The 57,671-nt window shown below is 30.6% G+C and carries 46 protein-coding genes, 5 tRNA genes and 1 pseudogene (1 of these 52 running past the window's edge); 8 read left to right on the forward strand and 44 right to left on the reverse strand.

The window, feature by feature from the left end:
- On the forward strand, positions 1–880 hold an 880-nt coding region (locus AALI31_RS06635), incomplete at its 5' end, for an Rpn family recombination-promoting nuclease/putative transposase (RefSeq protein ID WP_489885753.1).
- A gap of 85 nt (positions 881–965) precedes the next feature.
- Here the strand turns inward: AALI31_RS06635 and AALI31_RS06640 are convergent.
- The 11 genes from AALI31_RS06640 to rfbA form a co-directional block, all read right to left on the reverse strand.
- Positions 966–4,172, reverse strand: coding sequence for a DUF4214 domain-containing protein (locus tag AALI31_RS06640; RefSeq protein ID WP_489885754.1), 3,207 nt, complete (start codon positions 4,170–4,172; stop codon positions 966–968).
- Between the two features lie 435 nt (positions 4,173–4,607).
- Entirely contained in the window at positions 4,608–5,600 is a 993-nt protein-coding gene (locus AALI31_RS06645; protein WP_489885755.1) for a glycosyltransferase family 2 protein, read from the reverse strand.
- Positions 5,601–5,709: 109 nt separating this feature from the next.
- Complete coding sequence (locus tag AALI31_RS06650) at positions 5,710–6,729, reverse strand: glycosyltransferase family 2 protein (protein ID WP_489885756.1); 1,020 nt, start codon at positions 6,727–6,729, stop codon at positions 5,710–5,712.
- Between the two features lie 107 nt (positions 6,730–6,836).
- Positions 6,837–7,835 carry a glycosyltransferase family 2 protein gene (locus AALI31_RS06655; RefSeq protein WP_489885757.1) on the reverse strand — a complete coding sequence of 333 codons (999 nt, stop codon included), beginning with the start codon at positions 7,833–7,835 and terminating at the stop codon, positions 6,837–6,839.
- 131 nt (positions 7,836–7,966) lie between these two features.
- Positions 7,967–9,832 (reverse strand): TylF/MycF/NovP-related O-methyltransferase, encoded by a 1,866-nt coding sequence (locus AALI31_RS06660; RefSeq protein ID WP_489885758.1) that lies wholly within the window; start codon positions 9,830–9,832, stop codon positions 7,967–7,969.
- A 120-nt stretch (positions 9,833–9,952) separates the two neighbouring features.
- Positions 9,953–12,106 carry a DUF4214 domain-containing protein gene (locus tag AALI31_RS06665; protein WP_489885759.1) on the reverse strand — a complete coding sequence of 718 codons (2,154 nt, stop codon included), beginning with the start codon at positions 12,104–12,106 and terminating at the stop codon, positions 9,953–9,955.
- A gap of 138 nt (positions 12,107–12,244) precedes the next feature.
- Complete coding sequence (locus tag AALI31_RS06670; protein WP_489885760.1) at positions 12,245–13,321, reverse strand: regulator; 1,077 nt, start codon at positions 13,319–13,321, stop codon at positions 12,245–12,247.
- 49 nt (positions 13,322–13,370) lie between these two features.
- Positions 13,371–14,228, reverse strand: coding sequence for a dTDP-4-dehydrorhamnose reductase (gene rfbD, locus AALI31_RS06675; protein ID WP_489885761.1), 858 nt, complete (start codon positions 14,226–14,228; stop codon positions 13,371–13,373).
- Between the two features lie 6 nt (positions 14,229–14,234).
- Positions 14,235–15,227: a dTDP-glucose 4,6-dehydratase gene (gene rfbB / locus AALI31_RS06680; RefSeq protein WP_489885762.1), complete on the reverse strand. Its 993-nt coding sequence runs from the start codon at positions 15,225–15,227 to the stop codon at positions 14,235–14,237.
- A gap of 196 nt (positions 15,228–15,423) precedes the next feature.
- Positions 15,424–15,972 (reverse strand): dTDP-4-dehydrorhamnose 3,5-epimerase, encoded by a 549-nt coding sequence (gene rfbC, locus AALI31_RS06685; RefSeq protein WP_489885763.1) that lies wholly within the window; start codon positions 15,970–15,972, stop codon positions 15,424–15,426.
- Positions 15,965–16,876 carry a glucose-1-phosphate thymidylyltransferase RfbA gene (gene rfbA, locus AALI31_RS06690; RefSeq protein ID WP_489885764.1) on the reverse strand — a complete coding sequence of 304 codons (912 nt, stop codon included), beginning with the start codon at positions 16,874–16,876 and terminating at the stop codon, positions 15,965–15,967. Before rfbA ends, rfbC begins: the two co-directional genes overlap by 8 nt.
- Before the next feature lie 152 nt (positions 16,877–17,028).
- On the opposite strand from rfbA, the gene AALI31_RS06695 reads away from it, so the two are divergent.
- Positions 17,029–18,435: a glycosyltransferase gene (locus tag AALI31_RS06695; RefSeq protein ID WP_489885765.1), complete on the forward strand. Its 1,407-nt coding sequence runs from the start codon at positions 17,029–17,031 to the stop codon at positions 18,433–18,435.
- A gap of 54 nt (positions 18,436–18,489) precedes the next feature.
- Here AALI31_RS06695 and AALI31_RS06700 read toward each other — a convergent pair whose 3' ends face one another.
- Positions 18,490–21,393, reverse strand: a complete 2,904-nt coding sequence (locus tag AALI31_RS06700) for a DUF4214 domain-containing protein (RefSeq protein ID WP_489885766.1) — start codon at positions 21,391–21,393, stop codon at positions 18,490–18,492.
- Between the two features lie 667 nt (positions 21,394–22,060).
- On the opposite strand from AALI31_RS06700, the gene AALI31_RS06705 reads away from it, so the two are divergent.
- Together AALI31_RS06705 and AALI31_RS06710 are read left to right on the forward strand one after the other, a co-directional pair.
- Positions 22,061–22,771 (forward strand): signal peptidase II, encoded by a 711-nt coding sequence (locus AALI31_RS06705; protein ID WP_489885767.1) that lies wholly within the window; start codon positions 22,061–22,063, stop codon positions 22,769–22,771.
- 16 nt (positions 22,772–22,787) lie between these two features.
- Entirely contained in the window at positions 22,788–23,957 is a 1,170-nt protein-coding gene (locus AALI31_RS06710) for a cation:proton antiporter (RefSeq protein WP_489885768.1), read from the forward strand.
- Positions 23,958–23,979: 22 nt separating this feature from the next.
- Here AALI31_RS06710 and AALI31_RS06715 read toward each other — a convergent pair whose 3' ends face one another.
- The 6 genes from AALI31_RS06715 to AALI31_RS06740 all read right to left on the reverse strand — a co-directional run bounded on the left by AALI31_RS06715 (position 23,980) and on the right by AALI31_RS06740 (position 30,378).
- The gene (locus AALI31_RS06715) at positions 23,980–26,394 is read right to left on the reverse strand and encodes an ATP-binding protein (RefSeq protein WP_489885769.1); all 2,415 of its coding nucleotides are present in this window, start codon (positions 26,392–26,394) and stop codon (positions 23,980–23,982) included.
- A gap of 151 nt (positions 26,395–26,545) precedes the next feature.
- Positions 26,546–27,793, reverse strand: coding sequence for a D-alanyl-D-alanine carboxypeptidase family protein (locus AALI31_RS06720; RefSeq protein ID WP_489885770.1), 1,248 nt, complete (start codon positions 27,791–27,793; stop codon positions 26,546–26,548).
- 35 nt (positions 27,794–27,828) lie between these two features.
- Positions 27,829–28,593, reverse strand: coding sequence for a polysaccharide deacetylase family protein (locus tag AALI31_RS06725; protein ID WP_489885771.1), 765 nt, complete (start codon positions 28,591–28,593; stop codon positions 27,829–27,831).
- Positions 28,594–28,687: 94 nt separating this feature from the next.
- Entirely contained in the window at positions 28,688–29,158 is a 471-nt protein-coding gene (locus AALI31_RS06730) for a hypothetical protein (protein WP_489885772.1), read from the reverse strand.
- A 422-nt stretch (positions 29,159–29,580) separates the two neighbouring features.
- Positions 29,581–30,195: an NUDIX hydrolase N-terminal domain-containing protein gene (locus AALI31_RS06735; RefSeq protein ID WP_489885773.1), complete on the reverse strand. Its 615-nt coding sequence runs from the start codon at positions 30,193–30,195 to the stop codon at positions 29,581–29,583.
- Positions 30,196–30,302: 107 nt separating this feature from the next.
- Positions 30,303–30,378: transfer RNA gene (locus AALI31_RS06740), tRNA-Trp, on the reverse strand.
- Between the two features lie 102 nt (positions 30,379–30,480).
- On the opposite strand from AALI31_RS06740, the gene tsaE reads away from it, so the two are divergent.
- From tsaE to rimI, 3 genes are read left to right on the forward strand one after another with little or no spacing between them, the layout of a single operon-like run.
- The gene (gene tsaE / locus AALI31_RS06745; protein WP_489885774.1) at positions 30,481–30,957 is read left to right on the forward strand and encodes a tRNA (adenosine(37)-N6)-threonylcarbamoyltransferase complex ATPase subunit type 1 TsaE; all 477 of its coding nucleotides are present in this window, start codon (positions 30,481–30,483) and stop codon (positions 30,955–30,957) included.
- 4 nt (positions 30,958–30,961) lie between these two features.
- Positions 30,962–31,669: a tRNA (adenosine(37)-N6)-threonylcarbamoyltransferase complex dimerization subunit type 1 TsaB gene (gene tsaB, locus AALI31_RS06750; RefSeq protein WP_489885775.1), complete on the forward strand. Its 708-nt coding sequence runs from the start codon at positions 30,962–30,964 to the stop codon at positions 31,667–31,669.
- The gene (gene rimI, locus AALI31_RS06755; protein WP_489885776.1) at positions 31,653–32,093 is read left to right on the forward strand and encodes a ribosomal protein S18-alanine N-acetyltransferase; all 441 of its coding nucleotides are present in this window, start codon (positions 31,653–31,655) and stop codon (positions 32,091–32,093) included. Before tsaB ends, rimI begins: the two co-directional genes overlap by 17 nt.
- A gap of 9 nt (positions 32,094–32,102) precedes the next feature.
- Here the strand turns inward: rimI and AALI31_RS06760 are convergent, their stop codons facing one another.
- From AALI31_RS06760 to recD2, 9 genes are all read right to left on the reverse strand, one after another.
- Complete coding sequence (locus tag AALI31_RS06760; protein ID WP_489885777.1) at positions 32,103–32,675, reverse strand: ECF transporter S component; 573 nt, start codon at positions 32,673–32,675, stop codon at positions 32,103–32,105.
- A 24-nt stretch (positions 32,676–32,699) separates the two neighbouring features.
- Positions 32,700–34,853 carry a Tex family protein gene (locus tag AALI31_RS06765; protein WP_489885778.1) on the reverse strand — a complete coding sequence of 718 codons (2,154 nt, stop codon included), beginning with the start codon at positions 34,851–34,853 and terminating at the stop codon, positions 32,700–32,702.
- Between the two features lie 27 nt (positions 34,854–34,880).
- A complete protein-coding gene (gene prfB, locus AALI31_RS06770) occupies positions 34,881–35,963 on the reverse strand; it encodes a peptide chain release factor 2 (RefSeq protein WP_489885853.1) in 1,083 nt (360 codons plus the stop codon).
- An 80-nt stretch (positions 35,964–36,043) separates the two neighbouring features.
- Entirely contained in the window at positions 36,044–38,551 is a 2,508-nt protein-coding gene (gene secA, locus AALI31_RS06775) for a preprotein translocase subunit SecA (protein WP_489885779.1), read from the reverse strand.
- Positions 38,552–38,756: 205 nt separating this feature from the next.
- Positions 38,757–39,296, reverse strand: coding sequence for a ribosome hibernation-promoting factor, HPF/YfiA family (hpf, locus tag AALI31_RS06780; protein WP_489885854.1), 540 nt, complete (start codon positions 39,294–39,296; stop codon positions 38,757–38,759).
- 233 nt (positions 39,297–39,529) lie between these two features.
- Positions 39,530–39,922, reverse strand: coding sequence for a ComF family protein (locus AALI31_RS06785; RefSeq protein ID WP_489885780.1), 393 nt, complete (start codon positions 39,920–39,922; stop codon positions 39,530–39,532).
- Positions 39,923–39,985: 63 nt separating this feature from the next.
- The gene (locus AALI31_RS06790; protein ID WP_489885781.1) at positions 39,986–40,183 is read right to left on the reverse strand and encodes a hypothetical protein; all 198 of its coding nucleotides are present in this window, start codon (positions 40,181–40,183) and stop codon (positions 39,986–39,988) included.
- The gene (locus tag AALI31_RS06795; protein ID WP_489885782.1) at positions 40,156–41,115 is read right to left on the reverse strand and encodes a hypothetical protein; all 960 of its coding nucleotides are present in this window, start codon (positions 41,113–41,115) and stop codon (positions 40,156–40,158) included. The genes AALI31_RS06790 and AALI31_RS06795 overlap by 28 nt, the downstream gene beginning before the upstream one ends.
- 22 nt (positions 41,116–41,137) lie before the next feature.
- Positions 41,138–43,384: an SF1B family DNA helicase RecD2 gene (gene recD2 / locus AALI31_RS06800; protein ID WP_489885783.1), complete on the reverse strand. Its 2,247-nt coding sequence runs from the start codon at positions 43,382–43,384 to the stop codon at positions 41,138–41,140.
- 126 nt (positions 43,385–43,510) lie between these two features.
- On the opposite strand from recD2, the gene nagA reads away from it, so the two are divergent.
- Entirely contained in the window at positions 43,511–44,659 is a 1,149-nt protein-coding gene (nagA, locus tag AALI31_RS06805) for an N-acetylglucosamine-6-phosphate deacetylase (RefSeq protein ID WP_489885784.1), read from the forward strand.
- Between the two features lie 4 nt (positions 44,660–44,663).
- Here the strand turns inward: nagA and metK are convergent, their stop codons facing one another.
- The 17 genes and pseudogenes from metK to AALI31_RS06890 all read right to left on the reverse strand — a co-directional run.
- Positions 44,664–45,842 (reverse strand): methionine adenosyltransferase, encoded by a 1,179-nt coding sequence (metK, locus tag AALI31_RS06810; RefSeq protein ID WP_489885785.1) that lies wholly within the window; start codon positions 45,840–45,842, stop codon positions 44,664–44,666.
- 75 nt (positions 45,843–45,917) lie between these two features.
- Positions 45,918–45,993: transfer RNA gene (locus AALI31_RS06815), tRNA-Thr, on the reverse strand.
- A 4-nt stretch (positions 45,994–45,997) separates the two neighbouring features.
- A tRNA-Val gene (locus tag AALI31_RS06820) sits at positions 45,998–46,073 on the reverse strand.
- 2 nt (positions 46,074–46,075) lie between these two features.
- Positions 46,076–46,161: transfer RNA gene (locus AALI31_RS06825), tRNA-Tyr, on the reverse strand.
- Positions 46,162–46,164: 3 nt separating this feature from the next.
- Positions 46,165–46,240 (reverse strand) — tRNA-Thr (locus tag AALI31_RS06830).
- Positions 46,241–46,357: 117 nt separating this feature from the next.
- Positions 46,358–46,612, reverse strand: coding sequence for a sporulation transcriptional regulator SpoIIID (gene spoIIID / locus AALI31_RS06835; protein WP_489885786.1), 255 nt, complete (start codon positions 46,610–46,612; stop codon positions 46,358–46,360).
- A 51-nt stretch (positions 46,613–46,663) separates the two neighbouring features.
- A complete protein-coding gene (locus AALI31_RS06840) occupies positions 46,664–47,473 on the reverse strand; it encodes a peptidoglycan DD-metalloendopeptidase family protein (protein ID WP_489885787.1) in 810 nt (269 codons plus the stop codon).
- A 92-nt stretch (positions 47,474–47,565) separates the two neighbouring features.
- Positions 47,566–48,537 carry a stage II sporulation protein D gene (spoIID, locus tag AALI31_RS06845; protein WP_489885855.1) on the reverse strand — a complete coding sequence of 324 codons (972 nt, stop codon included), beginning with the start codon at positions 48,535–48,537 and terminating at the stop codon, positions 47,566–47,568.
- Positions 48,538–48,637: 100 nt separating this feature from the next.
- Positions 48,638–49,897, reverse strand: a complete 1,260-nt coding sequence (gene murA / locus AALI31_RS06850; protein ID WP_489885788.1) for a UDP-N-acetylglucosamine 1-carboxyvinyltransferase — start codon at positions 49,895–49,897, stop codon at positions 48,638–48,640.
- Between the two features lie 68 nt (positions 49,898–49,965).
- Positions 49,966–51,081, reverse strand: a complete 1,116-nt coding sequence (wecB, locus tag AALI31_RS06855) for a non-hydrolyzing UDP-N-acetylglucosamine 2-epimerase (RefSeq protein ID WP_489885789.1) — start codon at positions 51,079–51,081, stop codon at positions 49,966–49,968.
- Between the two features lie 23 nt (positions 51,082–51,104).
- The gene (locus tag AALI31_RS06860) at positions 51,105–52,106 is read right to left on the reverse strand and encodes an MraY family glycosyltransferase (RefSeq protein WP_489885790.1); all 1,002 of its coding nucleotides are present in this window, start codon (positions 52,104–52,106) and stop codon (positions 51,105–51,107) included.
- 117 nt (positions 52,107–52,223) lie between these two features.
- Positions 52,224–52,853 carry a uracil phosphoribosyltransferase gene (gene upp / locus AALI31_RS06865; protein WP_489885856.1) on the reverse strand — a complete coding sequence of 210 codons (630 nt, stop codon included), beginning with the start codon at positions 52,851–52,853 and terminating at the stop codon, positions 52,224–52,226.
- Between the two features lie 27 nt (positions 52,854–52,880).
- A pseudogene (locus tag AALI31_RS06870) lies at positions 52,881–53,327 on the reverse strand (arsenate reductase/protein-tyrosine-phosphatase family protein); the annotation flags it as partial.
- A gap of 12 nt (positions 53,328–53,339) precedes the next feature.
- Entirely contained in the window at positions 53,340–54,374 is a 1,035-nt protein-coding gene (locus tag AALI31_RS06875) for an L-threonylcarbamoyladenylate synthase (protein ID WP_489885791.1), read from the reverse strand.
- Between the two features lie 70 nt (positions 54,375–54,444).
- Positions 54,445–55,515: a peptide chain release factor 1 gene (gene prfA / locus AALI31_RS06880; protein WP_489885792.1), complete on the reverse strand. Its 1,071-nt coding sequence runs from the start codon at positions 55,513–55,515 to the stop codon at positions 54,445–54,447.
- An 81-nt stretch (positions 55,516–55,596) separates the two neighbouring features.
- Positions 55,597–57,324 (reverse strand): peptide chain release factor N(5)-glutamine methyltransferase, encoded by a 1,728-nt coding sequence (gene prmC / locus AALI31_RS06885; protein WP_489885793.1) that lies wholly within the window; start codon positions 57,322–57,324, stop codon positions 55,597–55,599.
- A gap of 10 nt (positions 57,325–57,334) precedes the next feature.
- A protein-coding gene (locus AALI31_RS06890; RefSeq protein WP_489885794.1) for a thymidine kinase crosses the window boundary here: on the reverse strand, positions 57,335–57,671 show its 3' portion. 254 nt of this gene lie beyond the right edge of the window; 337 of the gene's 591 nt are visible here — the last part of the coding sequence; the start codon falls outside the window, past its right edge; it ends in the stop codon at positions 57,335–57,337.

A 57,671-nucleotide genomic window follows, 5' to 3' on the forward strand; every position in this document is an offset into this window, starting at 1 on the left:
GAGGAGTGAGAGGGATATGGAGATAGATAGATGGGATAAGTGGGAAGATTTAACAATAAGTAATGATTTTATGTTTTCGAAGGTAATGAGAGATAAGGAGATATGCAGGGAGACATTGGAGATACTGCTGGGTAAGAAGATAGGAGAAATAGAGTATGTAGAAAACCAGAAAGTAATCGATATAAGTTATGACTCTAAGAGTGTGAGACTTGATGTATATGTAGAGGATGAGAATAGGATATATAACGTAGAGATGCAGGTAGTACATAACAAGGATTTAGCTAGGAGGAGCAGATACTATCAGGGGATGATAGATTTAAATGCGATAGAGAAGGGAGAGATGTATAGAGAGTTAAAGGAAAGTATAATAATATTCATATGTAGATTTGATCCATTTGGTAGAGGTATGAGCAGATATACATTTGAGAATATATGTGTGGAAGATGGAGAGATACATTTAGGAGATGGTACGAGTAAAATATTCTTTAACACGAAGGGATATGTAGGAGGAGATGATAGAGAGGTAAAGTACTTTTTAGAGTATGTTGAGAGTAATGAGAGTAATTTGAGTGAATTTGTGAGGAAGATAGAAGAGAAGATAAGAGATATAAAGGATAATAAAGAATGGAGGGCGGAATATATGAACCTACTTATGAGAGAAAGGGAGATAGCTAGAGATAGTTTCGAAAAAGGTAGACTTAAGGGTATCAATGAAGGTATTCGTGAAGGTAGACTTGAGGGAATCGCTGAAGGGGAAGAGAGAGGAATAAAGAGATTGGTAAATACGTGCAGGAGACTAGGTGCAAGTGAAGAAGATATAATAACATCTCTATTTGAGGAATACGGGTTGAGTGAAGAAGAGGCTAGAAAATATTTATAATAATAACAAAGACGTAGAGGGTTACTCTACGTCTTATATTTATCTTTAGTTCCTTTGTTGTTTATCTTATGTATTATGCCCTTCTCTAAAGTTTGAAGTTCATTGTGTTAGCTAATTCCTTAAGCTCCGTCTCGTTTACCATCCTGTCTGCTATAGCTTGCAGTGCTTGACTCTCTGTCCCATACACCGCTAAAGATTTCTTATATTCCTTTACCCAGAACTTCTTGCCTTCTTCATCCGATGTCCTCGCTACTATAGCATTATATAACCCCTCAACTCTCTCCTCTGCTGTCTTATACCTCTCTGTAAATTCCTTCTCATTCAACATGTTAAGTAAAAAGTCTTTCAACGATGTTGTCTTGTTCACTAAATTCTTGTAGTGGTAGTGGTATCCTGTCTCATCTGCCGGTCTGTTAAATACTGTGTCATATACATTCGATAAATATCTCTCAGATTCACTTCCTACACTAGTACTTACATCCTTCAATACCAATGTCTTAACTACTCCATTCGTGTCTGTATAACTAACTGTTATCTCTTCATATGTCTTCCCTGGTACTAACCCTTCTACCTCTGCTCTTCCATTGGTAAAGTTAACCCCTACATTCTTAAACTCCTCTTTCGTTTCCGTTACACTCTTACCATCTTTTCCCTTATACTTAATTCCCGTTATAGATGGTGTACTGTTTCCACTATACGTAAATCCTGTTGGCAGTGTAACTGTTGCCTTGCTTGAGCTCACTGTAGTATTGCTCGATGTAGATGTCACTGTAGTCGTAGCTGCATTCCCTGTTGATGAACTACTACTGCTACTTCCTGTACCTGTTATCGTAGAACTTGATCCTGATCCTCCACTTATAGTCCCTGAACTTGTGCTTCCTGATAACTTAATGTTCTTTACCTCTGTTATAACTTCCTCTTGTACTGTGCTTCCATTGTTAACTCTGTATATTACTCTAAAGTCATATGTCTTTCCTGGTGTTAACCCTGTAACTACTTTCGTAATCTCTGTCTTGTCTTTTATCTCTTTGTTACTTCCACTAGTTGTAAATGTTATGTTAGAGTTCACCCATGCATTAGAGTTAGATCCACTTGTAACTGATTCCCTGTACTGTATTATACCTTCGTTTATCTTGTCCACTGCTCCACTAACTAACGATGTAGGTTTTATCTTTAACGCCACTGATGTACTTGTAGCTTCCGTTCCTGTTACTCCTAATGTAAAGCTTCCTCTAGATACCATTATACCACTTGCATATGTCCCTTGGTATTTACCACTAGATGTGTCTAAGCTGATCTTATGTGACCCTGCTGTAAACTGACTTAGTGTCACTCTATTTGAATCTAAATTATCTACTTTAGATGTACCATTACTAAATGTAGATGTATCATACGATACATTAACTGTAAACTGATCACTCACATTCTCTGTCCCTGAGTTTGTCGCTGATAAACTTAGTAAGTTAAACGCATCCACTGTTCCTGTATTCACTGTTCCCTTAACTTTATCTGATCCATCTACGCTCAATGTCCAGTTTGTTGTTGTTGGTACTTGTCCATTAAACTGCACTAAGAATACTAAGTTATCTCCATTACTCTCCGATCCTATTACACTTACTGTAGCTCCACTTATTGTTAACTTAACCTTATTTAAGTCAATACCATTTACAAGCTTCTTACCACCAACTAATGTAAGTTTTCCTTCTGATGTACTTGTCCTATCAAACTTAGTCTGTGTTCCTGCTCCATCTAATGTATCTGCTACCACTATCAACGATGTCTTTACTGGTGATACATTATCTTCTTTAAACGTAGCAAGAACCCTATTATCTGCTGTACTGCTCATCTCATTATTTATCTTCTCTATAGCTGCTTTATCTTTTGAATAATCAACTTCAAATATTCCTGAAATAGATGTGTACCCATGTTCTAGGTTATTACTTAAATTCAAATTGATATTAGGGTTTGTAATCTTAATAGCTGTCGGAGGAGTTCCACTAAAACCTAAGTGATGCTTATCACTATTGCTTGTACCATTACCTTCTTTTTTAGGAGTAATCCCACTTAAAGCATTAAAATAAGTAAGCGTTTGACCATGCACACTCAGAGTATAGTCTCCTATAAGTGCTGTTGAGTTGGCAGCAGTTTTTCCATAACTTACAGTTACACCAGGAACGAAATTATTTTCCGTTATAACAGTTGTAGGTGCTCCAGTAATTGTAAGTTTAACATCAGTACCACTAGTTGTTACATCGATTTCAGCTCCTCCTACTTTGTTATTTGTACCACTATAAGTCTGTTCATAAGTCAAAATAGTTTTTCCAGTTTGACTACCATCAGTACTTGAAGTCGCATTAACACTGTAATTTACCGTATCTTGTGAAATATTTGTAGTATTCACTGTAAGACTAGAATACCCAAAGTTCTTTTTCATGCTCGACTCTAATTCACTCTTTGGTGAACTAGCTGTATTAGTCATAAAAGCATCTTCTATTTTAGGGGTTTTTTGTTTAACAACTAATACCTCAGATGTTAACTCATACTCTTTGTTTCTTCCATACTTAATCCTAAGTGTTAATACATCTCCCTCTTTTAACTTACCATCATCTGCTAAATCTAATGCACTGAATACAAATTTACTATTATTTGAACTACCCGTTATAACTTCTGCTACTCCACCTGTTCTCTTATTCGTAAGTGTTATGTCTTTGCTATCGAATGTATAGGATGTATCATCAATTCCGTTGTTAAGTGTAAGTCCATTTATTTCAACTGTCCCTACCTTAACATCTGCTGTATACTTAAGTGAGTCTGATGGAGTCTTCCTAAGTGTTATTGTATACTTCTCTTTAATTCCACCTTTGTATGTTACTTCTACCTCTCCTGTATATATACCAGGTTGAGTTGGTTTACCACTTAATGTTAACTTTCCTGTTTCAGAATTCCATGTTCCAGATGATATTGTATTACCTTCTTTATCTATATCTTCTCTCTCTTTAAACTTCGTATGCGTGAATGCACTTGATACTGTAACATTATCAACTGTGTTCTTGTTAAGAGCAGTTGTGCTACCTCCATACACAAGGTCGAAAGATAACTGTACATCACCGCTTGAAGAGTATTCTACCTTAGTAGTCAAGTATCTCATTGAAATGCCATTAAGTAAAGCTGCTTGTTCAGTAGTTAATGCATGTGCCACGTTAATTTGATTACCAACTTGTCCAACTGTAACCATGAAAGTATTAATGCTAAGTGCAGCAGCCAATGCCAACGCTACTCTTTTTTTATTCATATAATTTTTGCCTCCAAAATTTTAATTTTTTCAAACATAAAATCAACTAATTCCATAGTAATTGTACCTAATACGCCAAAATCAAAAGTTACTCTACTATAAATCGCAAAAACATAAAATTAAAAATTCAGGTTTAAGTTTTAAGTCAAACATTTTTAGGTATTTCTTTTCCAAAGAAAACAAATAATTCGAATTACAGTTAACTTTTTACATTGCCATACCCTATTAAAACTAAAAAAACGCCTCCTTAATAATGTCATTTACTCTCCAATCAATTTCAAAAGCATTTTAATCATTTTTATAAAATAATAACAATTACATTACAATAATAATACATAATTTATTCGAAAGTCAAGAATGTTAATAGATATTTAAATATTTTTAACAATTTAATCAGTATAGATTTTTATTTAGGTGGAATAATAATAATTTAGTTTAACCTCCCGATAAAAAAATATTTTCATATAACTTATATTTACCACATTCTATAAGGGGTTTGACTATCTCTCTAAAACTTAATCCATAAAATATAACTTTATATTTCTCATCCATGACTTCGTTCATATTATTAACTAAATATTCATAATATTGATATTCTGTTAATATCTTAAACTTATATAGCTCATCGCTAAAAAACCTCACCAGTATCTCTAAAATACTATCAACCTCATCTTTGATCCTAAAAATTATTACACTTCTGCTTTCTCGAATAATATCCCTGTACAAATACCTAAATGCTATTTCAGTATGCTTACTTAAAAGATTCTTGTTATTACTCAACGAAAAATTTTTATCGTGAACTCGATAATTTAGTTTTTCCTCTTCGAGTATAGAAATCTTTTTTCCATGTCTATGAAACATTACGCTTAAATAAAAATCCTCAACAATAGAAGCCTCTTTATCAAATGGCATAATCTCTCTCAACACATCCGCTTTACAAAATATAGTACTTCCTGTTATGGGTTGACCGAGTAATATTCTATCCTTTTGCTCATTATATGTTCTAATTGTCTTATTTACACAATTTTCTAAAAATCTTTTTTGTCCATCTGTCCCAGTACCAAAACATTTTATATAACATCCAACCATATCAAAGTCGTTCTCTTTTAAATAATTCCATTGTTTTTCATATCTGTCAAGTTCACATATGTCATCACTATCACACCTTGCAATATATTTTCCATTTGAGATAGCCAAAGCATTTTTCACAGCTAGACAAATCCCCATATTTTTTTGAGTAATTGCCTTTACCCTATTATCAAGCCTTTCATAATACCTCATTATCCTTAAGACATTGTCACTTGACCCGTCGTCAATTAAAATTATCTCGAGATTTCTATAGGTCTGATTGAGAATACTCTCTATGGTTTCATGTAAATACGTATCTCTGTTAAAAATCGGTACAATAACGGTTATTAAATCTTCCATTTCTCACCTTCACAAAATTTTCATTCACATTATTTTAAATTGTATTTTTACGTTGAGCTATATTTCACCTGCTAAGATAAAAAATTAAAAATGCTCTTTTAGATGGCATCTAAAAGGGTTCATCCCCCCAAAAACAGTCAACCAATATAAATAAATTCTTGTACAAGACATAATTTCTATGGTTCAAGATTTCACAAATTTCCCGAAAAAATAAATTCCCAACGAAAAAAACACTATCGTCAGAGTCATATTTTAAAATTTCATTCTCGACAAAAGACCTGAAATTAAATTCATTTACAAATTTAAACTTAGACCTTAAATCACTGAAATACTCATTTAACATGTGAGAAACTAACTTCTCTTCCTCTTGTCTTTTCATGATTATTACGTTTTTGCATTCATAAATTAGGTCATTAAACAAGAACATAAACAACAATTCAAAATATTTATAAACCCCTTCTTTTCTCCTGTCAGATAATGAAGTATTATCATTGTGAACCCTATAATTATACAAAGGCTCTTCTAAAATACCTATCTTACATCCGTTTTTGTGTAAAATTAAATATGAATACATGTCCTCAGATAAAGAATACCTTCCGTGAAATGGATCAAGTTTTTTAAGTACTGAAGCCTTAGCAAAAGATGTCCCTCCCGTTATCGTACTCCCTGTACAGATTCTAACTTTTTGATCAAAGTAATTTTTAATTGGACGATTATTGAAAGTCTCTATTCCTAATTTCGATACTTCATCACCGCTACCAAAACTCTTTAAATATACTCCAATCATGTCATAATCATTTTCTTTTAAGTACATCAACTGCCTCTCAAGTCTCTCTCTTTCACAAATATCATCGCTGTCGCATCTCGCAATATATTCACCACTCGAAATAGACACACCCATTTTAGTGGCTAAACCTATGCCCTTATTCTTCTGAGTTACAACCTTAACTCGTTTATCGATTCTTCCATAATGCTTCATGGCTGCAAATGTATCGTATTCAGTTGAACCATCATCAACTAAAATTAGTTCGAGGTTTTCATGAGTTTGATTAAGTACGCTTTCGATAGTTTCATGAATGTATTTCCCTCTATTATAAACAGGGATTATTACGCTTATTAAATCTTTCAAATTCCCACTCCCGTAAAAAGTTTTTCGCACTACAAATTCTATTTTAGTTTATAAATATAATTCTTCAAAATAAAAAAACCATTTGGAAAAATTCCAAATGGTCAAGCCTACCAAAAGCAATCCATCAAAGGAAAGAAATTATCATACAGCCTGTAGTAATTCCCCTGATTTAAAATTTCAATGAAGTATTTTAAAAACATTCCTCCAACAAAAAGTATACTCTCCTCTGGGGCATAACTCAAAACCTCATTTTCCACAAAGTAATCAGCATTGTGTTCATTTATGAATATAAAATTCAATCCTTTAAAATATTTATCTAAACTATCCACTATTAAATTTAGTTCTTCTTCTCTCTTAATAATTACAATATTTTTATATTCCTTCAAGTGCTCATCAAACAAAAACCTAAACAAAACCTCAAAATATTTCCCAACAACAGTTCTTCTATTACTGCATAAAGAAGTATTCTCATGATGAACTCTGTAATTATATACAACCTCTTCTAAAATTCCAATTCTACATCTATTTTTAGTCAAGTTTATGTAAAAATAAACATCCTCAACTAAACCATAGTCTTTATGAAATGGCTGAAACTCTCTAAGCACCTGAGCTCTAGCCATTAGTAATCCCCCCCCGATCGTTTTTCCGTTATACACTCGTATCCACTGTTCAACTCCATCTCTAATTCCAACATTATTTAAAAATTCCATTCCTCTTTTCGCAGTTTCGCTACCATTCCCAAAACTCTTGACATATGCCCCTACTGCATCATAATCATTCTCCTTCAAATATCTCAATTGCTTTTCATATCTATCTAATTCATTAATATCATCACCATCACATCTTGCAATATATTCTCCACTCGAAATCCTCAAAGCATTTTTAACTGCCATACAAATTCCCATATTCTTTTGAACAAATACCTTTACTCTATTATCAATCCTCTCATAATGTTTAAGTATCCTTAAGGTATTATCTGTTGAACCATCATCAACTAAAATTATTTCAAGATTCTCATAAGTCTGATTAATTATACTCTCTATCGTTTCCGAAACATATTTTTCTCTATTATATATTGGAACAATTACTGTTATTAAATCTTCCATAGCCCCTCCTATTAATATCTTAATAGAAAAATAGCCAGAGAATTTTAAAACCTCTGGCTAAAAATCTATATAAAATCAAATATATAAAATATTTGATATTAGCAATTTACCGTAAATTTCAATAATTTATATTACTTTGTTATAACCAGTGTACCGGAATAATCACTTATAGGTACTTTACAAAGTTTCCTTCCAATCATATTTTCAAAATCCTTAACTGCATCCGAGATACCTGGCCATAACTTATGATTATAATCATGAATAAATATATATCCTCCATCTGATAATCTCTCGTAAAAATATTTTAGTCCTTCAAAAGTTGGTCCATATAAATCCACATCTAAACTCACAAAACAGAATTTTTCTTCCAAGGAACCTAAACTTTCTGGAAAATAACCTTTTTTGATAATTACATTTTCCTTATTTTTCATCTTGCTCATAATAATATCTACATCTGTACTTTTAAGAAGCTCTGAAGTTTCAAATACATATTTATCACTATCTAAATTTATACGTTCCTGATTTATATCTCTATCATCAAAACCTTCAAAGGTATCAAATAAATATAATTTTTTATCATAAAATACCTCATTTAAGAGTTTTGCAAATTCTCCTCTAAACACCCCAAGTTCAGCAATTTGTCCAGGTATTCTGTTTTCTCTAATTTCCTTAGCACAAAGTTCGAATGTAAACCACCTAATATAATCTCTTCCTATTGGATCATACACATTTACATTTTTCGAATCATCACTTATAAAATTATAGTTGCTTTTTATTTTAGATGTTAAAAACATACCACTAGAATATTTATTATTTGCATAGATAGCTTCATTTAAATCAATAATTACTTGTCCAATTTTGTTTACATACTCAGGTAATTCTCCACTTTCCTGATAACTTTCAGCTGCACCTAAATAATCGCCCTTTTGTTCAAGTATCTTTCCTATTAGACTATATAGATTTTGTGGTACATAATCTACTACGGAAAACTTATTTGGATCTTTTTCGAATTCGTTTCCTACATATCTCAAAAACTCTTCTATTTTAAAATCGTTGCTCTTTACAATATTCTTAGCCCTTAAATACATCAGTTCTAATAAGTTAGATTCTATACTCCTCAATTTTTCATAGCATTCTTCAAATTTTTCATGTTGTCCTGTTTCTATATAATTTTCACATAAAATTGTAAGTGCGTTTACTCCAATAAAATTATATAAATTTCTATTTAAATAAGCATATCTATCGTAATTATCTTTTATATAGGAGGCATGCTTAATTATAGTTCTAGGTAATTCTTTATTATTTAGCTTTATATCTAACAAATAATGTTGCCATATAGGGTTTGGATCTATTAAACTCATTCTATTTAAAATAAATTCATCTATATCTTTTTTCTTTATAAGCTCTTGGTAATCATCTATTCTGAGAAGGGTTACTTTAGTATTTACATAATTTCTTAATTTTTTATCATGTATCCTGTCTTCAAAAGATTCAGTGTCATTATTTATATCTATAATTTTAAAATTTATATTAGTACGTGCTATCTCATCTAATATGAAATATAGTTCATCTATTTCGTCATAATCTTCTAGAAATGCCTCATTTGAGTTTATATTTATCTTCACATTATCAGAACAATTATAATTATGAATCTTCTCACATGATTTAGAACAAATTGAATTTAAAATACCCTCAGAAACATTATTAACGTTTATATTAACTTCTCGCTTCCTATATCTTAAAAGGTATTCAACAAAATATTCTAGGTCATCAAACAAATTTCGTTCAAATACATCCATGTAATAATCACCATAAAAATACTTTTCAAGAGGTTCAGAAACGCTATCAATTAATTTTAAAACCTTAATCCTTCTCTGCACTCTCAAAACCAATTCTTTATTTACCTTAGGTCCAGATAAAAGTTTCTCTACAACTTTATTGAAAAATTCAAAATTGCCTATCAAAAATTTAGAGTAGGTATCCAAATAATCTCCCACGGTTCCTCCTTGATTTATTCCCCATTTTATTATTCTCAACAATTATATTTGAGTGTAAACAAAAAATAACTAAAAACAAATAAAAGCGAGTGCTTCATAGAAGCATCGCTTTTATAAAAATTATTCTACTTTAAGTCCAATACTGTACAAGAAATTCTTCGTTTCAGTTTCTCCAAGCATTCTTTGAGCTATATTCTGCATAGCTGCTGTTCTATTTCCAGTCTCTGCTATAGTCTCCTCAAGAGTTCTAACCCACCATGCAAGACCATCAGCATCAGAACCTCTTCCAGTTACAGATCTATACATACGCTCTACATATTTGGAGTTATCTAAGTTTTTCTGCTTATACTCTTCTTCATTTACTATATTAGATACGAAGTAGTTAACAGTCATTTCATGTGATGAAAGCTTAGATGTCCAGTATGCCATACCATCTTGATCTCCATCTCTTAAGAAGAATATATGATAGAATCCATTGATCCAATCCTTAGCACTCGTAACTTTACCAGTAGTAAACTCACCTACATCCATACCTAACTCATCACCAGTAACAAGCGTAACTACAAGTTGTAATCCTTTATGAGTAGTATTAGGAGTTATTCCGTATAGGCTTAATACTCTATTCTCTTTGTCATAAACAGAACTTGCTATTGAATCACCTTCAATTCTAACATCTTTAATTATTCCTTCTGCATCATTAAATCCGATAGAAAATTCTGCTTTTGTAGGTGAAATGCTCTTAAGTTCAAAGGATTTTAATAAATCTCCTGTAGATGATGTTCCCATAGTTTTGATAACAAGCGGATTAATTGAAATAGGATCATAATTAGTAAACCTTCTGTTAACATCACCATTTCCTGAGTTAAAGGTTACTATAAGCTCAGTAAACTTATATTCTGTTCCTGAATTCAATCCTTCTATAACAAAGTCTTTATATGCTGCTGAATTTTTCTCAGGATCTTTCACTACGTTATCAGCTGTAGCATAAGATTGAAACTTACCAACTTTATCTGCTTCCTTTAATATAGTTCCTGAATAAAGTTTACCATTAGAGTCTTTAATTTGTATTCTTTTTATAGTATTTTCTGGATCATATATAGCATCATAGAAAACCACAGCATCTTCAAGTGGTCTTATATTAGCATGTTTATATCCATGTGCCTCGTCTTTATCAGATAATGGTCCCACATACTCTACAGTTTTATTCCCTTCTGTGGTCACCTCGCCCTTACTATCTACACTTATGTCAACAAAATATGATGTTGTAGCCTTAACTGTAAGGGGATCCAAAGCATTTGAGTTATCAACATTGATACTTTCAGTTAACATAGGATCTATAAATGGAATTATACCTGATTTTTCGTTAACTTTTGACTGCTTTGATATTTTCTTAACAACACTTTGTTCAACTAACGAAGGAAAAGAAAGATCCCCTTCAAACTGAACCTTAGTAACTTCACTTCCTGATGGCAATCCATATACTTTTAAATAAACGTTACCATCTTCGTCTACTATATTAGGTGCATTATAAGTGTTTGTATATTGGTTTATCTTAGCTGTAGTCGTATCCATTAATATATCCTGTACAGAAACTTTTTTAACTTCAGATTTTGAACCAGTATTGTAGTGCACAGAAAGATAAAAATCCTTATTTATTAAAGCACCTGACTCATTAACCATACCAAGTGAATTTTGTATAACTGTTGCAAGAGTCTCTTGTTCTAGTAAAGAAATTTGGCTACCTTTTCCTTCAGCAAGAAGAGTTTTGTTCTTCTTATACTCTTCTACTGCCTTATCCAGAGTAGACTTAATTGCCTCTCCGACATTACCTTTAAAATTAACCTTAACATAAATATACCCACCTGTAGATGTATCCCTCAAGTAAGTTTTAGTATATTGACTGTCATCCTCTCTCTTAACAACTACATTGTTACGCAATATCTTACCGTCAATTTCAACAACTTCTAAGAAATCTTCTTCATCTGTTGTTGCCGAAGCAGACACTTTAAAATCCTCTGTACCTTTCAAAGGTAAAATCTCGCCATCATCATATTTACCATTACCATTGAAATCCACAGCACCAGGATTTGAACCAGCTGGAATCTCAGTTGATGAAAGGTTTACCGAAAATTGCCTATCTCCCTGAATATACTTGTCCTCAATCGCTGGTACAGCAAAAGCCATATCTATATCGTATACTCCTATAGTACCAGAGAGCACAACCAAAGATAATAAAGTACCTACTAACCTCTTAGTAAATTTCTTACCTAACATCTATTCCTCCTCGAAAGTATTTAAATTTAGATTCAGATTCGCCAAACTTATTAACTCTACTTAAATTGAGTTTATGTGTTTATAATCGAGATGTTTTAAAAAAAATTTACTTAAATTATACAATTTGTAACTTATAATTTATTGCACCTTAAAATTTAGTTGTTTTTCTATGTAATTTGAACTACTCTCGGATGATAAAAATCTATTAAGTATTTCTAATTTTGCCTCTTCACGTGTATTACTACTTAGTAAAAGTTGATTAAACTCGTCCAACACTAGCGTAGATACTCTACCATCTATACTTTTTTTATTAACGAGGTAATATATACCATCAACAATTTTCTTCGGTGTATCATTTACAGTATTAAATTCTTCATTAGAAATAAATTTGTTTAAAAATTCGTTAATTGAAATTTTATTATCTTTCAAATCAATTAACGTACTCTTGTAATCACCTTCATATGGATATCTTCCCAATACTACTAAATAAACTCTAGATAGATATTCCTGCAAGTTAGTTTCTGGCTGCATTACAATATTATTGATCCTTAATATTACATCAGTACCCTCACTATTTTTAGTAGACATTTTAATATGTGAATACTCCTTCAATGGCACTAAATTCTCAATAATTATCTTTAAATTTAATTCATCTACGTATGCTGTTAAAGATTTAATATCAAGTTCACCATGCTTTGCAGTAATATCTACTTTATTTTTTGATATTAATTTCAAATATTTAGGTATGCTTACAAAACTACTAACACCATCTGTTGTAAAATCATCTAATTCTAAGATGATTTTGCCTTCATTTCTGTATACTTCATCAACTATTTTAACTCCAAATATCGTGCTCACGTATGTATTATCTTTCGAATACACTACAAATTTTAAAAGTAAATCTTGATTTTTGGGAATTAGATTCAAATTCTTATACAAAGTATCTGTAAAATTTTCATCAATAGATATCCTAAATTTTTCTCTGAAGTTGTCCTGTTCTTCAACATTTCTCACATATATGGAAAAATCAAAACCATTTAATTTACTTTCACCAATTTGTTTTATATTGCTATTGATATAGTTCAATAAATCATCTTTAGTTAATACGATGTCGCTAAGTTCAGATAAAAATAATTCACCATTCTTTATTCCTACAAACTTTATATTTAGTATGTTATGGTTCAAAACCTCTAAAAAATAATTTAGGTTAACCATAAATAAAATTATAATAATAAAGGAAATTACTCCAATAATATTACATTTTTTATAATTCACCTAATTGCAACCCCATTTCATCTATAAACTCTGAAATACCATTTTCTATACTTGATAAATGTGGTATGTTATTTTCTTCCAGGCACGACTTTGACAGCATATAATTATGTCCTCTTCTCGCAACTGTTTTGTAATCTTTCAATAATATTCTTTTCAGTTTAACATTAATTCCAGCTTTATTAAAAACCATTTTTCCAAAATCATAAAAACTTAAATAACCTTCATTAGTTAAGTGATATATACCTCTCTTACCTGAGTTTATTATGTTTATAATTCCATACGCCAAATGTTTAGCATAACTCTGAGAAGCAATTTGGTCACATACAATACCTATCTCCTTGTTTACTTTAGACAGGTTTATTATGCTTTTCACAAAGTTCTTACTTCCCATGCCATATACTGAAGATACCCTTATAACATAAACCTTCGAGTATCTCTCTAAAACATATATCTCAGCTTTTGCCTTCGTATAACCATAATTATTAATTGGACTCACGAGATCATAAACTTCATAAGGAGAATCTTTCTTTCCATCAAACACGTAATCAGTACTTATATACACAAATTCACACGATAATTCTTTAGAAATTTCTATCAAATATTTTACAGATTCAAAATTAATACTATTACATAAATCTCGGCATTTTTCTGCCAAATCCACATTTGTGTAAGCAGCACAATGTACTATACAGTCAACATTTTTATCTCTAAAAAATTTAAATATCTCTATCTTTTTAGTTAAATCAAAATCTTCTCTAGTTATAGGATAGTAATTAATACCTAAACTCTTAAGAGCTTTACACATTTCAAATCCTAATTGTCCATTCGAACCAGTTACAAAAAACATAGATATCTATCCCTCTATATATTTATCTTTTAAAACTGCTTCCACCCAATCTAAATTATCCAAATACCATTTCACAGTACTTTCCAGTCCCTCTTTAAAATCAATTCTACAACTAAACCCTAGTTCACTTTTTATTTTCCTATCATTAACAGCATATTTTATATCATGCCCTATCCTATCTTCAATACAAGTTATTAATGAATGACTTTTATTTAAAATATCTAATAACCTTTTTACTAAGTCCAAATTCTTCATTTCATTTTTCGAACATACATTATATATTTCACCGATTTTACCATCTTTAATAATTTTATCGATAGCTATCACATGATCATAAACATGTATCCAATCCCTTATATTATCCCCTTTACCGTATACAAGGATGTTTTCATCTCTAATAGCCTTAACTATAACAAGAGGTATTAATTTCTCAGGGTATTGATAAGGTCCATAATTATTCGAACATCTAGATATCGTTACTGGCAGTTTGAACATTTTATAGTAACTCATTACAAGCATATCGGCTGATGCCTTCGATACTGAGTAAGGAGATGATGGTTTTAAGGAATCTTCTTCCGAAAATAACTTATTATCGTCTATATTTAAATCTCCATATACCTCATCTGTAGAAATCTGATGATATCTTCTAATATTGTATTTCATGCACATATCCATCAAGTTTTTTGTACCTATTATATTTGTTTCTAAAAATATTTTACCATCTGTAATAGACTTGTCCACATGCGATTCAGCAGCAAAATTAACAATAACATCAAAATTTTCCTTAGAAAAAACTTCATTAAGGAATATAATATCTAAAATATTCCCTCTATAAAATTTAAAATTTGTATTCTCTTTAACAATTTCCAAATTCTCAAGATTCCCTGCATAAGTCAGTGCATCTATACAAACAATTTGTATATCCCTATATTTGTTAATCATATAATGAATAAAATTACTTCCAATAAATCCAGCGCCACCAGTCACACAAATTTTCATAAAATCCTCCAAAATAAAACTTTTTGTTTACTGAAAAATTCATCATATTTATTAAATAAAATCTCTCTATAAATTATGGTTTTCAAGATTTAGTCAAATCCAAAGTTTATCCTATCTAATTGAAAATCAAATAATCAATTAATTTACACTTAACAGAATATTGTACCATTAAATTTAAATATTTACTACTTAAATATCAAAGATCCAATTCTCCAATACTCTTGCCTGTCAAATCTTTATTTGAAATAATAATATTTTCTTTACGCAAATCAATTCCCCAATCGATTTTAATTTTTTTATCATTATATATAAGCGTTCTCTCACTTTTCACATTATAAAAATTATCCACCTTATATGAAACCTCAGTGTTATTCTTAAGAGTTATAAACCCATGGGCACACCCTCTAGGAATAAAAACCATTCTTCCATTTTCCTCACTAAGATAAATCCTTATCCAAGATAAAAATGTTTTAGAATCTTTCCTTAAATCTACTACAAAATCAAAAATACCTCCTCTAACACACCTTATAAGTTTTGCCTGTGCATGCTTTCCCTTCTGGTAATGAAGTCCTCTTATTGTATATTTTTTCGATGAAAATGAATTATTATCCTGTACGAATTTACAATTTATACCGTTTTCAAAAAATATACGTTCATTATAAGTTTCAAAAAATGCACCTCGGTTATCATAAAAAATTTTTGGATCGTAAATTTTAACTCCTGGTATCTTGAGGCTTTTAAACATAATTACCCCCCCCCGATTTTTTATACGACCTTATACTTTCTTGATTTAAAATTTCATTCAAATATTTTCCATAAGAATTATTGCCATACTTAAGTGCATATTTCAATACATCGTCTTCAGATATCCAATTATTTTTATAAGCTATTTCTTCAGGCACACTTATTTTAATCCCTCGATGCTCATCTAATATTTTTATAAACTTAGTTGCATCATATAGAGATTTAAAAGTACCAATATCAAACCAAGAAAATCCCTTATCTAAAATTTTATAATTAAGTTTATCATTATTTAAGTATATATTATTTAAATCTGTTATTTCTAATTCATTTCTACTACTTTTCTTAAGAGTCTTTGCGTAATATGCTACATCTTCATCGTAAAGATAAAGACCTGTTACAATATAATTTGATTTTGGATTTTTGGGTTTTTCTTCAATAGATATGATTTTATTATCACTAGAAATTTCGACTACACCAAAAAATTCAGGATTTGAAGAATTATATAGAAATAATGTGGCACCAACTTGAGTCTTAATTGAGTCTTTTAAAACGCTTGAAAAACTCTCACTATAAAAAATGTTATCTCCTAAAAGCAGAGCAACTTTATGATTTTTTATAAAATTCTCTCCAATAATAAATGCTTCTGGCAATCCATTAGCATTTTTTTGTATCTCATAAATTATATTCACACCAAATTGGGAACCGTCGCCCAAAAGATTTGTAAAATTATTAATTTGATTTTCAGATACTATAATCAAGATATCTCTTATTCCAATACTCATAAGTGTCGATATGGAATAATAAATCATTGGCTTATCGTAAATCGGTAAAAGTTGTTTGGTTATGGATAACGTCACAGGGAACATTCTCGTTGCAACTCCACCTGCTAATATAATTCCTTTCATAAACACCTCGTTTTTTAACACTTTCTTAAATTGATTGTAAATATTATGTGTTAATGCTATAATTTTACACAAATTGAAGTAATTATATTAATGATTTTAACAATTTTTTAATGTTAAGATTTGTAACATTTACATTCGAAAGGTGGTTTAAGATGTTAGCACTGAAATCAATAATAGAAAATATAGATATTGATTATTTTAAATTCAATTTAAATTTTCACAGATACGTACTTGAAAAGCTAAAATCAGATAAATTTGGTATATCTAAAGAGTTCGAAGAAAATTTAATTAAGCGTATAAAACTTCTAAGTTTCATAAACGGGACATGCCCTGATATACTAAAGTTTTTTATAAATGATGATTATGTAAATTACCAAGAGGACTTAACAAATGAAGATTTGGTAAAATTAATAAATATATTCTCAGATGAAAAGCCTGTAAAACTTACTGTAAATCTAATTGTATTTAATGAAGAGCGTTGTATTGAAAGATGCTTAAGTGCACTCTCTAAATTTGCAGATGAAGTTTTAGTTCTAGATACTGGATCAACAGATAACACCGTTAAGATAATAGAAGAGAACTTCCCATCAGTTAAAATATTCCATGATAAGTGGAGAAAAGACTTTGCGTATTCGAGAAATATATTAATAGAAAAATCTTCAAACGATTGGATATTATCAATCGATGCAGATGAAACGCCAATAGATGAATTTTATCTCATAAAAGACTTGATAGCAATGTTTACTAACTTTAAAGCAAATAAAGATTATCCTCTTGTATTTTCTCCTACTATAGACTCCTTAGGTCAAAGAATAAATACTACAAAAAGGATATTTAATAAAACGCATGAGATGAAATTTGATGGTAAAATTCATGAAGAAATCGTTTCAAGAAATGAAAAAGAGATAAATTATATTATGCTAAATCTTACTCTAACTCACGATGGATATCATCCTGAAGTATTTAAAGAAAAGAATAAGGCTGAAAGGAATACCGAGATCCTCGAAAAAATGATAAAACTAGAACCAAATAAAATTCGATGGTACTACTTTCTTGGACGCGAAAAAAATATTCTAGGACATGACATAGATGAATGTATAAAAATATTAAAATCAGGTCTTAAATTAAAACACACACAAAACTCAATTGAAAATTTTTATTACAACATATTAACCTTGTTGGCTAAAATAGCTGTATCACATAAAAAGTATCCTCTGTTAAAAGAAGTAATAGAACATATGGAATATGAAATACCAAATTCTTTAGATGCATTTTATTTTAAGCTAATTTTGGAAAATGACTCTGTAATGAGCGATAAATTTCTTCAGATAAATGCTATGGTCCAATCTGTGGGAGATATAAGTGGAAGAGTTAATACAATAGACGGTACTTACTCACACGTTCTCCACACTCTAGGTCTCATATATTTAAGTTTCAGAGATTATACAAGAGCATTTTATTATTTCAATCAAATAAAATCTCCCCAAAATATAGAGGCAATAAAAAATATTTTAAAGCCTTTAAAAGAACAAATAGATACGTTTCTTGAAACAAAATAAATTAAATTGAAAAAACGAAGTTCGATATGAACTTCGTTTTCTATTTAAATACCACTATTCAAATTTTATACCTAATCTTGTTGCCATACTCTTAACTTCATCAGTATCCAACATTCTAGAAACTATACTAGCCCTAGCTTCACTCTGAGTGGCACCTGACCCTATTGATTTCTCTATTTCTTGAACCCAGAAAGTAACTCCATCAGTTTCACCAGCTCTATCAACCATAGCATACATAGATTCAACAAATTTCTGATTGCTCAAATTCTTCTGCAATAACTCAGGCGTAAATGAAAGCTGCCCTAAGAATCCTTTTAAAGTTTCCTGCTTGCTAGTCAATCTATCTGTCCAATAAGTCAATCCTCCACGATCTGGAGTTCTATCAAAGAAGGTTGTATAAACCCTTGTAACATATCCAACAATTCCACCTTGAACTCCTGTATTACTAGAAAGAGTTATAGTTTTGAAAGTAGGCACACTCACCGTAGCGCTCTTATCAGCATACTTAAGAGTTAATTTTAAATCCTTATACTCAGTTCCAGAAGTAAGACCCGTTAACTCAATCAAATTGGTAGTAGCATCATACTTAGCTGTAACTCCTGAAGCACCTGAAACCTCAACAGCTATAGATTCCTTTCCAGTATTTTGTATACCAGCATTAACCGAAGCTGTACTTGAAGTTATTCCAGAAACAGTAACATTTGATGAATTAACCTGAACCTTAGTCGCCCCAGCTTTACCACTAACAAACCTAGTTATAGTTTGCTGAGCTTTTGTATTATTTGTAGGTATAGATCCAAATGCACCTATACTACCTGTAACTATAGAAGATACATAACTTCCATTCCGAGTAGTCACAAATTCAAGCCTAAAATCTCTAGAAGTATTTGAAGCAAGACCACTAACAGTTACTTCAACCATTTCAGAAGCTGACTCAACGTCACTCTCTGTTATAGAAATAGTAGAACCTGTTCCAGAAGTTATGAAAGGATAATCTATAGTTTGAGTACCGCTTATAGTTCCATCTGAATTAATATCCAATCCCTTAGTAACTCTGAAAGTCTTCTCAAGCTTAACATTAGAATCATCTATTTTCTCATAACTTGACCCATTCTTAACATAAACGTTAACTTTATCTAATATATCATCCGCATCTTTAATTCTTCCATAAAACTTAACTCCACCTGCTACCTCTTCAGACTTAAGCGTAGAATCAACCCAGGCTTCTGATACATTATTGTTATTTGTTGTTGTGAACCAGTTATATCCATTAGTAGGTATGTTATTACCCGGGAACAGTACCGCACCTAAATCAGCTGAACTTCTTCCTAATGAAATAGCAGTACCATACCTTTCTCTTCCATTTTCATTATAAACCGTTTCTATAGACAAGAAATCATAAGTCCTATTTTGCTCTAATCCGTCTATTTTTACAGCGAACCAATTAGATTTATCTTTTGTTCCATCTTGAGACTTAACATCAGTAACTGTGTAAGTCTCTCCGGATCTTAAACCTCTAACTTCTATCCTGCTTAAATTAGTAACGTCATCAACCTTTATTATATACTCAAGGCTATTTCTACCAACATTTACCTGATATAAAGTACTTCCTAAAGAAGAATATCCATGTATTTGAGAAGACAAATAATCACTTGTTGTTAGGACCAAATAATTACTTCCGGTTACACCACCTGTAGCCAAACTATTACTGAACGAAACTCTTTGAGTTCTCTCAACATCACCTGATTTGTAAGTTATATCCATATAATCAAACTCATAGGTTGTCCTATTTGCTAAACCAAGAATCTTTATATCTCTATACCTTGTACCATGATCTATAGTAGCAATCTTATTTTGTCCATTCTCAGTATATCTATATTTACCAGATACGAAATCTCCAACTTCCGCATTATAAGTGTTTCCACGTCTCTCGTGAACAGTCACACCTGTAACCACTTTATCAGGATCTTTCAAAATATCAACCAACGTCACAGTGCTACCTGAAATATCAACAAACACATGCTCATTAGCTTCAATTACATTTGATACTCCAGCATCGTTAAATTGCTTGTACGAGGTGCCGTTAACAGTAACCGATGGATATAACGAACCTGTTAGAGACCAAGTTGATGAAGGTATAGCCACTCTTCCAGCAGTATAATCTATAGAACTTTGAGTTGAATAAGCAGTTCCAGCTGTATTCGTCACAACACTTAGGCTCTGTCTCGAATCAAGCTCAACGTTAGTGATAGTTATGTTGCTTGGCAATCCTCTAAGAGTTATATAAACTAACCCATTTTCATCCACTATTGACCTTAAATCATCAACCGAATTTATCGCTGAAGAATTGGTTGTAGGGTGATCTAATGTTATGTCAGACAATCCTACACTCGTTGTTCTAGTAGACCCGTTAAGTTCATAAGTCAGGTTAAACCTCAAATTACCATTCAAAGCAACTCCTGAACTATCTTTACCAAACAAAGAATCATACACACGCTTAGCAAGCTCAACCTGTCTATCTGACTTTATTGTAGTACCACTGTTATGCCTATTAGAGTTTACAGTATTAACATTATCTCTGTGCTCTGAAACGGCATCATTTATATACGACCTTAGGTAGCTCTCCAAGTTGCCGCTCACTCTCAGACCTAGTCTAACAACTCCTCCCTCACTCGAATTAGCAGAATAAGACTTTCCTCCAGCTACCACATCCTGAGTCAATACCTCTGTTTTGACATTCTCAATTGACACAGTACCACTAGTAGACTTAGTAGCACTACTAGTCAACTGAGTGCCTGTACCACTTATAGTTCCAACTGTAGGTCTCTTATTTACTTCCCACCCACTTTCATACTTAGGTACATCGACTGCTCTAACATTAGCTCCTGGTATAGCCACTGTAACCATAGCTAACATAGCAATACTTGCAACTAATTTTCTTAACTTTCTAGATCTCATACTTGTCCTCCTAAATTTTAAAAACAAAGTTAAAAATTACTTTACTATTTACTACCAATTATTGAAACTTATATTATAACTTTTCCTTGGTACAATCATAACATTTGTAATCTTTTTTTAACATATTTATATATCTTGATTTAATCAATATTTTACCATATTATTTCGTATTTTCTTAAATTATCTCTTCTTTTCTTACTTTCTTACGATTATATTTATGTTTTTGAGATCTAATATAACTCTATAATATAATTCTTAAGACAAACTACCAAACCCAAACTAGAGGAGCACCTACACATCTAGGTACTCCTCTATTCTTTACAAACTAAGTTTTAATACAAAATTTTCCATCATCTACAAACTACAAATCGTTAACAAAAGTTACAAATTAATGTTACTACTTAATCAATCGTACACAGTCGTATTACTCAAATCAATGTGAAATAAATTAAAAGTATCTAAATTTTTGAGAATATTTCCTGATATCAAGAAAATAATATTAGTATCAATTGATCCTAACACCAGTTATTATAAGTGTTCTGTTTTGAAATTTCAACACTGTATCGATATTATTATTTCTTATTTTCAAATTATACATTGATTTATTTTACGTTATTATTTATTTTATATTTTGGATACAATTTTGATTTGGAGAAATAAGTGAACTATGAAAAATTTAAGGCTCATTCACTTCTTAGTAACATACACTTCACTTTGGATGGCTTACTGCTTATTCGAATTCATGGTAGGAAATATTAGAGGCTTGTACAATATTTCACTAAACTTTATACCTGCACTACTTCTGGCTACACTATCATACGGATTTTTCATATATCATAAAAAATCTGTCTTACTTAAGGAAGTCATAACTTCAACAGTAATATTAATTATGTGTATTATCGATCAATTTTCAAAAATAGTTGTTTCATTAATTTTTGAGTACAATTCCTTAAATTCAGTAAATGTTATACCCGACTATTTCTCAATAACTCCTCACATAAATAGTCAAGGATCTTTCATAGCATCCAGATTTAATATCAATGCACCGTTTGTAATATTCACAATCTTAAATTTTATAATCCTCCTGTTGATATTTTATATGTACAGATTTAAAATATTTAAAAATCAACTTACTCCTATTGTTCAACTTTCATTTATCTTCCTATTTTCCGGTGGATTGTGTTCACTCATAGATAAAATTTTTTGGGGAGGTAGCTTGGATTTTTTACATATCCACAATCTCTTCATAGCAGATATAAAAGATATATTTATAACTTTTGGACTTGGAAGCTTTATTTTATCCAGTATAGCTTCAGATGAACAGCCTAAATTAAAAGATTTTTTAAATTTTGTTCTGAATTCGTTGAAGATAAAATGATTTTAGAGGAGGTTCTATGAACCCTAAGTTTCTAATTGAATTATGTTTAATTTTAGTTTTTACAAAACTTTTGGGATCTATAACAAGCAAACTTAAAATCACAAATGTGGTTGGAGCATTAATAGCAGGGATACTCTTAGGTCCCTCAGTTCTGAGATTAGTTAACTATGATACATTTTGGGAGTATGCTTCACACATAGGTGTAATACTTCTAATGTTTAATGCAGGTCTTGAAACCGATGTTGAACACATTAAAAAAGTTGGATTATCATCTACACTAATAGCATTAATAGGTGTAATAATTCCCCTTATTACAGGATTTTCTATAGGATATTTCTTAATGAATTTATCGTATTTAGATAGCATCTTTCTAGGAATTATATTCACACCAACTTCAGTATCTATAACTTCCCAAACTTTGAAGGATTTAAAAGTATTTTCATCAAAATCTGGATCTGCAATTATGGGAGCGGCAATCATAGATGATATACTCGGAGTTTTCATACTTACTTTGTTTGGTGGATCTTTAGGTCAAAGCACTAAGATAGAAACAATCATAATTGGTTTGATTTTATTCTTTGCATTTGCATTTTTGCTCCTAAAGTTTCTTCCTCCATTTATAAATAATCTCAGTATAAATAAAGAGCATAAACATAGAATGCCACTTTATGCCTTAGCTCTATGTTTTGCAATATCGTTCGTAAGTGAAGAATACTTTCATGTTACCTCGATAATAGGTGCATATTTAACAGGTGTTATTTTTTCAAAATATATTTTCCACCACACAGTGTATAAACAATTAAACTATTTAAGCTATTTCATATTTTCACCTATTTTCTTTGCTAGTATAGGCATGCAAACAACTTTGTCATCTTTTGACAATAAACTTATATTATTTACCATAATTTTGTTCATAGGAGCTTCTCTTAGCAAATTTATATCTTGCTTTATATCATCAAAGGTGCTCGGATTTAATTTTTTAGACTCGGCAAGAATAGGTATGGGTATGGTCTCGAGAGGGGAAGTGGCATTAGTTATAATGAATGTGGGAATATCTAGTGGAATTCTCAAAGAGAGCTTAGTATCACCTCTAATAATAGTTGTAATTTTGACTACCATTATCACTCCTATTCTATTATCAAACTTATATAAAAATTGCGATGAGGTCAAAACACAAAAGGGATGATTATACAAATCATCCCTTCTCTTTATACATTAACTATGTATGCATTCCCTTTTAAATATTCCATTTCTCTCTTAGTTGAAGTGAATAATATTACTTGCCTATCTCTTGAATATTTTTCAAGCAACATAAGTGCTTTCTTCATTTTATCAAAACTGTATGAAGAAAATAGATCATCCAATATTAAGGGAACCTCCCCTTTATCCTCGTAGATCAAATCAGCAATCGTGATCCTCAAAGCAAAATATATCAAATCCCACATATCTGTATTTAAAAACTCTATCCCCAATTTCTCTTTCACAAGTACAGAACCATCATAAGTTACAGCTCTTTCAGTTTTAACTATACCAAAAGAATCCTTAACCAAATACTTAATCACATAATCTATTCTAGATAAAATCTCTGGAGAAAGATTCTCCTTAAACTCATAATAAATATCTGTAACTTTATTAATATACATATCAACATTTGTTATCTTAGTTTCTAAATAGGATATTGTATTTTTAACATTTGATATTTCTGCTCTAATATTTTCAATTTTCCTCTCACTTCTATGAGTATTTTTTAAGTTCTGATTCAAATTTACGATTTCCTCATCTATTTTTTTAAGCTCAATTTTTAAAATACCATACTCATTATCAACCTCATCAGAGGATTTATTTGACCTATTATTCGAGTATTCTCTAAGAGACTCCAATTCATTCATTAAATCATACTTATTCCTGCCATCCAGTACATTTATTAATTTCTCATTTTTCTCTTTTAAGTTATTTTCAATATCCTCTTTATGATTTAGCTTAAATTTAATATTCTCAATAAAATTTTCAACATCCTGTATGAACAAATCTTCAAATCCAAAATCTTTCAATATATTGATCAGATCTCTTTCTTGGCATTTAAAATCTTTTATCATGTTAATGTAGCTCATATCACCATCTTTAAATCTCAGGCTCAATGAATCTAGCTCATTTTCAATTTTTTCAATAGCTTCAACATCTTTTTTTATCTTGTAATACGTATAAGGATACAATTCTTTCTCAATTTTTGATATTTGGTTCTTAAAATCATAAAACTTCCCTGCTACATTATTTATATCCTTACTTCTTATATCTTTGTAATCCCTAAAGATTGTAAAAACATAAGCAATCGCCAATAATGCAAATGAAGTTAAACTTATTAGTACTATTCCCACCATATCCAAGTTAAATACGGGAGCTAAAATAACCATCAAGATTGAAATGCTAATTATAATTACATACGATAAACTATAGCTTCTCTTCTTTCTATTTTTTTTAGTTCGGGAAATATTTCTTATAAAAGAATTCAACCTTCCATTTCCTTTTATTCCATCTATTTCGTTATTAAGGCGATCTATCTTCCTTATGCACTCTTTATAAAAAACAAAATTAGACCTTACAATTGAATACTTATCAAGTTCGTTATTTAAATACTCAAATCTTTCAAATATTTTCGATTCCTCATCAACATCCAACTTATTTATCTTTAAAATATTGCGTTTAAAATCCTTATATGATTGTACCTTATCAGCTAAATCATTTATGAAATCCCTAGTTATATTTTCCTCATTTAGTTTTAACATGTCATTATTTACATTTTTCAAGTCCTTTTCGAGCTTACCGATTTCATCTTCCAACTCGTTAACACTATCTACTACCTCTTCAATCTCTAGATATTTAAAGTATTTTCTACTGAGTTCTACCTGAGAATATTCATTTAATAAGTACTCTTTCCTTTTATGTAGATTTTTTAATTTCTCCTCATCCAAAGAATTTAAAGACATTATTTCATTAGCCTGATCCAACTCACTATTTAATTCCAAGTACCTACTATAAAGCTCATTTAAATTATCCGAAACTTTTATTCCTTTGATTATATTTTTTGCATTATTAATTAAGTGAACTGCATTATCAAAAGAAAACCTTTTATCAAAATTCTCCTGAATTTTAACGATATCGTTCATAAGCTTAGAACCATTATTAAATTTCACAAACTCATCTATACTTTTGACGAACATGGTTCTATGAAAAGCTTCAAATCCCATATCCAAAAAACTCATTCCAGGTTGATCCAAATTTAAATCGAACACTTCTTGTCCATCAAGTATCCGAGTCACACTGGTAGCATCTTGAGATTTCGAGCCTCCAAAACTTCGTTCTATTGAATACTCAACATTATTCGTCTCAATTACAATTTCTCCCTTCGTTCGTTCCATAGCAAAGGGAGAATACTTTCTTCTAAACATACTCTTAAATACTTTTCTATCATTGTCCATACCATACAAAAAACAAACTATAAAATTCTGAATAATAGTCTTTGTTTGCTTACTTTCAGAATAAATTACATTGATCCCATTTTCTAAATTTAAACTTTTTTTACTCAATATGCCAAAATTACTTATATTAATTTTTTTAATTTTCATAAAAGTACACGTCCTTGATAAAAGCTAAAGTTGTAAGTATAAAATTAATACAAAAAATACCAAATTTATCAAATTTAATAATATATTAAATAAATTTATAATGCAATAAGTTAAAAAAAATAGTTGCCAATATAGCAACTATTTTGGTACTCTATCTCCAAATATTCTTACTTCTTTTACGTTTAGATATCTTTAAAAACACAAATACAACTGACAAAATTACAATCAAAACTCCAACTAATGTTAATACATATATGTATAAATTTTCAACTAATAAATCTGACATATTTGCTATAACTTCGTACGATTGTTCATAATCCAATATCTTTAAGTTCAAAGTCCCTATAGGAGTATTCCCATTTGTAAAAATATTTATATTTTGGTTTAACACTAGGCTAGTAGAAATATTATCCATATTATACTGATTATCATATATGTACACATCTTCTTTTAACATTATGGGTACTTCCTTTACCTTATTTGGACCAAAAAACCCAAAAAGCTTATATTCAAGTGGTGCTGTCATAAAATTCTCATCACCAGACCTATATAGTAAAGTCTTCTCTCGTGTGATAGAAGACTTTACTATATTCAACATATCATTAAAAACATATGAATCATCTGCATCATATACAGATTTCAACACGGTTCCTATGTACAGTCTCCCATCATTCTCAAATGCACCGACTAAGGTTCTTCCAGCCCTCGATGTATACCCCGTCTTACCACCTATCATTCCTTCAATACCAATTAACTTATTTGAATTCTCATAAACCACTAAAGACCCATCAGGTAAAGAAACAGTTGTATTCCTCGTACTCATAACTTCTCTTATCCATTCATACTTCAAAGCCTCTTTTAATAAAATAGCTAAATCATACGCTGTTGAATAATGGTCATCATTATCCAATCCTATAGCATTCTTAAAATTTGTATTATTCAACCCTAAATCTTTAAGCTTATTATTCATCACATCTTCGAAAGGGACATTTAAATTATGAGAAATGTTATCAGCCACAACTTGTGCCATATCATTGGCAGAGAATATAAGAATGGACTTCATTACAAAATCTGCACTTAACTCTTGACCAACTTCCATAGGATAGTAATTTAAATTAACCGAATATTCCGGAACCTCCTTTGCAGATTGTGTGAACTCTAAAATATCAGATGGATTTTTATGTTCAGCTAATAAAATAGCTGTAATCAGCTTAGTTATACTTGCAGGATACATTTTTTGATCAATATTTTTACCCAAAATAACTTCATTTGTTTCACCATCTATTACTACATAAGCTTCTCCGTAAACATGTGGATCTAAACTGCTACTTTCCTTGGCAATAACATTAGTTAAAATAAAACTTATTGATAAAATCAAACTCAAAAAAAACTTAGCCATACTCAAATCCCCCAAAATTTAAAACAATTAAAATTCTATCCCCTTTTATTTATTACATTTTTTCTCATAAAATAATCAAAATCTTTTTCTGTTATCTCTTCCAAAGTTTTAAACTTATATCCAAATTTTTTAGCCTTATGTATGATTAATCTTAATGAATCGACCGTATTTCTATTACCGTAACCATCATGTAATAAAACTATTGCCTTGGACGTATTAAGTAATTGATTAACTGTAGATTCATATATCTCATTTGCATCTTTGGAAGTAATTTCTGCATCAAGACCATATACATTCCACTCTATAAAATAATACCGATATTCTAAAAATTTTTCTCTAATTTCTTTCAAAACATCATTTCGTAGTAAATCATTATTAACTCCGCCTGGGAATCTCACAAAGTTAACAGGATCTTTATTTATAATACTTTTTATTTTATCTTTACAATTGTTTAAATCAATAAAATAGTCTTCAGCAGTTTTGTATATTTGTCTATAATTGTGAGTATCAGTATGTGGGAGTATACACATATGTGAATTTTCAAGCCTCTCTACTATATTTTTGTGAGTATCTATCTGCTTTCCTATCACAAAAAAAGTAGCCCTAACACCTTCCTCATTCAGAATATCTAATATATCAATTGTATTAGGACTAGGACCATCATCAAAAGTTAGATATATAACTTTTTCTTCAATGTAATTTAAATATTTCTGAGATTCAAAGATTTCCATTGAACTCACTATAATTGATTCAATGATTATACCATATATAGCCACCAATATTAAAATTTTTCTATGCATTTTATCTCCTTCCAATCATTTAAAGTTTTATTTAATTTTTCCTTTTTAAGCAAAGAATATTTAAAAAATAAAAAAACGCTTAAACTTAAGCGTCTCACTTTATTGTGACAAAGATCAATTCTCTATCATTATCAACAATCTTACTTGTATAAATACGAATATCATCTTTAAAATCAATAATTTCTTTAACGTTTTTATCTAAAAATTTATTTAAAATCTCTCTAAAGTACCTACCTGAAAGATTTATTTTCTTACTCTTCATTATATTTTTCAAAAATAAAATAAATCTATCTTTATCCTTTGCAGTACTCATATCTACATCAATAAATCCTGCTAAGGATTTAAATGTTTTATTATCAAATGATAAACTAAATCCGAACGAACTATGGTAAACATTAAATACTTCATCATCAACATAATATTTTAAATCTATATCTTTACAAATATCTGTTATTATATATCTATCATCCAATTTTCTTAATTTTTCAATATTAATAATTTCATCGATTAAGCTCCTATTTCCATTAGAATAAAACTTTTCATCGTTGTGATACTGTGAATTCAACTTAAACCCCTCCCACATAAGTGCTATATATGCTCCTATATTTCCAAAGTAAAATATATGCTTACCACAAAGATTTATTACATAATAATTTATTATGTATATTTTTAATTTTTTTAAACATTTTTAAAAAAATTATTATATAGAAAATCTTTTAAAAATGAATTTTTAACTCATTGTATAAAAATATTTTAACTTGGAATCAATAGAGTATATCCTCATGATTAGGAGTTGTTAATAAATGAAAATATGTTATTGTTGCAATAAATCTTATATGGATGGCAAAAATATATTTAATTTTAATTTATGCGAGACATGTTCTTACATATATTATCACTCAATGGAGATATTGAATGTTTCATACATATGAAAAGCAGAATTTATTCTCCCTTTTCATTTTCTTAAAATATATGACTAATAAAACATTAGTCAAATTCTGTATCCCATTTTTCAGAACTATATGCATTAAAACACATTTGAATTTGTTCTAATGTATTTCTATCGGTAGATAATTTTGGAAGGTTTTTCAAAGGAAAATATTTGCATTCCTCAGTCTCATTATTTTTTTGAAACTTTCCGCCAACAACAGAACATAAAATAAATATTTTACATACTCCATAAGCGTATTTGGGAAAATTATGCTTTGAACGATCCTGTATAGCAATAATTTTATCTGCAATAATATCAAATCCTGTCTCCTCTTTAACCTCTTTTATAATATTTTCCTTAATAGATAGATTAACATCAACCCATCCTCCAGGTAGAGACCACTTACCGTTATTTTCTTTAACAAGCAATATGGTATTATCTTTAAATATAGCCGCTCTAGTATCTAATTTAGGTGTTTGATAACCTTCCTCGTTACAAAATATAGATCTTACTTTTTCAAACGTTAATCCAGACACCTTGGACATAATTTCTGCAGATATCTCACGTATGCGCCTATACCTTTCTGTATCGTAAACGTCCTTTGCATACGTAATTCCTATTTGTGCAATACTCTGTAACTCAACAGCCCAATCAACTAAATACTGACTCATAAAAATCCTCCTTATCATTCCCAATTTTAAATAAATGCTATAAAATTTTATAAAATATTCTAAAAACAAGCAAAGCCTGCCTTTATATAAAGACAGACCTCAAACTTTGGCAGGGGCAACAGGACTTGAACCCGTAACCAACGGTTTTGGAGACCGCTACTCTACCAATTGAGCTATACCCCTAAATACTAGCTAAGTATAATATATTTTTTCGTGAAAATCAATGTTTAATTTTATAATTTAAAGTATAATTAAATTTATATTAATTTAAGACGAGGTGAACATTTGAAGTATACCGTAATCTCAGAAAACGTAAATAAAACAATCAAAATTGGAAATTTACTCGGAAGCGTATTGAATTCAAAAATATTAATTGGAATTGATGGTGATATGAGTTCTGGAAAAACTCATTTAGTTAAAGGAATTGGTAAAGGATTAAATATACATAATGAGATAAAGAGTCCAACTTTTAATTTAGTTAATGAATATAGCTGTCAAACTTTAAATTTATACCATTTCGATGTCTATAGAATAGATTCTGTAGAAGAAATGTTTTTAATAGGATTTGATGATTATTTAAAAGATAATGCAATTACAATTATTGAATGGTCATCTAAAATAAAAGATCTTCTTCCTCAAAATACCAATTACATAAAATTGAAAAATCTAAATGAAACTCAGAGAGAGATTCGATTTAATTTTTCACAAGATCAGGAAAGCATCTTAACAAAATTCATCGATAAAATAAACGAGGAGATTTAGAAAAATGATTCTTTTGACTTTAGATACAAATACTCCTATCATAAGTTGTTGTGTTACAAATAATGAAACATTACTTTCAGGAATTAGCATTTATAATATGAAAAATCATTCAATAAATTCTATAGATATCATTGACATGACACTAAAAAAATCAAATTTGAAATTAAAGGATATGGATGGATTTATAATATCAAAGGGTCCTGGTAGTTTTACAGGTCTAAGAATTGCATTTTCTATAATAAAGGCATTCTCATATTCATTAAATAAGCCTATGATATCCTTATCTTCTCTAGACTCATTATGTTTCAGAGAAAATTTTAATGGAATAACTTGTTCTATAATAGATGCTCTTAGAGATGAAGTCTATATAAACTCTTTCTCAAGCAAATCTTTAATACCAAACAATTCAAACGAAGGAAATATAATACACATAGATAACATTAAAGACTTTTTGATAAAAAAACATGGAAATGTGGAAGACATTCTGTTTACAGGAGATGATACAACTAAATTTGAAGAGAAAATCAAAAGTTATTTTAACAATCCATTCTTCAATAAAAAACCAATGACCTCATATGATTATGCATTGCTCGGAATTAAAAAATTTAAATTGAATATATTTGATGATTCCAAATTATCAAAACCATCTTATATAAGGGTTTCCCAAGCTCAGGAAACCTTACTTAAAAACAAAAATGGAAAAATTAATTAATATTTCGATACGTTGTTCAACAATCGAAGATCTGCACTCAATATACAATCTTAGCAATACTTATTTAAAAAACTCATGGAATATGAATTCATATATGGAAGATTTTAATAATGAGTATTCAAAATACTTTTCCTTAATTTATAAAAATAATTTAATTGGATTTTTAAGTGTTTGGGTAATATTGGATGAAATATCCGTAACAAATATAGTTATAGATAAAGCTTACAGAAGAAATGGATTTGGCAAAATGTTATTAAATCATTTATTTGATAAATTTAAAGGATATAAATTCTTCTTAGAGGTCAGAGAGTCAAACATAAAAGCCATAGAGCTATATAAAAGTTTTGATTTTATAGAAATTGGTAAGAGAATAAACTACTATAGAAATCCAACAGACAATGCCATAGTTATGAAAAAATTCTAGGTGACATTCCTAGAATTTATTTTTTTTAACTCTATAAAATATAACTACTGTTGGGATAAAAATTATAATAGATTTGACTATATTGTAAGGAATTATTGAAAAAATTAAATATTTCAATACAGTACCTCCCTCCCCAACAATACTGCTTAAATTAAGCCCTAAGACCTTTAGATACACTGGGAGTATTAAAAAATAATTTGATAAAACACCAACTACGACCAAAGTAAATGTCCCCAGTAGGTAAGATATTAAACACCTTGTCCTACCTTTCAATTTAAAAAAAACCTTACTAGCAACAAATATAAAGCTTGATCCTATTAAGAAATTTGCAAATTCCCCTATTCCATAAGTGAAACTCCCCATAGTTAGAATTATAAGAATATTTTTAATTGCCATAGCTCCAACCCCTAAAATCGGAGAAAAATACATAGCTATAAATAATACTGGAATATCAGATAAATCAAAATCTAAGAAACTAGGAAATATTGGAATTCCAATTCTAAAATACATTAAAATCACTGATACTGCTACCAATATGCCAATTTTCACTTTTGTACTAAACTCATAATTCCTAATACCCATATAAAGCACACTCCCTAAATATAATCAAATTTTCATTGTCAAAGAAATTCTATTCCTATCTGGATCAATATCAATTACCTTAACCTCAATAATATCATTTAATTTAACAATATCCAATGGATGTTTTACAAATCTGTGAGACATTTGGGATTTATGAACTAGCCCATCTTGATGCACACCTATATCGACAAATGCACCAAAATCTGAAATATTTCTAATAGTTCCTGTTAGAATCATTCCCTCTTTCAAATCTTGTATACTCAAAACCCCTTTCTTAAATATGGGTTTTGGTAAATCTTCTCTGGGATCTCTAGCTGGTTTCTTGAGCTCATTTATTATATCATTTAGTGTTATTTCTCCAATTCTTAACTTAGATAAAATATCTTGCTTATCAAAATGTTTAAGCTTTTCATCTAGATTACATATCCTCCCTCTAAATTTAAGCTCATCGACATCAAGATCCAAGATTTCTAAAAATTTCCTTGTTGCATCATAACTCTCAGGATGGACAGAAGTATTGTCAAGTCCATTATCTCCATCACTTATTCTCAGAAATCCAACACATTGTTCATAAACCTTGTTTCCTAATCTCTTTACCTTCAAAAGTTCACTTCTATTTTTAAATTTTCCATTTTCTTCTCTATACTTAACTATATTCTCTGCAATTGATGAATTTATGCCAGAAATATAAGATAAAATTGCAGGAGTTGCTATATTAAGATCAACGCCAACGGAATTCACACAATCCTCTATTACAATCCTTAAAGATTCTCCTAACTTCTTAGAGTTTATATCATGTTGATATTGCCCCACTCCTATTGATTTAGGATCAATTTTAACAAGTTCAACCAATGGATCTTGCAATCTCCTACCTATAGATATAGCCCCTCTCACTGTTACATCAAGATCAGGATACTCCTTACTGGCTAATTCAGAAGCAGAATATACAGAAGCTCCGGCCTCTGATACTATAACATAAGCCACATCAATATCCTTTTGATCCTTTACTTCTTTTATAACTTCGCTAACAATCTCTTCCGTTTCTCTACTAGCCGTACCATTTCCTAAGGATATCAGATCAACACCATACGTATATATTAAATCTTTTAAAATCTTCTTACTTTCATCCACTTTATTTAATGGTTGATTAGGATATATAGCGACAGAAGTTAAATATTTACCCATATCATCCAATACACAAACTTTACATCCAGTACGGAATCCTGGATCAATAGCCATAACAAACTTTCCTTTTATAGGCGGTTGCATCAACAATGCTTTCAAATTCTCTTTAAAGATTATTATAGAACTGTCTTCTGCAGCTTCAGTCAACTCTTTTCTTATTTCACGAATTACCGATGGTACTATCAATCTTTTTATCGAATCTTGAACACTATCATAAATGATTTTATTACAATCTTCATTTTCGTTTCTTATCTTTGAATATACGTAATTTAAAATAACATCAGAGTCATAATCAATTTTAACTTTTAAAATATTCTCTTTCTCACCTCTGTTTATAGCCAGAATCCTATGAGAAGGTATAGTTTTTAACTTTTCACTGTATTCATAATAAATTTCATATTGATTTCTTTCTTCATTGTCTCCATGTGTACACAAAACTCCGTTATCAAATATGTACGTTCGAATGAATTTCCTAAAATCGTAATCATCAGATACAATCTCAGCTATTATATCCTTAGCTCCATTTAAAACATCTTGTACATTACCAACTCCCAAATCCTCATTAATATATTTGTTACATTCAAGAAATACATTGTCACATACCCCAGATAGGACAATTTCTGCCAAAGGCTTAAGTCCCTTTTCCTCAGCTATGGTAGCACGAGTTCTCTTTTTAGGTTTAAATGGACGATATATATCCTCAACCTCTATTAACGTCTTACAATTTATAATTTCTTCTCTTAATTGTTCAGTTAACTTCCCTTGTTCATCAATGAGCCTAATGGTACTTTGTTTTCTATCCTCAAGATTCCTTAAATATTGAAGTCTTAACTCAAGTTCTCTTAAAACGATATCATCGAGAGATCCCGTCATTTCTTTTCTATAACGGGCTATAAAAGGGACTGTATTACCATCGTCTAGGAGATTTATTACATTTACCACATATTTCTCTTGTATAGAAAACTCTGTCGATAAAACTTTAAAGATATCCATTTAAAAATCCCTCCACAACTTTAATGCCTAATCATTCGAAAATTTTCTAATATATTTACCTATAAAAATATCAATCTTCCCATCCAATACTCCTAAAACATCAGATGTTTCTACATCTATTCGATGATCCTTAACCATTGAATAAGGATGAAGAACATACGACCTTATTTGACTGCCAAATCCTATATCCTTCAAATCACCCGTCAAATCTTCAAGTTTCTCTTTATGTGTTCTATCTTTTAGTTCTATTAGTTTTGATAAAAGCATTTTCATCGCAATCTCTTTATTAGAAGCTTGACTTCGTCCATTTTGACATTGTACAACTATTCCAGTTTTCAAATGTGTTATTCTGACAGCCGATTCCGTTTTATTAACATGTTGACCACCAGCACCGCTTGCTTTATATGTATCAATTTTCAAATCATTATCACTTATTTTTATTTCTTCTATATTTTCAATTTCGGGGAGAACCTCAACAGAAGCAAAAGATGTCTGACGCTTTCCATTTGCATTAAAAGGAGATATTCTAACTAATCTATGGATTCCTTTTTCTCCTTTTAAATACCCATAGGCATATTCACCAGATATTTTTATAGTAGCTCCTTTTATACCGGCCTCATCTCCAACAACCTCATCTATAACTTCTATGGAAAACTTATTTGCCTCACACCATCTCACATACATCCTAAAAAGCATTTCAGTCCAATCTTGAGCATCAACTCCACCCGCACCAGAACGCAAAGATAAAAAGACATTATTTTTGTCATATTCTCCATTTAGTAAAGTTTTTATATTAAACTTATCGAAAGAAGATTTGAATTTTGAGAAATCAGTTTCAAACGTGTCAGTATATTCTTCATCTTCCTCACACTTTATGAGTTCCAATAACTCTCCTAAATAATCAAACGTACTAAGTAAACTTTCAAATTCTTCAACCTTACTTTTACACAATTTAAAATTTTTTGATACGTAAGAACTCTCGGTAGAATTATTCCAAAATTCAGCATCCTCCATCATAATGTCATACTCTTCAATTTTCTTTTTCAGTAAATCTATGTCAAAGAGACCTCCTAATAATTTCAAAACTATCACTGATGTGCTTAAATTCATTCTTAAAATATTGATAATCAAGCATATTAAACTAATTCCCTCCTATTATAAAAGACTGCCTAAGAGAGCAGCCATACAATTTAAATATTTTTCCCACAGCAAGATTTATATTTTTTACCACTGCCGCAAGGACAAATATAATTCCTACCAATCTTAGCTTCCTTCTTAATAGTCTTTTCCTTTGAATTATTTGAAGACGAATTTGTTCCATATTCTCTCATGACTCTTTCCCTTTGAGGTGCTTTATCACTTCTAACATGCATTAAATATTTTATCGTATCCAATTTTATATTTCTGATCATATCTTCAAACATGGCACTTCCTTCATACTGATATGCTTGAATTGGATCTTGCTGTTTATAAGCTCTAAGACCTATCCCCTGTTTTAAATGATCCATATTATTTATATGATCCATCCATTTCAAATCCACAACACGTAAAAGTATAACACGCTCCACTTCTCTAAGTTGCTTTTCCCCAAACTCTTCTTCCTTACCCTTATATATTCTCTTAGCGATAGTAACATATTTATTTATTATTTCCTTATGGGTTAATTCTTTTAACATAGAAACATTAATAAGACCAACAGGAACATAAAGTAGCTCCATGTACTCAACCAATTTTTTTAAATCATCTTCGTCAGATTCAGAATCTAATTTTGATAAGTGTACATTTATCTCATATGACACAACATCTTCTATCATTGAACTTATTTGTTCTTTAAGATCTTCTCCACATAAAACACGAGAACGCTGAGAATATATTATCTCACGTTGCTTATTTATAACATCATCATACCCTATCAAAGACTTTCTTACATCAAAGTTATTTCCCTCAACATTTTTTTGTGCATTCTCTATGGCTTTCGACACGAACCTACTCTCAATAGCATCTTCATCTGAAAGTCCCAACCTATCGACAACTAATTTTAATCTATCTGAACCGAATATTCTCATCAAATCATCATCTAAACTTATATAAAATCTAGAACTTCCAGGGTCACCTTGCCTTCCAGCCCTTCCCTTCATTTGACCATCAACCCTGCGAGATTCGGCACGTTCCGTCCCTATTATCTTTAATCCGCCAACTTCGTTCACACCTTTACCTAACTTTATATCAGTACCTCTTCCTGCCATATTAGTTGCTACAGTTATCATTCCTGCTTGACCCGCTTGGGCTACAATTTCAGCCTCCTTCTCATGTGACTTAGCTGTTAAAAGTTGATGTTTCATTCCTTTTTTTCTCAAGTGATCTGACATCTCTTCTGCTTTAGAAATGCTTGGAGCAACAACTAAAACTGGCTGACCTTTTTTATTACTTTCCTCTACGTCCTTAATAATAGCTCTTATTTTACCACCCTCTGTTTTAAAAACTTTATCAGGGTGATCTTCTCTCTTCACAGGCTTGTTAGTAGGTATAACAACTATATCCAAATTATAAATTTCTCTAAATTCATTTTCCTCGGTTGCAGCAGTACCAGTCATTCCACTTAATTTTTTATACATTCTAAATAAATTTTGATAAGAAATAGTCGCTAAAGTCTTGGATTCTTTTTCGACCTTGACTCCTTCCTTAGCCTCAATGGCCTGATGCAATCCATCACCATAACGTCTTCCCTCCATAACACGCCCTGTATTGTCATCAATTATCTCTACCTTTCCATCTATAACAATATAATCCTTATCTCTCTTCATAGCATAATTAGCACGTAGAGATTGAGATACGTGATGCTGAATACTCATATTTTCTGGATCTGCATAATTATCAACCTTAAAAAACGCCTCAGCCTTTCTAACACCCTCATCAGTCAATATTACAGAGTTTGTTTTTTCATCTTTCTTATAATCATTTTCTTTTAAAGTTTTAGAAAAATAATCAGCAATCTTATAAAAATCTGTAGACTTATCAGCAGCTCCAGATATAATAAGAGGAGTTCTAGCATCGTCTATAAGTACAGAATCTATTTCGTCTATGATTACAAAATTAAGTCCTCTCTGCACCTTCTCTTCTTTAAAAATAACCATATTATCTCTTAAATAATCAAATCCGAATTCATTATTGGTACCATATGTAATATCACATGCATAGGCCTCTTGCCTTTGCTTAGATGTAATTCCATGAATTACCGGAGCTACACTAACACCCAAAAAGTCATAAATAGGCTTATTAATATCACAATCTCTTTGAGCTAAATAATCATTAACCGTTATTATGTGAACCCCCTCACCAGTAATGGAGTTTAGATACGCTGGCGGAGTGGAAACCAAAGTTTTTCCTTCACCGGTTTTCATTTCAGCGATACGACCCTGATGCAACACTATTCCACCTATTAATTGAACATCATAATGCCTTTTGCCTAATACCCTTCTCGATACTTCTCTGACAACTGCAAAAGCTTCTGGAAGTATCTTATCAAGAGATTCACCATTTTTATATCTGTCTTTAAATTCAGGAGTTTTAGATTTTAACTGTTCATCAGATAACTTTTGGACGTATGGCTCTAAAAAATTAATCTTTTTAATAATTTTATTAATTTGTTTTAATTCTCTATCGCTATATGTACCAAATACTTTAGCTAATAATCCCATTAGTCCTCATCCTCACAATTACACTTCAGTTATATTATCTTAATTTTATAAAAAATTAAACATACAATCTATATTTTAAAAATATTTTTATAAATTTATGCAATCTAAGAATTAATATAAATTTATAATCTTTAAATTTCACATTAATATTTTTATCTTAAATATAAATTAAGGTGTCCCTTTAATGAACACCTTAATCACTACATTAATATTCAGCCTCTATCACACCATAATTACCAGATCTACGCTTATACAAAACATTAACACCATCTGTTTCGGCATTTATGAAAACATAAAAATCATGACACATAAGTTCCATCTGTAAAACAGCCTCATCTATATACATAGGCTTTATAGGAAATCTCTTTATTTTGACAACTTTATCCTCATCAACTGAATCATCAACTTCTATATTATCGAACAATATGTGAGAATTCTTTGATTCCTTGCTATCATGATATCTTTTCAACAACTTAGTCTTCTGCTTCCTAATCTGCTTATAGATTTTATCAACAACCAAATCTATAGCCACATATAAATCAGAACTCCTCTCCTGAGCCCTTAGATACATACCATTAAACACTATAGCAACCTCTATTATCTGATCATTTTTTTCAACACTTAAGGTAACCTGGGCTTCTAACTCTTCCGAAAAATATTTATCTAATTTAGATAACTTCTTACATATACTATCCTCTAGTGCATCCGTAACCTGAATATTCCTTCCGTGAATAACTACCTTCATCATTAAGCCCCCCAATATCAAAATAAAGCTAGCTGACCTGGTCTTTTCCCCCACACTCGCCTGCTGGAGCTTTCGCTAATAAAATTAATCCCTCACTACTAACCCTCTCATTTTTAATGGCAGGACTTACTCTAAGCCGCACCATGATTACTAAAACTTGTTCTAGCTTACGTGGATCGTTTTGCCTGCGACTAGCATCGATTTTCAACCACAAACCTAGCCTCACACCTATTTTAAATTAAAGTTTTCGCAATTGTCAATACACTCACACGTGTTTTAGAACTACTTTTTTTAATGACTCTAACTACCTCATTTATGGTGCTGCAAGTGGTAACCACATCATCTACTATCAAGACTGACTTATTATTTAACCTATCTATGTGCTTTGAAGCAAAAAATTTACCATTAACATTAACCTTCCTATCTGCAACATTCATGTATTTTTGATCATGCTCTTTACCCTTACAGTAAACTGCATTTAAGAATGGAATTCCTAACCTTATTCCTAAAAATTTACACAAGAAATAGCTTTGATCAAATCCCTCTTTTTTAATCTTATTCCTATCTCTAGGAACATACGTTAAATAATCAAATTCCATATTATTTTTAACAATATAATTAAACAAAACACCCCCCAAATACTCTCCGCATTGAAAATTTTTATTAACTTTAAAATTATATATTATATTTTAAATGACACCACAATAATATGCTGCATAATTTACTTCAAAATCCTCAAAGCATTTTTTATCATGACTTTTATTAAAACTTATATTTTGGCTACATTCTTGACATAAATACCCATAACCTAAACTGCTTGAGCAGCTTACACAAACTGGCACACTTGGATACACCATGTCTAAGATTCTTTCAATCCAAATTCCCAAATCCTTTTGTTATAACTCCTCGAAATTCTTTTTGCCATAAGTATTTCCATGTTTTCATAATTAGATACAAATATAACTTCATTTTTACAATCTCTTAAAAAATCTGAAATCCCACATAAGCTTAATAAATTTTTGTAATTAAAAGCTCTATCAGATGCAAAAAACACTACAATATTGAAATTGTATACTTTACTAGAATTTTTCAATATAAATTGATAAAATTCATTCAAAAAATTAATAGATGTTACATATATGTAAGGTGTTAAATTGAGTCTATTCTCAAAGTGAGAAAAAGATTTAAAATCCATATCAATAAAAAGATTATTAAGTTTAGGAGATATAGATATATATTTTTTCATATAATTGTAAACATTCTTGCTTGAACTAATATCTTTTGTAATTAATATTACTTTAGATTTATTATCAAAAAACCATTCGAAGAACTTAAAAACAACATGTGGTATATCTTGGTTTAAATCAATTCTTGTTTGTATACTCCTAGGTTCTTTAAAACGAATCATATCATTATTTAGTGCATACACCTTACGAGCATTCACAAGTTCTTTCATACTCATAATTATTTTCTTTCTAGCAGATACTATATTTAAATAAGATATTATGAAATCATCATCAATTCTGGATATTCCTGTTATATCATCAAATATAACTAAATCAAATTTGAAACCTCTGTCAAAATAAGTAAATGGTTCAGAAAAAATCAAACCTCCTAAATTACAATCAAATAACTCCATTTTTTTCTTTATATAACCCTTATCATGAGTTATATATAAAATTTTACTCCCACGACGAAGCAATTCCATTAAAACTTCCATTATCAATTTCAAATCATAGAAAGGATGTGATATAAAATTCAAAAACTCATCTTTAGCATAGAAAAACCATCTGACAATACTATTGTAACTTAATTCCATATTTATATTACTTGGTAAAATTTTATATCCCTCCCAAATTTTCATACGATAAATTCAATACCTCTTTAAACAAATATTTTAATGCCGAATATCTAACCACAGACGAAGTATTTTTAACCATGTATATCAAGTCATCTATACTACCAACCAACACTACAAACTTTTTTGCCCTCGTCACTCCAGTATACAAGATATTACTATTCATCAGAAAATTAGCAGCCTTGAATACAGGTATAAGCACAATAGGAAACTCACTTCCCTGACTCTTATGCACAGTTATAGCATAAGCATGTTCGATATCACCCAAATTCGACTTGTCAAATTTAAAAACTTTACTTTCATCATAAATTATACTAATAGTTTTACCGTCTATATCACATATATATCCTATATCTCCATTAAATACTCCTCTAATTTCCTTGTCATCTTCTAAGTTATATCCTATTAAATCATAATTATTTTTCGTTTGTATGACTTTATCTCCTAACCTATAACAAGTTCCAAAAAATATCACTTCTTTTTTATTATTAACCCTACAATTCATACATTCCTGAAATATAGAATTTAAGTTTTGGATACCCAAAACTCCTTTCCTCACCGGTGACAGTATTTGTATATCCTTTAAATTGTCTATTTTATCCGAAAAGAACTTGGGTATGCGTTCCATAACCAGTTCCTTTAATATATTACAAATATCCTCTTCACTATTTCCATTCACAACGTAAAAATCACTATTTGCTTGGTTAAGTACTAATTCTTCACCATTATTTATTTTATGGGCGTTCAAAACTATATAGCTATTCTTAGCCTGACGGTAAATTGTACTCAATTCCGACACCGGAAATATATTGCTATCCATTAAGTCTTTCAAAAAATTCCCAGGACCAATAGAAGGCAATTGGTTTACATCACCAACTATTATAACCTTTGTTCCAACAGCCAAAGAACTAAACAATTTACTTCCCAATAAGACGTCAAGCATTGAAGACTCATCTACTATAATAGTATCACATTTAATCACATTTTTATCACTTTTTCTAGAAAAAGAATATCCTTCTTCACTAGTACTCGATATTTCCAAAATTCTATGTATTGTTCTCGCTTCAAAACCAGTAGCTTCCATCATACGCTTAGCAGCTCTTCCAGTTGGAGCTGCCATAATAACCTTAAAACCATTTCTAACAAAAACATTTAAAATAAACTTTACTATCGTTGTTTTTCCAGTACCAGGCCCACCTGTTATAATGTGCACACCATTACTTATACTTGAAACAAGAGTTCTAACCTGGTCCTCTGAAAATTTTATATTATTTTCTTTTTCAAAATTCCAAATTTCCCTCTGGATATCAATAGAAATTTTATTTTTATAATATATAAATAACTTTACTAAATTCGAACATATTTCGTGTTCTGCTACATACATACTTGTCATGAAAACACATCTAATTTCATGTTTACCTTTCTTAAATATTTTCTCCACTATGATTCCTTTACTTAAAATTTCATTATAAACATTACATATTTTATCTCTATTAACTAAAAGCGTCTTCATACAAAAATTCATTAAATCATCATACGGTAAAAACGTATTTCCAAACTTTATTTTTTCTTTAAGTACATACAATATTCCGTACTTAATTCTATTAAAATGATCGTTCGGAATATTCAATCTTTGCCTAATTAAGTCCGCTCTTTTAAACCCAAATGACTGCAATTTATCAATCAATATGTAAGGATCACTTTTTATTACGTCTATTGAAGATTCATGAAAAATATTATATATCTTACTTGAATTCTCAAGAGACAATCCCAAACTCACTAATTTCAAAATTATTTCTTTGTTGGTTAAACTATTGCTGATAGCACTCTTTATTTCTAAAAACTTCTTATCACCAATACCCTCAACCTCCTTAATCCTGTCTACGTTGTTACTTATTATGTCTAAGGTATCCTCGCCAAATCGCTCCACAATTTTCTTAGCTGTTCTAGCTCCAATACCTGTAAATAAAGATGAAGATAGATACTTCTCAATATCACCCTTACTAATAAATTCTATTCTTTCAGAACTGCGTACCCTAAATCGTTCTCCATATTTAGAATTAATTTCATAATCCCCATCTAAACATAGTTTCTCATTTTCATTAAAACAAACACTACCAAGGTCAGAAATACATATAATCTCTTTTCCATTTTCAGATAATATTTTAAACACACAAAAATTATTGGAAGAATATATAATTTTCTTAACAGTTCCAAATATTTTCCTCATAACCCTCTCCATAAAAACAAAAGTACTAAAAGTACTATTTCATGAAATTATATCACAAAATATCCTCTGATTTAATTTGACATAAGAGATTATTAAATCTAAAATAAAAAAAAGGAAGTGAGATATTTGTTAATAAAAAACGTACAAATAATATTCCATGATTCTATAACTCCTGGAAGTGTAGTGGTACACAATAGTAAAATTCATAAAATTTTTCTGAACCATTCTCCAAAATATGATGGTGAAATTTTAGATGGTGAAAATATGTACCTATCTCCAGGATTCATAGATATACACATACATGGAACTAATGGATATGACACAATGGATGCAAGTCATGAAAGCCTAGAAGAAATATGCAAAAATGTTTTAAAACACGGTGTAACCTCCTTTCTACCAACCACAATGACATGCTCAAAAGAAGATATTAGAAATGCCCTTAAAAATATCCAAGAAGTAATGAAAAAAGGAACTATCTCAAATAATATTTTAGGTGCTCATCTAGAAGGTCCGTTTATCAGCAAACATAAAATAGGAGCACAAAATCCAAATTTTGTATTAGAAGCGTCAATAGATAAATTCAAAGAAATAACAGGTGATTATGAAGAAATAGTAAAGTTAGTAACTATAGCACCTGAAATAAATGGAGCACTAGAATTGATAAAATATCTGAATTCTAAAGGCATAGTTGCTTCAATAGGTCATACAAATGCAAATTATCAGGAAGCCATTTGTGGAATAGAAAGTGGAATTTCGCATGCAACTCATTTATTCAATGCCATGAGTCCATTTAATCATAGAAATCCTGGAGCTACTGGAGCCATACTGAATTCAAACATAACTGCAGAATGCATATTAGATGGTATCCATATCCACTACGCAACGCTTGAAATAGCCCTCAAAATGAAATCTACAGATAAAATAATCTTAATTACAGATGCAATGCGTGCTTGCTGTATGAAAGACGGAACATATTCTCTAGGTGGGCAAGAGGTCATAGTTAAAAATTCAGAGGCAAGATTAAACAATGGTGCACTCGCCGGATCTGTTTTAACTTTAGATAGAGCGATAAGAAATATCAGAAATAATTTAAACATTCCATTAAATGAAATCATCAAATTATTAACTATAAATCCAGCTAAAGTGTGTAATGTTAATTCAATAAAAGGTATGATAAAAGAAGGATATGATGCTGACATGGTTATATTTGATGAGAATATAAATATAAAGCATGTATTTGTAGGTGGAAAAAAAATAGAGGATATACAAGGATAATCCTCTATTTTATTAAAGATTTAATTTCTTCAACTTTATTTAAACTCTCCCATGTAATATCTAAATCGTTCCTACCAAAGTGACCATAACAAGAAACCTGTCTATATATAGGTCTTCTTAAATTTAAATCTTCTATTATACTTGCCGGTCTCAAGTCAAATACCTTATTTATTATCTCATATATTTCATTTAATTTAATTTTCTCAGTTCCAAAACTTTCAATAAATAATGATAGGGGATTAGCTACACCTATTGCATATGACAATTGAATCTCAACTCTATCACATATCCCAGCAGCGACTATATTCTTAGCAACCCACCTCGCTGCATAAGCTGCAGTCCTATCAACTTTCGTTGGATCCTTCCCAGAAAACGCTCCTCCTCCATGCCTTGAGAAACCTCCATATGTATCAACAATTATCTTTCTTCCTGTAAGACCACTATCTCCCTTAGGTCCACCAATAACAAATCTTCCAGTTGGATTTATTAAATACTTAGTATTACAATCTATAAACTCTGATGGTACAATATTTCCTATGACATATTCGATCATATCATTATATATAAGATCTTGAGAAACATATTCATCATGTTGTGCCGATATTAAAATAGTATGTATCCTCTCAGGACTTTCCTCGTTATATTCAACTGTAACTTGAGTTTTTCCATCTGGCCTTAAATATTTCAAAGTTCCAGATTTTCTAACATCAGAAAGTTTTTTAGCCAATTTATGAGATAAAACAATTGGTAATGGCATGAATTCATCAGTCTCATTAGTTGCATAACCAAACATAATTCCTTGATCTCCTGCCCCCAAAAATTGCCTTTTATCTAAAGAATTATTTCTCTTTTCAAGAGATTCATCAACACCCAAAGCAATATCGCTAGACTGACTATGTAAAAAATTATGTACTACACACGTAGAACTATCAAATCCATACTGAGGATCATTGTACCCTATATCGTTAATAATATCTCTCACAATAGACTCGATATCAAAAGAACAGTTGGCAGTTATTTCTCCCATAACATTAACCAATCCTGTAGTAACACATACCTCACAAGCAACTCTTGCAAATGGATCTTTAGAAATAATAAAGTCAAGTATACCATCTGAAATTTGATCACATATCTTATCAGGATGCCCTTCGGTTACAGATTCAGAGGTAAATAATCGTTTCATAATATTTCAACAATCCTTCCTAAAAAATTCTCAAAAAACAGAAAACAACCCCAAAACTACGTAAGGGATTGTACATGGAGCTGGCAATAGGACTTGAACCCACAACCTGCTGATTACAAGTCAGCTGCTCTACCAATTGAGCTATGCCAGCAAAATGGTGGGTACAACAGGGATCGAACCTGTGACCCTCTGCTTGTAAGGCAGATGCTCTCCCAGCTGAGCTATGCACCCATTGGTGGAGGAAGTTGGATTCGAACCAACGAAGTCGAAAGACAACAGATTTACAGTCTGCCCCCTTTGGCCACTCGGGAATTCCTCCACATGGAGCTGGCAATAGGACTTGAACCCACAACCTGCTGATTACAAGTCAGCTGCTCTACCAATTGAGCTATGCCAGCAACACTTAAGATTATATAATATATTTTTACTCTTTTCAAGTTAATCAACATTTATTTTTCATAAACATTAATATGTATTCTTTATTTATCATACTTTTTCTTCGTATTACTACAGATTTAATTTTCCCCACTACTATACTTCATTTTAGTAGCTTTACCTCCTCTTATATGCCTCTCAGCTTTATTTAAATCTAATATATATTTAGCTTCTTTAGCTATAATAGGGTTAATTTTAGGAAGTCTTTCTGTCATATCTTTATGAATAGTACTTTTACTTACCCCAAAGGCCATAGCTGTCTTTCTAATCGTAGATTTGGAGTCTATTATATACTTAGCAACACCTAAAACTCTTTCTTCAATGTAATCCTTCATGCTTCACTTACCTTCTTCGAAAATAGTTACTTAGTCAAAATCACCAAATAACTATTTAAACTTTATATATTCAGATGGATTTACTTCCTCATTATTTAAGTACATTATAAAGTTAAAATGAGCTCCGTATTCTTCACTCGAATAGTTTCCAGACGAATTACCAACTGAAGCTATAATCTCTCCTTTCCTTACCTTTTGTCCATTTACAACCTTAACATCCTCATCTAAATTTGTATAAACTGTTTTAAATCCATCGTCATGTTTTATGATTATATATCTTCCTCTTTCAGTTAAATCATTATCGATTTTTTCTACAGTACCATCCATAACTGACATGACAGGAGTACCGATATCAACCTTAAAATCTACTCCTTCTCTAGTTCTCCAAGTATTCAAAGTCTTAGAATATATAGTATCGTCAGAGTACACCCTAATAATACTGCCATCAACTGGAGATACAAAAGACAGACTACTAGTCGAAACTTCTGCAATATCTTCATTTACCGTTTCAGCAATATTTACACCACTATCACCAAAGTTGTTATCATTAGAAATATTAATGGCTACTTCATTGTTACTATCAGAATTTTTATTTTCAGTATCTTTTCCTAGTTTTTGATCACTTTGTTCCTTAACCTGAACTGCATTATCTATAACATTTTCATTTACATCCAATTTTTGTTCAAAGCTAACATCATTTTTTATAAAATTTTCATTTAGAGAACCGGTTTGGGTCTTCTCCATTTTAGTTGGAACACTAATTACATACACAGCAAAAACTATAAATAAAACTACACATATAACTACGAATAGATTAAATTTATCCTTTTTACCAAAGAGTTTTGATTTTCTATTATTCATTTAAACACCTCCATTGTAATTTTGTCCAAGATTTAGAAAAACATACAAGTATTTATAATTTTTTCAAAAAAGAAAAAAATAAGATGACTATCTTAAAAATAGCTCATCTTATTAATTTCAATTCCTGTATAATAATGTTTCAATATTTCATCATAAGTATATCCGAGTTCTGCCATTTTACCAGCTCCCCACTGAGATAATCCAACACCATGACCATAACCTTTTACATTTATAATCACATTATCGCCCTTTTTTTCAATACTTAAATTACTAGAATTTAGATTTAGTAAATATCTAAAATCCAATCCTCTAATTATTTCATTACCCAGTCTTATCTTGCCAATTGATCCAGATTCAGTATAATTCAAAATTTCAATATCATCAAAATTGCTAACATTTGCATTTTTGTACGTATCATTTATTTTATTAACTAATTCTTTTTCGGTAAAAACGTATTCTCCTGTAGCTTTTGGTGCATCTTTATCAAACTCACTGTTTACAGCTATTAAATAAGGTTCATGGAAAGAAAAAATTTCAGATGAATTTTCCGTATTTCCACTTGATACAGCAAAATACAAAGCATTCTGTATAATATTACCATTATGATAAATAACCTCTCCATCAGTTTCTGATATGGCTCTCCTTATTTTTTCTATATATTCTTGTTTTTTATCTCCAAATTTAATATCGTATTCACTGCTGCCAATATATGCTTGAGAATGAACTGAATCACATACATCAGCTATATTATGTATTTTGTTTCCGCTCAAAATTCTACTAACTACATATGTCCTAGAGGCAACTGCTTGAGCTTTAATAGCCTCAATATCAAATTTTGCTGGTATCTCAGCAGCCAAAACTCCCTCTAAATATTTTCTTAAATTAATTTCCTCAACAATATCTTTATCGTGCCTATAAAGTTTTACCATTACACTATCTTCATGACCTACAGTAAAATCTTTAGAAAAACTTTTATCAAAGTTGATAACTATCAAAGGCAAACTTAAAATAATAATAGTTATTATACAAATAGATAAAATAAGCTTTTTAAACATATTTATCACCAATTCTACCTCATAAATAAATATTTTATATATAAAATATTTATTTACTAAAAGTAATTTTTATTACGCCAAAAACATCCATTACTAAAAATGGATGTTTTTAATAATTTATCCTTGCGATGTTTGCATTTATTTTATTTAGTTTATTTTCTATTTGAGAATAACCTCTATCTATGTGATAAATATCTGTTATTTCACTACACCCATCACAAGATAACGCAGCTAAGATAAGTGCAGCACCTGCTCTTAGATCGGTTGCTCTAACACTAGAAGGTGAAAATTTATTAACCCCCTTAATCAAAGAAACCTTACCGTTAATAGAAATATCTGCTCCCATTTTGCGTAATTCCACAGCATGCATAAACCTATTTTCAAAAATTGTTTCAGTTATAGTACTTTTTCCCAAAACTAATGACAATATTGACATAAATTGTGGTTGCATATCTGTAGGGAAACCTGGATGTGGAAGTGTTTTTACGTTGACTGGTCTAAGATCAACATTACCATTAACTAAAGCCTCATCACCGTCAAAGCTAATAGCAAGTCCCATTTCAAAGAATTTATCTATTACTGGTTCTAAATATTTTTGATTAACTCCTTTTACCTTTATTACACTTTTAGTTATAGCAGAAAGAGCAAAATAAGTACCTGCCTCTATTCTATCATATATAGGAACATATCTCGTCCCATTTAATTTATTTACCCCATTTATTATTATTTTGGAAGTTCCATGTCCTTGAATATCTCCTCCCATCTTGTTTATAAAATTTACCAAATCAATTATCTCTGGCTCTTTTGCAGCATTTTCAATCATCGTCTTCCCACGTGCTAAAACAGACGCCATAATCAAATTTTCTGTAGCACCAACTGATGGAAAATCTAAATATATTCTTCCCCCAAATAGCTTTTTGGCGGTAATCTCAACACAACCACCTACAATAGAAATATCAGCCCCCAAAGACTTTAATCCCTTAAGATGTAGATCAATAGGCCTAACACCTATCTTACACCCTCCCGGCATATAAATACGTACTCTTCCAAATCTAGACAAAAGAGGCCCTGATACTAAAAATGAGGCTCTCATTTTTTTTATTAAACACTCAGATAAATCCAAATTTTTTGCACTACTAGCATTTATCTTAAGCACATTGTCAAAAATGTCAGATTCTATTCTTATATTCAAATTTTTAAGTACATCACACATCACATTAACATCTTTAAGAATCGGAAAATTTTCAATTATACACTCCTCATCACAAAGTATAGTAGCTGCAATTATAGGCAATATAGAATTCTTAGCAGAACTAACCTTGATTTCTCCATGTAATGGTTGTCCTCCTATAATTCTAAATTTCTCCACCTTTTACCTCCAAAATATAAGTTATTAGTAATACATTATTACAGTGTAGAAAATTTGAGATAAATTTTTTAATTATTTTTTAAATACATTTTTTCTAATAATTTTACTATCTTGTGAGAAGCATCACCATTACCATAAACTGTTTCAGATAAATTTGAGTTGTATCCACCAACATCTATAAAATTTTTGGCACTATCATAAATATCTTTTTCATCAGTACCAACTAATTTAATTGCTCCCTGATCCAACACCTCTTTTCTCTCAGTTTCACGTCTTAAAACTAAAACAAATTTTCCAAGATATGGTGCCTCTTCCTGTATTCCTCCAGAATCAGTCATAACAAAAAAACACCTAGATAAAAGATTATGACAATCATCTATACCAATAGGATTAATTATAAAAACATTGGATATATTACTTAAAATAGAAACCACACAATCCTTAACTACAGGATTTAAATGCGTCAAAAATAAAAATTGTATATCTGCATATCTTGTTGATAGTTTTTTAATAGCGTTACATACATTAACTATTACTTCACCCCAATTTTCTCTCCTATGTGCCGTTACTACCACCACTTTCTTAGAAAAATCAATATTCTTAAGTATTTCATCCTTAAATTTATAATTATTTTTCACCGTATATTTAATCGTATCTATAACTGTATTACCCACAACATGTATATTTTCTTTTGGAACTCCCTCTTTAATCAAATTTAATTCCGAGACAATCGTAGGTGTAAAATGGTATTTAGCCAAAACCGTCGTCAATTTTCTATTGATTTCCTCTGGAAAAGGAAAATAAATATCATTGCTCCTAAGTCCCGCCTCAACATGTACTACATCTATTTTTTGGTAAAACGCACTCAAAGCTGCACAAAAAGTTGTGGTTGTATCTCCATGAACAATCACAACTTGTGGTTTCTCAATACAATATATATCTTCGAGTCGCCGTACAATTGAAGTTGTTAAAGTAGACAGCGTCTGTTTATCCTTCATAATGTTCAAATCATAATCAGATGATATATCAAATACTTTTAAAACTTGGTCTAACATCTCTCTATGTTGTCCCGTTGTGCAAACTATATTTTCAAAATTTGCATTCCCCTCTAACTCTTTTATGAGAGGAGCCATCTTTATAGCCTCAGGACGGGTTCCAAATACACTCATTACTTTTATCTTCATATAGAAATCTCCCTTTTAAACAATTATTTAACACACCTATCCTTTAAACCAAATACATCAAAAACCAATATGAGAACAACCATAGCTACTACGCACACTAACAACAAAAATATAAAAAAGAACAAATTACTTAAAACCATAAGTATTGATACTATGCTAAAAAATATACTAATCAAATACATTATTATAACTGACTTCGGATGAGAATTTCCGAAGCTTATCAATTTATGATGTACGTGTTCCTTATCTGGAAACATGATCGGTTTTCCTCTCACTCTACGTCTTATTACAGATGTAACTATATCAAACAATGGAAGTCCAAAAACAACAATAGGTACTAAGACTACAAACTCACCATCCAAATTATTTGAACCATTTATGGAAATTACTGAAAGAACAAACCCGATAAATTGTGAACCAGAATCGCCCATAAAAATCTTAGCCCTGTAAAAATTATAAGGTAATATACCAATTAGAGTCCCACACAATATTGCTGAAACTATAGCATTAGAAAAGTTTCCAGATATAACACTAATGATAAAAATTGTACAGGAGACTATAAACGAAACTCCAGCAGCTAATCCATCCAAACCATCTATTAAATTGAAGGCATTAGTAATAAGCAATATCCATACAAAAGTGAATACCATTCCAAGTAAATTAACATGAAATTCCATCGTTCCAGGAAAAAAACTCATATTTTTTATGTAAATATTATTAGAAATTAAAATGCTAATTGCAATCATTTGTATTAATAATTTACCTCTAGGCCTCATAGGACACATATCATCAATTATTCCACCTATTAAAATAAGCGTTGAACTCACTATCATAATAAAATGTGATCTATCAACAAACACGGTTTGAAGAGTTAGCACAGCCAAAGATGAAATATACATAATTACTCCACCCAAAAACGGCATAGGAGTCTTATGAACCTTCCTCTCCTCCTTCGGTACATCCAAAAAATCAAACCGAAAAGATATGTTCATAAACAGAGGCGTTAAAAACAATGATATAAACATACTAGATAAGAATAACGTAATATAACCCACAAAATCATCTCATTTTATAACATTTTTTGTACATACTTCTAGGATTTCCTATAAACAATCTTTATATTCTGAATTTAAAAATAACGTCTAATGAGTACCAAAAATTCTATCTCCTGCATCACCAAGTCCAGGTACAATATATCCTCTTTCATTTAATTCGCTATCAATTGCAGCAACATAAACCTCTATATCATTAAACTCGTTAACAACTCTATCTAACCCCTGTGCAGAAGCGATTAAAGACAAAACCTTTATATTTCTTACACCTATCTTTTTCAACAATCTTATTGAATCAATGATAGATCCACCTGTTGCTATCATCGGATCAAGTAATATTACATCCGTGTCATTAATATTCTTAGGAAATTTAGAAAAATATTCCACAGCCTTAAATGTAATTTCATCTCTGTATAATCCTATGTGTCCAACCTTAGCTTCCGGAATCATTTTAAGTAGATCATCTAACATTCCAAGTCCTGCCCTCAGTACTGCAACTAGTGTTATCTTATTTTCCAAAATTTTAGTTCCCTTCGTCCTTGATATAGGGGTCTCTATCTCCACTTCCCTAGATTCGCAATCTTTAAGTGCCTCATAACACAATAGTACAGAAAGATCTCCACACAATTCTCTAAATCTATGTACATCTGTATTTTTATCTCTTATCATGGATAATTTATGTTTAACTATAGGATGCTCTATCTTAAATATTCTTCCCATATTTCCCTCCAAAGCATTTATCTTTTCTATCAATTTATCTAACAAAAAATTAATTCTATCAAATGTAGCACTATAAACTTCCAATCCATGCATAAACGGATCACTTATATCCCCTGTTTCTCCTACAAATTCCGAAAGTGTAAATATATTTTTTACATTTTTACTAAGTCTATTAACTAAACTTTGCTTATGGTTAAGCGAAACTGTCAAAATGATATCATATTTGTCAAACATTTTATCGTCAAATAATTTACATTTTCTACTTTCATCAAACTTCCTATTGTAAAAATTCTCTAAAACCTTTATAACATTCTGAGAAATTAAACTTACACCATCTGCCATTATACCTGCAGAATCAACGCAAAATTTCTCTGACCAACCTTCACCAAATCTTTGTTTCAACTTTTCCTTCAACACTAATTCTGCCATAACACTTCTGCATGTATTCCCTGTACAAACAAACAATATTTTCAAATAATTTACCTCCTACAACTTTATTACGTTAAAAGATGCAGCCTTAAGCATCCTATTCATTATAGCTGTTGAAAAATCTTCAGAAAAACATTCGCTAACTATAAAATCACAATCCAAATCATCAAGAATTCTTATACTCTCAAATAAATTTTTACCTATCTGCTCGAGGTCATACCGCCTTCCAAGACTAACAACTTTGAAGTTTTTATCTAAAGATCTATAAAAATTCTGACTATCATCCAAACATAAAATCCCAATATTTTTATAAATTTTAAAATTACTCATTATGTAATCTGCAATTTTAGACTTTGTTGAATCTACTATAACCATTTCGCATCTTGGAGAATAATGTTTATATTTGAGTCCTGGAGACAAAGGAGCTTCAACATATGTTTTACAATTTATACCATTATATAATTGAACATTTGGTAAAACTTTTTTAATTTCATCTAAAGTTACGTGACCAGGTCTTAATACTACTGGATTATCATTTACCATGCTTACAACCGTTGATTCAATTCCTATTTCGCTTTCCTTACCATCTATTATAAACTCTACCTGACCCTCTAAATCTTCAAAACATCTTTTAGCATTTGTACCACTTGGTCTACCTGATATGTTGGCTGAAGGTGCAGCTATTGGAAATCCACTTTCCCTTATGAGCCTCAATGCAATTTCATTTCTTGGCATTCTGATAGCTACAGTATTTCTTCCACTTGTAGTTTCATTGGGTATTATATCTTTTTTGTTTAATATCAATGTCAATGGTCCCGGCCAAAACGTATTTATTAATTTAAGAGTTTGATTGCTTACATTCTCCACATAATCAGATATATCATAATCACAAACATGTACAATCAGAGGATTATCATATGATCTATTCTTTATATGGAAAATTTTCAAAACCGCTTCTTTATTTAATGCATTTGCCCCCACACCATAAACTGTTTCCGTTGGAAAAACAACCACATTATTTTTCCTTATACTATACACACATTTTTCAAATCCATCTTTATCTTTATAATAATTTACAATTTTTGTATCCATATAAACCTCTTAAAAATAATTCTATCGCCATAAGAAAATATCTCTCATGACGATAGGTGAAACATAAAATCTATAAATTATCTCCTATTTGCTTCATTTTATCCGCTTGACTATACGCAATAAGTGCGTCTGTTATCTCATCAATGTAACCATCCATAAAACTATCTAGCTTATATAAAGTCATCCCTATTCTATGATCAGTCACTCTTCCTTGAGGATAATTATAAGTTCTTATCCTCTCACTTCTATCTCCAGAACCTACCTGACTCTTTCGATCTTCGGCTATAGATTTTAATCTCTCATTCTCGGCCATTTCAAAAAGCCTAGCCCTCAAAAGCTTCATAGCTTTTTCCTTATTCTTAAGTTGAGATTTTTCGTCTTGGCAAGATATAACTATACCACTTGGTATATGAGTTATTCTAACTGCAGAATCCGTAGTATTAACAGACTGCCCACCGTTACCAGAGGAACGAAATACATCAACTCTTATGTCATTTTGATTTATGTCAATATCAACATCATCCACCTCTGGAAGTACAGCAACAGTAGCTGCTGATGTATGAATCCTTCCTGAGGCTTCAGTATCAGGCACTCTCTGAACTCTATGTACACCACTTTCATACTTAAGCCTACTGTAAGCCCCGATTCCTTTAACCATAAAAACAATTTCTTTAAATCCACCAATATCAGTATCACTAACACTTATCATATCAATTTTCCATCTTTTATTTTCAACGTACTTAGAGTACATTCTAAATAAATTCGCAGCGAAAAGTGCAGCTTCATCTCCACCTGTACCTGCTCTTATCTCAATGAAAACATTTTTATCATCATTCGGATCTTTAGGTAGAAGCAAAATCTTTAAATCACGTTCAATAGAATCCTTACTTGCCTGAAGCTCTTTCAACTCTTCTTGTGCAAGCTCACGCAATTCATCATCACCATTTAATATTTCCTTATTATAGTCGATATCCTCTAACACCTTTTTATAATCTCTGTACTTAAGAGTAATAATTTCGAGTTCAGAATGATCTTTACAAAGTCCTTGCCACTCTTTTTGATTAGACATAACCTCAGGATCGCTAACTTTTATAGATAATTCCTCATACTTTTGTTCTAAAAACTCTAATCTTTGAAGCATTAAAACTCAACTCCGTGACTCTTATTTGATAATGCTAAATATTATAAGTATTATTCATCAAAATTTCAATAAATAAATTTACTAACTCTTGGTTTTGTAATATCCCACTATAACTCTATCTCTGTCAGCTATATCTTTGTATATATCTATATTTACAAAATCATTATTCGTCATTATGTACATGATATCGAAAGCTTTATTACATGGAATTTCAAAAGCTATAAATCCATTTTCTATTAAAACACTCTTGGCTTGTTCACAAATTTTCCTATAATAATCAAGTCCATCCTCTCCACCATCTAGTGCCTCTACAGGTTCATAATTTTTAACATCCTTCATCAAGGAATCGATCTCACTAGTTTTCACATAAGGTGGATTTGAAACAATTCCGTCCAATACCAAATCATTTTCTATAAAAAAGTCCAAAAGATTACTCTTTACAATATAACTTCTACTTTTTAAATCATACATGTATATGTTCTCTTCTGTAACTTTAATTGGTATATCGTAATTGTCAATATACGTGCAATTTACAGTATCATTATTCTTCTGTATTGAAATTCCAACGGCACCGCTTCCAGAACAAAGATCGCATATACTTGTGTAGTTCTTTTTGCTCTTAAGTATTTCAAGAACCTTTTCGACCAAAATCTCTGTATCAGGTCTTGGAATAAGGACTCCCTCCTTTACTATAAAGTCATTTCCATAGAACTCCTTTTTCCCTATCATATATGCAAGTGGCTTACCATTTCTTCTTTGGTTGATAAGTCCTAAATATCTCTCCTCATCCTCTTTCGATACCTCTATTTCACTTGTAAAAACTTGTGCAGGAGTAACCCCAATACAATATTCAAGTATAAGGCGAGAGTCTAAAGCATAAGAATCGATAGACGCTTCTCTTAAAATACTCCTTCCAGTTAAGAACAACTCCTTTATAGTATTTTTAACCTTTATACCTTCACAAGTCTTAAGTGCTACAATAGCAACTTCTATTTCACCATCACTGGGTTCACTAGTTGTAAGCATTTGTAAAACCTTTGAGATTGAAAACAAAATTGATGCAAACGCACTGCTGCTTCTCTCCATATACTCAATAATTTCATAAGAAAGCCCTATTGCTAAAGGTAAAATCAAAATTTCAACTAACACATTAGCGAAAAACGAATATCTAGAAATCACTAATTGCAATATAAAATACCAAATTATTATGTACGTGATAAAACTACTCCCGCATTTCCTATGAAACCTAGAAGCATTTTTAACATTCTCAATAGTTAGCTTATTACCAAGCTCATAACAATTTATAGTTTTATGCTCAGCACAATGATACCTCAGTATAGAAGATAAATCCTTATTTTTCGAAACCAACATTAGGTATAAAATCACAACAAATGCCCTTATAGAAACCTTAACTATGGACACCACCTGTATGCTTTTTATTTTCAAAATATCTACAATATATTCTGGAAGCAAAACAAAAACAAGGATCAATAAAAGTACTCCCAGTAATAGAGTCAGAATTTTTTTACCAATATTTCTCATAAGCTTTACTGCAGATCCATTTGGAGCATCTTGTCCATCCTTATTGCACAAACCCAAATTCAAGACACCGTATCCAACGACTTTAACAAAATGAACAATTCCTCTGATTATAAAAATCTTATTTGCAAAACCTTTTGACTTTCTAGTACACCAATTCAAAGTCTCAACGGAAATTCTACCACTTGACTTCCTCCTAACTACAGCTGTACATTTCTTCCCTACCATAACTATACCATCTACAAGTGATTGACCACCAATCTGCCTCACATACTACACCTCAATTTCTCAAACGAATTACTGTTTTCTTCACCATAAAACACTTTCCACATAAAGGTTCATAGGCAACATCATTCTCACCATCTATGGCACGCTGTTCTCCATGGAAAACAAACTCCCCATTAACCTTTCTAGCATTAATTATAGCTTTACTGCCGCACTCACATATAGTTTTAAGCTCCTCAAGGGAATGAGCTATTAACAAAAGTCGTTGACTTCCCTCAAATCCATTCATCAAGAAATCAGTTCTAAGACCATAACATATAACCGGTATATCCCAAATCACACTAATTTCAAATAGTTCGTCCACTTGATGCTTATTTAAAAACTGAACCTCA

This window comes from Anisomitus miae (SeqCode), from assembly GCF_054906395.1.

What these genes read in the sequence shown, in the direction of transcription:
- AALI31_RS06640 (WP_489885754.1), bottom strand. Translation starts at nt 4,172, where the DNA reads ATGAATAAAAAAAGAGTAGCGTTGGCATTGGCTGCTGCACTTAGCATT.
- AALI31_RS06645 (WP_489885755.1), bottom strand. Translation starts at nt 5,600, where the DNA reads ATGGAAGATTTAATAACCGTTATTGTACCGATTTTTAACAGAGATACG.
- AALI31_RS06655 (WP_489885757.1), bottom strand. Translation starts at nt 7,835, where the DNA reads ATGGAAGATTTAATAACAGTAATTGTTCCAATATATAATAGAGAAAAA.
- AALI31_RS06665 (WP_489885759.1), bottom strand. Translation starts at nt 12,106, where the DNA reads ATGTTAGGTAAGAAATTTACTAAGAGGTTAGTAGGTACTTTATTATCT.
- AALI31_RS06670 (WP_489885760.1), bottom strand. Translation starts at nt 13,321, where the DNA reads ATGGTTAACCTAAATTATTTTTTAGAGGTTTTGAACCATAACATACTA.
- rfbD (WP_489885761.1), bottom strand. Translation starts at nt 14,228, where the DNA reads ATGTTTTTTGTAACTGGTTCGAATGGACAATTAGGATTTGAAATGTGT.
- rfbB (WP_489885762.1), bottom strand. Translation starts at nt 15,227, where the DNA reads ATGAAAATTTGTGTGACTGGTGGCGCTGGATTTATTGGAAGTAATTTT.
- rfbC (WP_489885763.1), bottom strand. Translation starts at nt 15,972, where the DNA reads ATGTTTAAAAGCCTCAAGATACCAGGAGTTAAAATTTACGATCCAAAA.
- rfbA (WP_489885764.1), bottom strand. Translation starts at nt 16,876, where the DNA reads ATGAAAGGAATTATATTAGCAGGTGGAGTTGCAACGAGAATGTTCCCT.
- AALI31_RS06695 (WP_489885765.1), top strand. Translation starts at nt 17,029, where the DNA reads ATGTTAGCACTGAAATCAATAATAGAAAATATAGATATTGATTATTTT.
- AALI31_RS06700 (WP_489885766.1), bottom strand. Translation starts at nt 21,393, where the DNA reads ATGAGATCTAGAAAGTTAAGAAAATTAGTTGCAAGTATTGCTATGTTA.
- AALI31_RS06705 (WP_489885767.1), top strand. Translation starts at nt 22,061, where the DNA reads ATGAAAAATTTAAGGCTCATTCACTTCTTAGTAACATACACTTCACTT.
- AALI31_RS06710 (WP_489885768.1), top strand. Translation starts at nt 22,788, where the DNA reads ATGAACCCTAAGTTTCTAATTGAATTATGTTTAATTTTAGTTTTTACA.
- AALI31_RS06715 (WP_489885769.1), bottom strand. Translation starts at nt 26,394, where the DNA reads ATGAAAATTAAAAAAATTAATATAAGTAATTTTGGCATATTGAGTAAA.
- AALI31_RS06720 (WP_489885770.1), bottom strand. Translation starts at nt 27,793, where the DNA reads ATGGCTAAGTTTTTTTTGAGTTTGATTTTATCAATAAGTTTTATTTTA.
- AALI31_RS06725 (WP_489885771.1), bottom strand. Translation starts at nt 28,593, where the DNA reads ATGCATAGAAAAATTTTAATATTGGTGGCTATATATGGTATAATCATT.
- AALI31_RS06735 (WP_489885773.1), bottom strand. Translation starts at nt 30,195, where the DNA reads ATGAGTCAGTATTTAGTTGATTGGGCTGTTGAGTTACAGAGTATTGCA.
- tsaB (WP_489885775.1), top strand. Translation starts at nt 30,962, where the DNA reads ATGATTCTTTTGACTTTAGATACAAATACTCCTATCATAAGTTGTTGT.
- rimI (WP_489885776.1), top strand. Translation starts at nt 31,653, where the DNA reads ATGGAAAAATTAATTAATATTTCGATACGTTGTTCAACAATCGAAGAT.
- AALI31_RS06760 (WP_489885777.1), bottom strand. Translation starts at nt 32,675, where the DNA reads ATGGGTATTAGGAATTATGAGTTTAGTACAAAAGTGAAAATTGGCATA.
- AALI31_RS06765 (WP_489885778.1), bottom strand. Translation starts at nt 34,853, where the DNA reads ATGGATATCTTTAAAGTTTTATCGACAGAGTTTTCTATACAAGAGAAA.
- prfB (WP_489885853.1), bottom strand. Translation starts at nt 35,963, where the DNA reads ATGAATTTAAGCACATCAGTGATAGTTTTGAAATTATTAGGAGGTCTC.
- secA (WP_489885779.1), bottom strand. Translation starts at nt 38,551, where the DNA reads ATGGGATTATTAGCTAAAGTATTTGGTACATATAGCGATAGAGAATTA.
- hpf (WP_489885854.1), bottom strand. Translation starts at nt 39,296, where the DNA reads ATGAAGGTAGTTATTCACGGAAGGAATATTCAGGTTACGGATGCACTA.
- AALI31_RS06795 (WP_489885782.1), bottom strand. Translation starts at nt 41,115, where the DNA reads ATGGAATTAAGTTACAATAGTATTGTCAGATGGTTTTTCTATGCTAAA.
- recD2 (WP_489885783.1), bottom strand. Translation starts at nt 43,384, where the DNA reads ATGAGGAAAATATTTGGAACTGTTAAGAAAATTATATATTCTTCCAAT.
- metK (WP_489885785.1), bottom strand. Translation starts at nt 45,842, where the DNA reads ATGAAACGATTATTTACCTCTGAATCTGTAACCGAAGGGCATCCTGAT.
- spoIIID (WP_489885786.1), bottom strand. Translation starts at nt 46,612, where the DNA reads ATGAAGGATTACATTGAAGAAAGAGTTTTAGGTGTTGCTAAGTATATA.
- AALI31_RS06840 (WP_489885787.1), bottom strand. Translation starts at nt 47,473, where the DNA reads ATGAATAATAGAAAATCAAAACTCTTTGGTAAAAAGGATAAATTTAAT.
- wecB (WP_489885789.1), bottom strand. Translation starts at nt 51,081, where the DNA reads ATGAAGATAAAAGTAATGAGTGTATTTGGAACCCGTCCTGAGGCTATA.
- AALI31_RS06860 (WP_489885790.1), bottom strand. Translation starts at nt 52,106, where the DNA reads ATGTTTATATCATTGTTTTTAACGCCTCTGTTTATGAACATATCTTTT.
- upp (WP_489885856.1), bottom strand. Translation starts at nt 52,853, where the DNA reads ATGGGAAGAATATTTAAGATAGAGCATCCTATAGTTAAACATAAATTA.
- AALI31_RS06875 (WP_489885791.1), bottom strand. Translation starts at nt 54,374, where the DNA reads ATGGATACAAAAATTGTAAATTATTATAAAGATAAAGATGGATTTGAA.
- prfA (WP_489885792.1), bottom strand. Translation starts at nt 55,515, where the DNA reads ATGCTTCAAAGATTAGAGTTTTTAGAACAAAAGTATGAGGAATTATCT.